Source organism: Chloroflexus sp. (genome assembly GCF_049970315.1).
Lineage (GTDB): Bacteria > Chloroflexota > Chloroflexia > Chloroflexales > Chloroflexaceae > Chloroflexus.
Window position 1 is genome coordinate 32,919 of record NZ_JBMFNE010000008.1, and the last position, 55,918, is coordinate 88,836.

A 55,918-nucleotide genomic window follows, 5' to 3' on the forward strand; every position below is an offset into this window, starting at 1 on the left:
GGATGAGTGTCTTTGGTGGGTTGATCTGAAGTGTTGTTTTTTATTGTTATATAGACATAAATCGCATCAAGCAGGGCCGTGGTTTGGTTTGATTATAGCATACTGCTTGATCGGTGCGAAGCAGGGAGTGTTGGGTTGTAAGGTGTTTTTTAACGCAAAGGCGCAGAGGCCGGAGAGGACGCAAAGAGCGTACAGCGTAGGGACGCACAACGGTGCGCCCCCGTGTGAGGGAATACGCCTTGGGTTTGGTGTGGCTATGATACAATCGCGACTCTATCATGCATCGTGGGGGGATGAGTGTCTTTGGTGGGTTGATCTGAAGTGTTGTTTTTTATTGTTATATAGACATAAATCGCATCAAGCAGGGCCGTGGTTTGGTTTGATTATAGCATACTGCTTGATCGGTGCGAAGCAGGGAGTGTTGGGTTGTAAGGTGTTTTTTAACGCAAAGGCGCAGAGGCCGGAGAGGACGCAAAGAGCGTACAGCGTAGGGACGCACAACGGTGCGCCCCCGTGTGAGGGAATACGCTTTGGGTTTGGTGTGGCTATGATACAATCGCGAATGTAACACACTCTATCATCATGCATCGTGGGGATGATGAGTGTCTTTGGTGGGTTGATCTGAAGTGTTGTTTTTTATTGTTATATAGACATAAATCGCATCAAGCAGGGCCGTGGTTTGGTTTGATTATAGCATACTGCTTGATCGGTGCGAAGCAGGGAGTGTTGGGTTGTAAGGTGTTTTTTAACGCAAAGGCGCAGAGGCCGGAGAGGACGCAAAGAGCGTACAGCGTAGGGACGCACAACGGTGCGCCCCCGTGTGAGGGAATACGCTTTGGGTTTGGTGTGGCTATGATACAATCGCGAATGTAACACACTCTATCATCATGCATCGTGGGGATGATGAGAGTCTTTGGTGGGTTGAAAGGAGCGAAATACATGACAGAGCGCTACCGCATTGAACGTGATTCGTTGGGCGAGATGCAGGTGCCGGCTGAGGCTCTGTATGGCGCGCAGACGCAACGGGCTGTGTTGAACTTCCCGGTGAGTGGGATGCGGCCCTATCCCGCCTTTGTTTGGGCGCAAACGATGATCAAACGGGCTGCTGCCGAGGTTAACCGCGATCTTGGTTTACTCGATCCGCAGATCGCGAACGCCATTATCCAAGCTGCCGAAGAGGTGTTGGCTGGTCAGCACGCCGATCAGTTTGTGGTTGATCCGTTTCAGGCCGGCGCTGGTACCTCACACAACATGAACGTCAATGAGGTGTTGGCCAACCGGGCTAACCAGATTTTGGGTTATAGTCTCGACGATCCGAAGAAGCCGGTTAGCCCGAACGACCATGTGAATATGGCGCAATCGACCAACGATACTATTCCGACGGCGATCCGGCTTGGTTGTTTGTGGCGGCTGAACGAATTGCTGACTGCCATCGATAATCTGGCTACTGCGCTTGAACAGAAGGCAGTTGAGTTCGATGATGTGGTGAAATCGGGACGGACCCACTTGCAAGATGCAGTACCGGTGCGGCTTGGTCAAGAGTTTGGTGCGTATGCGAAGGCAGTGCGCAACGATATGGAGCGGATCGCGACGGCAGCCGACCGGTTGCGTCGGATTGGTATCGGTGGGACGGCGACCGGTACTGGGCTGAATGCTCACCCGGAATACCATGCGCGGATGGTGGCAAAACTGAGTGAGCTGACCGGTCAAGAGTTGCGGTCGTCAGGGAATTTGTTTGAGTCGATGCAGAGTATGGCTGATCCGGCCGATTTCTCGGCGAGCCTGCGTACACTTTGTATTACCCTGGGTCGGATTGCTAATGATATCCGCCTGCTCTCCTCTGGCCCGGCCACCGGCCTCGATGAGATCCGCTTGCCCGCTGTGCAGCCGGGTTCGTCGATTATGCCGGGGAAGGTTAACCCGGTGTTGGCCGAGATGCTGAATATGGCTTGCTACCACGTGCAAGGTTGTGATTTGACGGTGGCGTTGGCTGCGCAAGCCGGTCAGCTTGAGCTGAATGTGATGATGCCGATTATTGCCCACAATCTGTTTGAAATGATGCATGTGCTTATCGGTGCGATCAATGCCTTTACGACTAAGTGTGTGGTCGGTATCACCGCCAACCGTGAGAAGGCGGCGGGCTGGTTGGCCAAGAATGCGATCCTGGTGACGGCACTCAATCCGGTGATCGGCTACCTGAACGGCGCGGCGGTGGCGAAAGAGGCGATGGCTACCGGTAAGACGATTAAAGAGGTAGTCGTTGAGAAGGGGTTGCTCACCGCCGAACAGGTTGATCAACTGCTCGATGTGCATAAGATGACCGAAGGCGGGATTCAGGGCATTGCTGCCGCCGGATAATGCAGACAGCGGAGTAACTTTGTCTCCAGCCCTTCTCCTGCACGCAGGAGAAGGGCATGGGGAGGTTAACCTGTTTTGCCGAGGCCGGCCAAGGCTTGGGCTACTGTTAGCCAGCCGTAGCCGGGAAAGAGCTTGGCAACCTGTGATGAGAAGATCAGGCTGTTGCCGAGCAATTCGGTAGCCGGCCCTTCGACTACTACCTCACCTTCACCGAGCAAGATAACCCGGTCGGCGCAGGCGGCAGCCATCTCAACATCGTGAGTTGCTATCACGACGGTGCGACCCTCGCTACATAACCGGCGCAATAGGGTTATGAGGGTGGTTTTGGCTTGATAATCCAAACCGCGGGTCGGTTCATCGAGCAAGATCAAACGTGGTTCCCCGACTAGCGCCGTCGCTAAGGCGGCACGCTGCGCTTCGCCACCGCTGAGATTGCGCGGATAGTGGGTGGCGAGATGGGCAATGCCGAATTTGCGCAGTGTGGTGTCGATCAGCGTTGGTGAAGGTGGTAAGCCGCGACCGCGGAGGCTAAACGCTAGCTCCTCGTGGAGGGTGTCGTGGAAGAGGATGCTATGCGGATCTTGCGGAACGTATGCGACCGTGCGGGCGAGTTCCTCAACGGCAATCGGAGCAATGTCACGCCCTTCTAGCTCGATTTTGCCTTCGGTTGGACGGACTAGCCCGATGAGGGTTTTGAGTAAGGTGCTTTTGCCACTGCCGTTCCGTCCCATGAGCGCGATAAGTGTACCGTATGGCAGATCGAGGTTTATGCGATAGAGCGCTTCGTGCTGACCATATTGGACGGTGACGTTGCGTAGGCGGGCAAGCGGTGGAGCAGGTGGCGGTACGGGAGGGGTAGGTGGTGGCGCCGGTAGATTGGTGGGAACAAATCTTCGCCCTTCTTTAATCGTTAATGGGAGTGGTTCCCAGCCTAATGCTGTGCCGAGATGTTGTAGCGGTGGACGTAGTTCAATGCGGGATAGTACCTCACGCGGTGTGCCTACTTCGTATTGACCATTCGGTGTAAGATAGAGAATGCGGTCGGCGTATTGTACGACTCGTTCCAGCCGATGCTCGCATAAAATGATGGTAATGCCGAGATCGGCGTTCAGTTTTTGCAACGCGGTTAGGACCTCTTCTGCTCCATGTGGATCGAGTTGGCTGGTTGGTTCGTCGAGGACCAATGTTCGCGGCTGGGCGGCTAGTGCTGCGGCAATGGCGACGCGCTGCTGTTCGCCGCCGCTTAGGGTTGCCACGTGACGATGCCGTAAGTGGGCTATCGCTAGTTGATCGAGTACCTCTTCGACTCGCCGGCGCATAACCGGCGCGGGGATGCCCAAGTTTTCCATGGCGAAAACGATTTCGTCTTCTACCCGCTCGACGACAAACTGACTTTCGGGGTCTTGGACGACAAAGCCGATTACGTCGGCTAGATCGCGGGGTTGGTAGGTTAACGTGTCGCGGCCCCACACTCGGACACTCCCCCCGAATGTACCGCCGTAGAAGTGTGGGATGAGACCGTTGAAGAGACGGAGCAACGTACTTTTACCGGCTCCGCTCGGTCCGCAGATCAGGAGAAACTCGCCCGGCGCAATCTGGAGGCTCAGTTGGCGAAAAACGGGAGTAGGAGCACCGGGGTAAGTATAGCTGACACGGTCGAGTTCGATCATATGTTCGCTCGTTATGCTATAATCGCTCGTAGCCCGCTGAGGAGCCGGTCAATATCTGTCGGTGAATTGTACGCCTGTACCGAGACACGAATGAGCGGTTGTCCTTCCCACATGAAACATGGTACTTCTACCCGCCATTCGTGCCAGAGCCGAGCCTGTACCTGTGCCGGATCGCACGGTGGCAACGGTAGTGCCCGCATCTGTCCCCACCATTGTTCATCGGCGGGAGAAAGTGGCGGTAGACCGCTGAGTTCCAGGATCGGTGCTGATGCCTCACGTAACAAGGCGTGACAAGCGCTGCGGATTGCCGGCCATTGATGTGTCTGTTGAAAATCAATGGCAGCAGGGACGCTGAGAAAAGCCGATGGATCGTCGGTGCCCATCCATTCGTAGTAGGCTTGTAATGAGCGGCCTGTCGGGTAGGCGAGAAAGCTGCCTTGCAGTGGTTCTGGTGGTTGCCAGCCCCAGCTAACGACCAACGGTTCTAAGCGGGTTTGGTGTTCGGGACGGACATAGAGAAAACCGGCTCCTTTGGGTGCACACAGCCACTTGTGGCAATTCGCACCGTAAAAATCAGCCCCCAACTCAGTAAGATTTAGATCGATCTGGCCGGGTGCATGGGCGCCATCAATCACCGTGATGATCCCGGCAGCGCGGGCACGCCGGCAAATCTCGGCCACCGGCATGATTAGTGCGGTTGGCGATGTGATGTGGCTGAGCAAGATGACGCGGGTGCGAGGGGTAACCCCGCTCCAAAGCTGGTCGATGATCTCGGTAGGTGTCGCTACCGGTAGCTTAAGCGGTTGGTTGACATAGGTTGCGCCTCGTTGGCGGCATACATACCGCCAGGTGCGCTCAATCGCGCCGTACTCGTGGGTCGTGCCCAAGACTTCATCACCCGGTTGCAGGTCAATCGAGCGGGCAACAATGTTCAAGGCATATGTCACGTTGGGGACGAAGACGAGTTCATCTGCCGATGCGCCGACGAAGGCAGCCAGGCGGGTGCGGGCGTTGTGGAGCCGTGCCGATAATTCACGACCGAGAAACGCGACCGGTTGGGCTTCGAGCTGGCGTTGCCATGCTTGATAGACGGTAAATACCGGGCGTGGACAAGCACCAAAGCTGCCATGGTTGAGGAAGGTTATGTCGCGGCGGAGTAAAAATTGCTCGGCAAGCGTGGGCAACGGTAGTGAGAGGGTTGTGCCGGTCATAGGGTGTCCTTGTCGCTCAAGATTATTGTAGACATGTTGGCCGGAAACGGTATTTCGTCAAGCTGCTTGACGGGCGACGTAGGCGCTTCTACCATGGCGCAGCAATAACGCAAAGGCGCGGAGAGGTAACGCAAAGTAGCAAATGATGTAATACCCATACAAGGACGACACAATGTGGTTAATAGTCGGCTTAGGTAATCCGGGTGAGCGTTACGCGCGTACCCGACACAATATTGGCTTCCGCAGTGTTGAGACACTGGCCGAGCGACACGGGCTAGTGTTTCGCAACCAGAGGGCCAAGAGCGAGATTGCTGAAGGAATTATTCGTGGGCAACGGGTGGCGTTGGTTAAGCCACAGACCTATATGAATCTCAGTGGGCAAGCGGTCACCGCGTTGCGTCAATGGTATAAGATCGATCCTGCGCGTGAACTTTTGGTCATCTATGATGACCTTGATTTACCGTTTGCCAAACTCCGCTTGCGTGAACGAGGGAGTGCTGGCACACACAACGGGATGCGGTCGATAGTCGGACAGCTTGGCACCACTGAGTTTCCACGCCTACGGATTGGGATTGGTCAGCCATCGGGTCAGATGGATGTAGCCGATTATGTGTTGAGCCGGTTTACCCCGGAAGAGGAGGAAGTTTTGCCTGAGGTATTGGCGCGGGTGGCCGATGCGGTCGAGGTGGTTCTAAGTGAGGGGTTGATGGCAGCGATGAATCGCTATAATCCATTGTAGTAGGGTGGGTAGTATGTCCGATGTGGTTGCACTTTTGTGCGTGGAGCCTGTGTATTTGAACGAATTGATGTACACTACTAGTGAACTATCGACTAGGAACGGCGCAATGTTCCGTAAGATTGGTGCCGCACAGACTCAGAAGGAGCGATTGCATGCCTCTCGAAACCGCAACACTGGCCGGTGGTTGTTTTTGGTGCCTCGAAGCAGTCTACGATCAGGTGATCGGTGTTAAGGATGTTGTCTCCGGCTATACCGGTGGGCATGTGCCCAATCCAAGCTATCAACGGGTTTGTGACGGTAACACCGGTCACGCCGAGGCGGTTCAGATACAGTTTGATCCCGAACAGATCAGTTACCGTGAGCTGTTGGAAATCTTCTTTAGCATTCACGATCCAACGACGCTTAATCGGCAAGGTGCTGATGTTGGTACGCAATACCGTTCGGCAATTTTCTACCATTCGGAAGAGCAACGTCAGATTGCTGAGCAGCTGGTACGTGAATTGACCGAGCAGCGCGTGTTTCGTGATCCGATAGTGACCGAGATCGTACCGGCTACGACTTTCTACCCCGCCGAGGACTATCACCAAGAGTACTTTGCGCGGAACCCGTATCAGCCCTATTGTCAGTTTGTGGTTGCGCCCAAGGTAGCGAAGTTTCGGAAACTGTTTGCCGATAAAGTGGCGCAGTAACGGACGACCTGCCGGCATAGTGCGTCGATTGCGCTATGCCGCATCCGTGTGATCATCGCGCATAATCTGGATAAACCGCCAGCCATATTGCACAAACGATACGCTGAACGGAACGAGCGCTGCATAAAGCGCCGGCTTCCCCCAACGTGGGCCACCGGCAAGATAGAGTAATGCAGCAATTGTCATTGCGAGGGTCGTTAGTTTACCACTGCTCTCGGCAGTCGTGATTTGTGCCTTGCGCCGCAAAACGATAAGTCCGGCCAGTAAAATTCCTACATCGCGAAAGATTAGCAAGCCGGTAGCCCACCACGGAAAGCCGTGGGTGCGCGAGAGCATCACCGCCGCCGAATCGATCAGGGCCTTGTCGGCAATTGGATCGAGTATCTGACCAAGCTTCGAGACCTCTCCACGCCGGCGAGCAATCGGGCCATCGAGCGCATCGGTGATCATGGTGATTGCCAACAACAGCAATGCCCGCTTGCGCCGATCGGTGCGTTGCATGTAGTAGATCGTTGCCGGTAAGAGCAGTAAGCGGCTAACGGTGAGTAGATTTGAAGGGTAGAGGAGTTCTCGTGGCTGAATGAGATTGCGAAGTGCCATTATGTCCTCCTCGTTATTGCTGAGATGGTGATGACGCGACTTGGCGAACGGTCTGACCAAGTAAATGACCAAAGACCAGTGCGGCATAGACGGTAGTAAACAGGGATCCAACGATAAAAATAATACTGCCTAGTCCACCCACGAAATTACACACTATCGAGAGCAGCCATAGTACCAGCCACTCGGCCGGGTTGCGCCGTAACAACGCGACGACTTCGCCCAACTGCAGGGCCGCCGTCACCGATCCGGTTTGGATGTAGCGACCACTGCCGATGATGAGCAGTGGCTGGATAATGAGGATAAGTGGGATAAGGAGGAGGTTTAGGCAGAACATCAGGCTGAAGATGATACCAAACTGAGGCTCGTTGTTGCCAGATGAGACAATAGTGGCGACTAGGATACAGCTTAAGATACACACTATTGCCAAAATGGGTAGGTAGTAGACAATTGCAATGAGTAGACCGTAGACTCCATCGCTGAGCACAGCACCGAGTTGGTTGAGCCGCGGCAGCGGTTGCGGATTACCTTGTGCGACGGCGCGTGCGGTGAGTAGAATACACCCGAGCAATGCGATCTGACCGATGATCGGTATACATTGCAAGAGACCGATAACGAGAATGAGCTTCCACCAGTCGGGGTCGTCAAAGACAAAGCTAAAGGCGTGGGTAAGGTTCATATCACTCCTCCGATGTAGGATTCTTGCGGGTTGACATAAGCTGCCGATTAAAACCATCGCTACAAACATAGACGTCGCGTGGCGGTTGGGTGGTCAGGAGCGTGGGAGATGATGCGGTATCGTTCACAATGAAATCCTCCGATGGTGATAACGACGGGCGACATCCCTTTAGGACGTTGCAATTTGCAAGTGGTTGAGCAAGTTGTGTGTAGTAAGCAGAAGCCTTGGTTTAGACTGAGATGTCGTACAACAGGTTGGGTAAGAGCGTTATTGCATCAACTGTACCATAAGAAGTGGGTGATACATGCAAGAGAACTGGGGACAGTGGTGACGAGCTAAGTATCGCGCTCTGAAGCCATCGCTGTAGCTGAGAAGCTCCTGAACGGCTTGGCAGTCCTCAGCACAGACGTTAGCATGAGATTTGGTTTACCTGAGCATTACTGCATCAACGGCTCTACCCGAAACCAGCTAGAGATGTTGGGTGGCACGTGCCTGCTGTTCCGCCGCTACGTAGAGTTGTACGCCGACAAGTTGGGCAAAGATGCCAACGCTACACAACAGCCAAATGGCTACTACAATCACAAGGAGGGGGGCGTTATTGGCAATCAGGATACCGGTTAGTCCGGCCATAGCCGCGGCCGGTACATACGCAGCGAGGCTGGCTAAGCGGGCATGCCAGAAGTAGGTCCGGTACGGTGGGGTAAATGCGCGTCGTAACGTTTCACTACTTAAAGCTCGCTCTATCTGTCCCTCCTCGGCAAAGATAAGCCGGCCAATCGGTGCTACTCCGATCAGAAAGAAGCTCAGCCAAACCAACGCCATTACTGTGAGGATGCCACGCATTACTACCTCGAGCAGATCGGTTTGACCGGCTAAGACCAATGTTAATCCGCTACAGGCGAGCAGCAGACCACCGATCATCAAAGGAAGAAGAAAGAATGCGAGATCGATGAGGAGAGCAAAAATTCCGGTGAGGGCACGGAGAGTCCAATCGCGCCACGGTGGAAGGGGGATGGGAAAGCCACGTCGCGAATTGTCATAGCTCTCCATAATGAAGCCTACTGCCAGCGGCAAACCGATAATGGTGGTAGCCAATGCACCGTGGAGCAGACATTTCTGCCACCACGTTGGATCACGGCACACTACGGCTACTGCAGCGGGTAGGGTTGTCGGAGGTGGTGGCGGTGTGAACACTACTCCGACTCCTCGGCCAGATAGCGGCGTAAGAGATCGAGTGCCGCTGTCCCGGCAAACTCACGGCCTTCAGATGAGCGCAGATCGAAGGGCCGGGTCAACCGTCGTTCACCGGTTGGCGTGATTAAAGCAAAGGCAACGGCCGTAAAGCCTTGTTCGTTTGGAAATGTCGCCGGTTGCACCCCTAGGCCGAGATCGCTTTGCCAACGATCGGCGACCGAAGACGCGCCGGCGGCGGCGAGATCGGAGGCAGCTTGCTCATCAGCCGGTCGGTCAAGCGGATGAATTTCGACCCCACGCAGTTGCGCTGCGATGTCGGGGGTAGCTAAGAGCGCCTGCAATACCGGCGCTTGGATCATTCCCTCGTAGAGCGCCAGGGTCAGCTTGCGCTGACGGAGTAATTGGGCCACGACAACCGGTAATTCCTCCTCGCCAAGCAGGTACGAACCGAGGCGCTCGCGGATGATCGCTTCGGTTTGAGCAATTAATGCTTCAGCCTCAGCGTGACTTTCGGCACGAGCACCAATACGTAACTCATACCGTGCCCGTTTCGCCGAAATGCCAACGGTCGGGTTCGCTTGTTGCATAAGATCGGCGATCCGCTCGCCGATCACACTCTCGCCAAGGCCGACGGCGTGAAGGGTACGGACGAGGATAACGGTTGTGATCCCGCGTTCATGACGTAGGTAGGGGATCACCTCCGTCTCGAACAGATAGCGCATCTCACTCGGGACGCCGGGTAGTACGATGACGGTGCCGCGTTCATCTTCAACTAAGAACGCTGGAGCGGTGCCATGCGGATTGGTGATGATACGGGCACCGGCCGGTACGTAGGCTTGGCGACGATTACTTTCACTCATCGGGCGGTTCATCGCTGCGAAGCGAGCAGCTATCTGGTCGAGCAATTCTTGATGAAACTCAAGTGGACGGTCGAACGCGGCAGCGACTGCTTCGCGCGTCACATCATCAAGGGTGGGACCTAGACCACCGGTGCAGATCACGAGATCGGCACGACCTAACGCCTCACGGATAGCGGCAGTAATGCGTTCTGTATTGTCGCCAACCACCGTCTTGCGATAAACGTTCACGCCGGCAGCCGCCAATTGACGTGCGATATAAGCGCTGTTGGTGTCAATTGTTACACCGAGCAGCAGTTCGGAACCGATGGCAATAATTTCGGCGTCCATAAGCTTTCTCTATCATGACCGTGACCGTACTGGGTGGGTCTGTGGAATGTAGGCACGTGTAGCAAAGGGGCACAGACAGGCACTGGTGTGTCCCACGAAAAACGGAATAGCTGCATGATACGCTCATGCTACACCATCCGCATCCGATCACGCAATACGATGGTTGTCAACCATCATGAAGATTGATCTAGTGACGATGGCTCGCTGAGTCGTTTACGATACTCACGCCATAACTCTTGCTCACGTTCGGCAGCCGCGCGCTGACCGGCGGCAATGGCAGCTCGCAATCGTTCGGCAAACGACTGGCGTGTCAATCCAGCCCGTGCTGCAAGAGTCTGACGCAGATCAGGGCCTGAACGTGGGTTCAGCAAAGCAACGGCAACCACACCTAAGGCCGCCCCGAGCAGCAATCCGGCGACGAATGCACCGGCGGCCGATGCGGTTTGGCGTTCGTGCTCACGGCGAAGAGCAGCCAACAGGCGTTGGGCAGCTTCACGCTCAGCAGCCAGTGCTTCGATGGTTGCAGTACGTTCGGCGTGGATGGACTCGGCAAACCGGCGCGCTATCTCGGCAATAGCATCTTGCTCAACTGTCATCAGGCGACTCCTCAACTGCGGGTGCGGATTTCTTCAAGGGCGCGCGCCAAAAATGCTTCGACCGGCATCGCGCCAAGGTCTTCACCGGCGCGGGTGCGCACAGCAACTGCATTAGCAGATTCCTCTCTGGCGCCGATTATAAGCATATACGGTATCTTCTGCAACTGTGCTCGCCGGATCTTACCTTGCATCCGATCACGGTTCTCGTCGAGTTCGACGCGCAAGCCGGCGGCAAACAGGCGTTGGCGTACCTTGCGCGCATACTCCATTTGCTTGTCGGTAATTGGAATGATCACCGCTTGCACCGGGGCGAGCCAGAGCGGAAATGCACCGGCGTAATGCTCGATAAGGATACCCATAAACCGCTCGGTTGTCCCGGTGACGGCACGGTGCAAGACGACCGGTGTGTGTGGTTTGTCGTCCTCGCCGATATATTCGCAGCCCAAGCGTGCCGGTTGGATGAAGTCGACCTGAATAGTGCTCAACTGCCATTCGCGCCCCAACACATCACGGGCCAGAAAATCGGCTTTGGGGCCATAGAACGCTGCTTCGCCTTCGGCCTCAAAATACTCAACACCGTTAGCTTCAAGTGCAGCACGCAAGGCAGCCGTCGCCAGTTCCCACTTCTCATCATCTTGCACATACTTGCCCTCCCTGCCGCGCAACGACAAGCGCACCTTATAATCGGTAAACTTGTACGTTCCCAGCACCTCGCGGATCACTTGCAGGGCAAGGCTAAACTCCTCTTGAATCTGATCGGGGCGGCAGAAAATGTGGCAATCGTCTTGGGTCAATGCCCGCACGCGCGTCAACCCGCTCAATGCGCCGCTGTCTTCGTAGCGGTAGAGTGTCGCAAACTCGGCAAATCGCAGCGGCAGATCGCGATAACTGATCACGCCGAGCTGGTTGTAGAGCGTCATATGGCTCGGACAGTTCATCGGCTTGAGGCGGAAGATGAGGTCTTCGCTCTCAACCATTGGTGGGAACATGCTATCGCGATAGTTATCGTAGTGCCCCGACTTCCGATAGAGCTGCTCCTTGACGACATTCCCTGTCCATACGTGCTGATACCCGTAGCGTGTTTGCACCTCACGCACAAATTGTTCCATTTCGTAGCGGATAATCTCACCCTTCGGGCTAAAGATCGGCAATCCGGGACCAATGTCGTCTGAGAAGAAGAACAGCCCCAGCTCTTTCCCGAGACGGCGATGGTCACGTCGGCGGGCCTCTTCCAAACGATGCAGATACGCTTCTAGCTCTTCTTTGGTATTCCAACCGGTACCGTAAATACGCTGCAATTGGCGATTTTTCTCATCACCGCGCCAGTATGCCCCGGCGATGCTCATGAGCTTAAAGGCTTCAGGATTGATCTCGCCGGTATGGTTGAGGTGTGGACCGCGACACAGATCCTCGAACGTATCTTGACGGTAGGTTGAGATGACGGTGTCGCCGTGATGTGTCTCACCGTATTCGTCAAGTCCCTTTGCTAGACCTTCAATCAATTCGAGTTTGTAGGGCTGGTTGGCAAAGATTTGGCGGGCCTCTTCGGCAGTGACTTCACGATAGATAAACGGATGATTACCGGCAATGATCCGCTTCATCCGCTTTTCGATCTCGGTCAGATCTTCAGGGGTCAGCGGACGCGGCAGGTCGAAGTCGTAATAGAAGCCGTTTTCAATTGGTGGCCCGATGGCGATTTTGGCATCGGGAAAGATTTCAAGAACGGCTTGCGCCATCACGTGCGCCAACGAGTGGCGGAGACGGTAATAGGGATCACTTTTTGGATCGGCCGGCATAGAAGCATCTCCTGTTATCTGGTTACGATAGTTAACGTCCCGTTATCAACGTGGACGGCGACAATCTGGCGCCCTTGTCGAACAAATTCGGCATTCAGTCGTTCATTGAGCACCGCGGTCAGCTCTCGCACCGAGAGCAGAGCCGCCAGTGGCCCTTCGAGCTGCGGATTGATCATGACCAATTTACCATCCTGAACCGCGATACCACTACTGACGACGCTGGTCACCCCATACGCATGGATGCTTGCAATCACGCGGTCGGAGATTAGTCGGACATTGACCGATTCGACCGGCAACGTTGCCTCGATCTCGTTGAGATAGCCGTTGATAGCGGCTTCGCTTACGGTGATCGTACCGTTGGGTAGGGCTGCGATCAGGCCGGGTACCGGTGCGACGGCAGTTTCACGCGACGGTACCAACAGATCGGCAATACGATGGCCGATAGCTGCACTGAGTTGGGGACGGGTCAGTAACAGGGTAAGCCCGGCAATGACCAATAGCCCCATACTAAGACGGGCTAACTGACCAAAGCACCCGCTCGATTCGCGGTATCTTACCGGCAACTGATGGCCTCTCCCTCTCGTTCTTTTCACACCTCGTCCTCGGTTGTTGTTACCCTCACCCCCAACCCCGCTCCCGACAGTGGGCGAGGGGAAACCTCCTCTGCGGCCCTTGCGCCCTCCGCGCCTTTGCGTGAGCGTCATCTGGGCCACTAACTCAAAAGCTCTCCGTCCGCACCGGGACGAAGAGCCGCTTCGTGGTTCCACCCTGTGTTCACGCCACGCCAATACACGGCGTGACGCCTCATTGGTCGCGATAACGGGCGAACCCGTGCTCCCTTACTGGCCGGTGGGTGGCGTTCTGGGAGCCGCTCAGAGGGGGTTTTCACCGGGCCCATTGCCAGACGCGCTCTCAGTCGCGACGCGCCCTCCCTGTGGCCGGAAGCCGGTTACTCGTCCTCTTCAGCGCTTTATATATCGCATCATACATGGTAGCGTGAAGTGTATGGTACGTCAAATAGTTCCTCTCCATCCTTCTGACTGATCACATTCCCTCGCGCCATGGTCAGGGAGCGTGGGTGTAACGCTGATCTATGCGCCTACCGCGCTGTAGCGATATACCCCATTCGTCCACAACCAGCGCAAGAGCAGGCCCAATAGCACGGCCCAGCCGATCTGATGCCCCAGACCTACTGCAATCGCCGGTGGATCGAGTCGACCTAGCAGGAGTTCGAGTGGAAACGACAGCATGGCGCGGAAGGGTAGCCATACCAGCACGGCCGTTACCGGCGATGGTAGTAGATCGAGCGGAACGAGGTAACCGCTGCTAAACGCATACAAACCGAACCAAAAGTCCTGCAGTGCCAGTACCTGCGTCCACCAAAAACTGAGGGCGCCAATGCAGCACTGGTTAAGAAAATAGACCGCGAAGGCCAGTACAATCGCGAGGGGCAAGATGGCCCAACTGAGGAAATCAGGTTGGGGAATTGCGCCAGGTGCAATGAGTGATGCGATCAGGGCAATCGGTGCTACCATCGCCAACCGGAGAGGTTTATCGGCTAGCGCCATCGCCAAATATCGCCACAGCGGATGAATGGGTCGTAGTAGGTGGGGCGATAACTCACCCAAACGAATGTCGCGTTCCATATCCCAAATAATCCAGACCCCGGTCAATTGACGAATACAGAGCGCACTGACAAAGTAGGCGACGAAATCATCACTCGTGTAGCCACCGATGACGCCATCACCGGCTATGGTACGCCAGACTGCTAACATAATCAGCGGTAGCATACCGGTAACTACCCAGATGAACAGTTGGGCGCGATAGGCGAGTGCATCGGCCCATGCGGCCCGCATGAGAGCGGCAAATTTAGCTGGCATAGAGTTGTGACCTGACAACACGCAGCGTTACTGCGACGATGTGATAGTCGTATTATATCAAACAACTTCATCGCTTTCGATTATGATAGATAATGGTGTCGCTGGTATACTCGGAGACCTCATGCGCATTGCATTTCTCGATTCGTGGTTGCAACAAGTGGCGGAAGGTAGTGGGACTGCTGCCGCGATTGGGGGGCTTGGTCGTGCCTTACGCGCCCATGGTCATCATGTGGCTCGGATTGCGCCGCCGGTGGCTTGGCCGTCTAATCTTACCCTCCGTCGGCTGTTGTTTAATCTGTACGTTCCGGCGTTGTTGCGTACATTGTCATACGATCTCATTGTCGGGGTAGATATTGATGGTGTGCTCGTGGCCGGGCGCACCACAACGCCGTATGTGTGTAGTATCAAAGGCGTGATTGCCGAAGAGCTCCAACATGAGCATGGTAATGTTCGTCGCTTGCTGTGGCTCCTTTCACGTCTTGAACGGATCAATGCGCGTCGTGCGCCGTTAGTGATTACGACGAGCGATTATTGCCGCCAGAGTGTCCACCGTCACTACGGTGTACCGACCGAGCGGATCCGTCTCGTGCCGGAAGGGATCGATCTTGTATCGTGGCCAGCGCCACCAATGCGCACACCCGGACAGACGATTCTCTGCGTTGCTCGTCAGTACCCACGCAAACACATCGCCGATCTGATCCGAGCCTTTGCGCAAGTGCGGCAACGCTTTCCGGCGGCTGAACTAGTGATTATCGGCGATGGCCCTGAACATCATCGTTTGCGCACGTTGACCACTACGTTGGGTCTTGGTGCGGCCTGTCATTTGCTCGGTGCAGTACCTAACGATGATGAAGTGAAAGCGTGGTACTATCGGGCCGACCTCTTTTGTCTACCTAGCGTGCAAGAGGGTTTTGGGATCGTCTTTCTGGAAGCGATGGCAGCCGGTCTCCCGGTAGTCGCTACGACTGCCGCTGCGATTCCCGAAGTCGTACCGCACGGCGAGGCCGGGCTGTTGGTATCGCCCGGTGATGTTGCGGCACTGGTCGATGCGTTAGCTACCCTTCTGGCCGATCCGGTGCGTCGGCAGCGCTACGGTGCGTTTGGGCGAGAATATGTTGCTCGCTTTGACTGGATGCGGGTCGCCGAGCGCTTTTTGGCGGTGATACGGGGGTGGTGAGATTGCTTCACTCCTGTGGGGGAAGTCGCTTGCCGGTGCTTGCTGTGATTCATCCTGTGCAGCGAGGGGATGAAGTATGTCAATTGAAGTTCGCGGCCTGCGCAAATACTACCAAGTCCATCGCAAAGAGGCCGGACTGCTCGGGTCGCTCCGTGCATTTGTGAGCCGTCACTACGAGACGGTGAAAGCGGTCGATGGGATCGATTTCACCATTGCTGCCGGTGAAATGGTCGGTTTTCTCGGCCCGAATGGAGCCGGTAAGACAACGACGCTCAAAGTGTTGGCCGGCTTGCTCCATCCGACGGCCGGTGAAGTTCGTGTGCTCGGGTTCACGCCGTTTGCCCGGCAGACGGCGTTTCTAAAACAGATTAAGTTGGTGATGGGGCAAAAACAGCAGTTGCTGTGGGATCTGCCGGCCATCGAGACCTTTGAAGTGAATCGAGTCATTTTTGAGGTGCCACTCGCCGAATATCGCCGTACATTGAACGAGTTGATCGACCTGCTTGAGCTGGGTGATTTGCTCAATAAGCAGGTACGTAAGTTGAGTTTGGGTGAGCGGATGAAGTGTGAATTGGCCGCTGCCCTGCTCCATCGCCCAAAAGTGCTCTTCCTCGATGAGCCGACGATTGGCCTTGATGTAACGATGCAGGCGCGCGTGCGTGAGTTTGTTGCCGAGTATAACCGGCGCTATGGCGCGACGGTGCTGTTGACCAGTCACTACATGGCCGATGTGACGGCACTCTGCCGGCGGGTGATTGTGATCAACCACGGACGTTTGCTCTACGATGGTAATCTCCAGAGTATGGTAGAGCAGATGGCCCCGCACAAAATGATTCACCTGGTCTTGAGTGAGCCAGTTGCGGTTGAGATGTTGGCTCAGTATGGTGAGGTGCAGCGGATCGATGGGTTGGAAGTAGAGTTAAAGGTGGCCCGTCACGAGACGACTCGCATCGGTGCTCGCCTGTTGGCAGAACTGCCGGTGGCCGATGTGAATATTGCCGAACCACCGATTGAGGAGATTATCGGTGAGGTGTTTGGTCAGCCGGTGTAGCTCTCGACAACCGGTCAGGTTCTGTTATCTGATGACCGGTTGCCGTCCTGTGATTAGCGGACGATGCTCTCCGGTGGTATCACCGTCTGTGGGGCAACGACTGCTCTGGCGGCGATAATGGCTCCGCGCGTGCGTAAATCGGCGGGCGTGAGGAGGTTGTTGACTACAGCAGCCGGTTGGGTGGCAGTCGCAAACGATTCAAGCACGGCGTGGTGACCAACCTGTGCTTCATCGTCGAGCCACGAATGACTGATGGCGGCTGACGCACCGACAATGGCCTTTACTCCGATGACTGAGCCACCGATCATTGCGCCGGCGCTAATAGTTGCGCCGCTCTCGATGGCCGACGCAATGACCAACGCGCCCGGTCCAATGACGGCGTTCTGCCCGATGACCGTCGGTCCGACGATTCGGGCCTGGGCATCAATCACCGCACCTTCACCGACCACAACCGCACCCTCAAGCTCGGCGTGCTCATCAACTCGCGCATTGACGGCAACATACGGCTCTGATCTGACCTGGGCCATCCGTGCGAGCAAGAAGCGGGCTGCTAAAAGAGCTTCCCACGGTGTTCCAACCGGAATCCAGTATCCGGTGCAGACATGGCAAGCTACCGGGTGGTGAGCGGACAACAATGCGATGAGATCGGTCAGTTCGAGTTCGCCACGCGGCGAGGGAACAATCTGGCGAAGGAGTGGGAAGACTTCCTCATCAAAGTGGTAAATGCCGGGGTTGGCGAGTGCATCCGGTGGTGGATCGGTCGGTTTTTCGATGATCCGATAGACGAGGCCGTCCTGGACATCGAGGATACCAAATGAACGCGGATCGGCCACCGGGAGGCCGGCCACGGCATACCGATAGCGACCGACTCCTATGACATCGGCACGGTCGATCAGATTATCGCCGTAAAGCAGGTAGAACGGTTCGTCGATGGGGGCGGCGGCTAGGAGTGCTCCCGCCGTACCGTTGATCTCGGTTTGGTGAACGTAATGTAGTGTCATCCCGCGATACGTATCTCCGAACGCGGCTATGAGCTGTTCGGCTCGATAGCCGACGACCAAGGTTACCCGTTCAACCAAGCCGACCAGTTCATCGAGGATGTGGGCAAGAAGTGGTCGGCCTAAGAGCGGAATAAGTGGTTTAGGACGGTGATCGGTGAGTGGACGAGTGCGGGTTGATGCACCGGCGACTAAGATGACGGCATGGCGTGCAGCAGGCATGGCATCCTCCTCCTACGGAATGCTCCGCTCTTCAGGATACCATGAGGGATGTCGCCGCGCGATGTCTTTAGCTATGATCCGCCAGTTGGTCGGTCAACAAGATGGCCTGAGCCACTTCACGCATCGTCTTGCGGGTACGCATTGCCAGTTGCTGAATCCGGCGAAAGGCTTCGATTTCACTGAGACCATGCCGTTCAATGAGCAAGGCTTTCGCACGATCGATCTCTGTGCGGGTATCGAGACGGTTACGTAGCGCAATCATCTCGTTGCGGCGCTTCTGATAGACGTTCCAGCGGGCCAGCACCACCTCAATGTGCGGCATTAATTCGGTATCGCGAAATGGCTTTATCAAGTAGCCAAACACACCCGCACGTCGTGCCCTATCGATCACCTCGTGCGATGGTGAACTCGTTAGCAAGACGACCGGCGCCAGGCTTTCGCGAGAGATAACGGTTGCCGCTTCAAGGCCATCGAGGAGCGGCATTTTGTCATCAAGTAGGACAAGATCAGGCCGCAGTTGGCGGGTCATTGCTACGGCTTGCTGACCATCCAGCGCTTCACCGACAATCACATAGCCGTGCGCGAGTAGTGCGTCACGCAGGCCTTGCCGGATCGATATTTCATCATCGGCAATCAAGAGTCGCGCTGTCATGCATGCTCCTAACAATAATACGCACCTATCACTGCAACGGTGCAGAGTAGGTGGCAACAATGCGGCTGGCTATTCTTATGCAAGTATAACGTACAGGTGTAGCGAGGGCTATAGCTGAATTGCCTAATGTGTCATGGACAAGAGGAACAAGCGTGTGGGGTACGGCTCGTACAAGAGCGTTGCTTCATTCACGGGGATGTGCTATCGGCGTGGATTATCAGCCGTTGACCATCACTATCGGTTCGACGCCGTGGCCGGCGGTAATGTGGCTCAGATCGATCACACCGCCACGCATTTGAAACCCGCCGTGGAATGGATTTTCGGCTAAAAAGAGAGGTGTGTCGAGATCAACAAAGCGAAAACCACCCAAACCGGCGGCAAAATGGGCCGACATCGTCATTGCGAGGATCGACTCGACCATCCCACCGATCATCAAGCCGAGACCGGCAGCACGCGCAATCGCTGCCATCTCGAGCGCCTCGACTACACCGGTCTTCATCAGTTTAATGTTGATAACATCGGCGGCGCGCTCGTGCGCAATGCGCAGCACACGCAATGCACTCGTAGCCATCTCATCGGCGGCGACGGGGCTACCGCCCCACTGCACCAACTGGCGCATCCCGACCCAGTCATCTGCCGGTACTGGCTGCTCGATGAGGACCGGTACGATCTGTTGCAAGCGTAGCGCACCGAGCAATTCGAGCATTGTCTCGGCGCTTAAACCACCGTTACCGTCGAGTATGAGGGGGGCGTCAGGAGCCACAGCACGAATAGCGGTAATCCGGGCAAGATCGTGCCGGAGATCACTGCCACTGATCTTTACCTTGATCTGGCGGATGCCCCGTGCCAGAATGTCAAGGGCTGCGATGGCTGCTGCCTCGACTGTGCCGGTCGTGATGGTCATATCGGTTTCGAGCGTCTGACCGGCGCCACCGAAAAAGACGTACAGTGGTATGCGATAGAAGCGGGTTAGTGCGTCGAGGAGGGCAGTTTCGAGAGCGCAACGGGCCGAACCATAATCGCCGATCCGTTCGCGCAAGAGTGCGGCAATTGCCCGCCATTCACGTACATCGGCGCCCTCGATTGCCGTGCGCACCGTTTCAATAGCAGCCAGTGCATCGGCTTGCGTCTCACCATTAAACGCCGGAAACGGCGCGGCTTCGCCATAGCCGCGGATCCCGCCCTGCAATTCGAGAGTTACCAATAAATTGTAGGCAATCGCTTGCACACCACCGGCAATGCCAAAGGGACTGCGCAACGGGATGTTGAGTGGGGTGACCGTAATCGAACGGATGGTAGTCTCCATACTGCACTGCCAATCTCAGACCCGATACTGCCGACGCACATATACGGTAATGGTAGCTACCACGATCATCGCGCCTAATATTTGCCACCCATTCTGCAACTGTTCACCGAGAAGCAGCGCGGCTAAGCCCAGCGCGCTGATCAAGCGCCAACCCATGGTACTGCTCACCAGCGGCGCACCGAGCTGACGCAACGCGACAATCTGACCAAGGTTCGCGCCAAGAAGGACAAAGATCACGAATGCCGCAAAAACCAGCCAGTCTACGTAACCAATGACGGTAAACTGTTGCCACTGTTCGCCCAACAGTATACTCATCGCACCGCACGTGATAGTCAACGCGATCAGTTGAATGAGTAACATCGCTTCGGCTCGGACTTGGCCGGCAGCAGTCGCTCGTGGTACAAGGATCATATAAAGCGCGAGCGCACAGGCCGAAACCAACGCTATCGCAATTCCGATCAGATCACCAGTGGTCAATTGTAACACTGCACCACGATGGAGATCGCTACTCATCAGCAATACCGAACCGATGAGTGAAAACCCAATTGCCGGTAAGGTCAACGGCGGTAATCGCTCGTGAAAGAACAGTTTGCTGAGGAGAGCAACGATCAGTGGGGTGAGGAGCGTGATCAGTTGCACATAGATCGCGAGCGTAAAGCGGGCGGAGGTCAGATTGGTCATGGCGCGCACACTGACCACCAGTGCGAAGAGCCAGATGATGGGTGTGCGCCAGACGGTACAGTCAATGTAGCGGTAAGCAAACGGCAAGTAGACGAGCAGTGCTAAGGCATTGCCCAGCGTCAAGATGGCCATACTCGGCAGATGGCTAATCGTTTGCAAATAGCGAGCGAGCACGGGGTAGGCACCCCAGCCGGTGTGGGCAAAGAGGGCTACCATGAGCCAGAACCAAGTGACTCCGGTGCGAGTGGTGGCAGTAGCGGCAGATGGATTACTCATAACGAGTATTATAGCAAAAGTTGACTTGACGAATGATTACCCATAGCGAGGAGTCGGGTATGACCATCACACTCGCCGAACTGTTGGATGCAGGTGGTACACTGGTTGGCCCATCCGTCACCGACACCTTTACCGATTGGAGTTATGACTCGCGCTTAACTGCACCCGGGGAGTGCTTTATTGCCATCCGCACCGCCCGTGCCGACGGCCACGACTACATTCCGGCGGCGCTGGCTGCCGGCGCCCGTGGTGTGTTATGTCGTCGTCCGCCGCACGCTGCCGATAATGCAACCGTGATCGTCTGTTCTGATCCACAGACTGTCCTCTTGCGTTGGGCGAGCAATCGGCTCCGCGCATTACACCCAACGGTGGTTGCCGTCACCGGCGGTATCGGCAAGACACTCGCCCGGCGAGCCATTGCCGCAGTGCTCGCGCAGCTTGCGCCCACTTTTCAGAGTCGGCGCAATTTCAATTCGTTGTTGGGCTTACCCATCGCGCTCGCTCGTTTACGCACTCATGATCGTTATGCAGTGCTGGAGTTTGCCGGTGAGCATCTCGCTCCATTGGTTGCTGCGTTTCCTCCGCATCTTGCTGTGATCACACCGGGGGCTGATCCGCAGGCAGTGGCGTTGTTGCAACAACATGGAGCTAGCGTGCTCACTGCTCCAGCCGACGATTGCTATATCCTTGCCGATGAGTTTGCTATACGTGCAACCGACATCAGCTTCCGGCGTGATGGCGTGACCTTCATCGCACGTGGGCCGGGGCTTGAATTGCCGGTCTTCACCCCATTGTTCGGTCCACCCGGCGTGAGTGCTGCGCTAGCGGCGATAGCGGTCGGTTTGTACTACCATATATCACCCGAATCTATCCAATATGCCTTGACCCGGCTCGAACCGCCTGCCGGACGCTTGCGCCCACTGCGGGGCAAAAATGGCGAGATGATCCTTGATGATAGTTTTAATGCAACATTGCCGGCGATGATGGCTGCTTTACAAACATTGGCGGCGCTACCGGCGCAACGGCGAATTGCCGTCTTGGGTACGCCGGCTGAACTGCCGGCCATCGACCCGACACCGATGTTGAGTGAGCTTGGTGGGCAAGCCGCACGCAGCGCCGATTATCTCGTCCTCAAGGGAACGGGGGCTGCCACCATGGTACACGCGGCACGTTTGGTCAAGCCGACCATCCCCATTCACGTGGTTGATACCAATACTGCTGCGCAAATGTCGCTCCCAAGCGAACGTGGGGCCGGCGATCTGGTTTTGCTCTGTGGTGGCGCCGGTGAACGTCTTGAACAAGTTATTGCACCACTGCTGGCCGATGACGAACTACCGGCGGATTGTCTTGTACGGCAAGAACCGGCGTGGCGCAGTGTACGGATCGGCGATCCGGGGCGTCCGACGTGGGTGTATCTTGACCTGACCGCTATCGCCGATAATGTGCGCGCGTTACGGCATCATGCAGGCGTACCGCTCATGGTGGTGCTAAAAGGTGATGGCTACGGTCACGGGGCTGCTCGGGTCGCACGGGCAGCGTTAGCGGCAGGCGCCGAGATGTTAGCAGTGGCCACGGTTGGTGAAGGTCGTAGCTTACGTGCGCAAGGCATTAGCGCGCCGATCCTGGTGTTGGGCTACACACCGCCGTGGCAAGTGGCCGAAGCAATCCGGCTGGATCTGATGGTCACGCTGTTCGATGACGACACGGCACAGGCGCTCAGTACTGCTGCGCTCGAACTCGGTCGTTCAGCACGTGTGCATATCAAAGTAGATACCGGTATGGCTCGGCTAGGATTACCGCCTGCTGCCGTTGGCCCATTCCTCCATTACCTACGTGACCTACCCGGTATCGAGCCGGTTGGTCTCTACACCCACTTTGCCCGCGCCGACGAAGCCGATCCGGAGCCGACCAAACACCAGTTGCGTCTCTTGCAAACCGTTCTGGCCGAAATTACTGCGGCCGGTTTGCGTCCACCGCTCGTGCATGCCGCCAATAGTGCGGCTACCCTCCGCTTTCCGATGACCTACTTCGACATGGTGCGACCCGGTTTGGCGTGTTATGGGATCGCGCCAAGCCCGGTGGTGCCGCTTTTATCCGGTATGCACCCGGCATTAAGCTTCTACAGTGAAGTAGCGCAGGTCCGTGAACACCCTGCCGGAACTCCCATCTCGTATGGTGGCGCCTACGTCACTTCACGTCCATCGCGCATCGCTACCATACCGGTCGGTTACGCCGACGGACTGCGCCGTTCGCCGGCGTGGCGTGAAGTGCTCATTCGCGGTCGCCGGGCGCCAATTGTCGGACGGATCTGTATGGACTACGCCATGGTCGATGTCACCGATATTCCCGGTGTGCAACGGGGCGATCCGGTGACCATCATCGGTCGGCAGGGTGAGGAGGTGATCGGTGTTGATGAGATTGCCGGGTGGCTTGGTACCATCAGCTACGAAGTGCTGACCGGTATCTTGCCACGGGTACCGCGCGAAATCGGATAACACGTGCGCGACATAAGTTGGCAAAACACAACGATTATGTTATAATGGCGATGACTATATAAGGAACGCCGGGCTGCGCCGGCCCGTGCGCGATTACACGAGGAGGAACCGCTCGTGGCGCTTGAGAAAGAAGAAAAATCACAGATCATCAACAATTATCAACTGCACGAGACAGATACCGGTTCGCCCGAAGTACAGGTTGCTCTCTTGACCGAGCGCATTAACCAGCTTATCGAGCATCTGCGTGTCCACATCCACGATCACCATTCACGGCGTGGGTTGCTCAAACTTGTCGGGCGACGACGACGGCTGCTCAATTATCTCCAGTCTAAGGATCGCGAGCGTTACCGCAAGGTGATTAATAGCCTCGGTCTGCGCCGCTAGTATGATAGAGGCAACCGTCAGTATGAGATAGGTCACAGAGGGCGCCAGCGGCATCTGCCGCCCGGCGCTCTTTGCTTGTCAGTTGTGAGGCGCGGTGGTTCGGGATTGGCGTATGCGTATACGATAGGTGCGTATACGCCAGTGCCGAACTCCGCGCCAAGGCCGATACAATGCGGCTATCTGAAAACAGGTGGGCGCATCGGTGCGCCCCGCTAGGCAGGAGTAAGAACGACGTATGACAGAACGGCAGATTTATACGGTCAGCGCTGAAATTGCCGGCCGTACCCTGACCCTCGAAGCGGGTCGGTTTGCCGAGCAAGCAGATGGTGCTGTGGTGGCGCGTTACGGTGATACAATGTTACTGGCCACCGTCGTATGTGCCAAAGAGGCTCGTGAGGGTACCGATTTCTTCCCGCTCACCGTCGATTACGAAGAGAAGATGTACGCGGTGGGCAAGATTCCGGCTAATTTCTTCAAGCGTGAAGGCCGACCGACTACGACCGCAATTCTTATTTCACGGTTAACCGACCGCCCGCTTCGTCCGCTCTTTCCTAAGGGCTTCTCCAACGAAGTACAAGTGATCATTACCACCTTTTCCATCGATATGGAAAATGATCCCGGCCCGCTGGCGATTATTGCCGCTTCGGCAGCACTGGCGATTAGCGATATTCCCTTCGCCGGTCCGGTTGGGGCGGTGCAGATGGGTCATCTCGACGGTAAGTTGGTGGTGAACCCAAAGATGGGGGAGATCGAAAAGAGTCGACTCGATCTGGTGGTTGCCGGTACTAAGGATGCGGTGCTGATGGTCGAAGCCGGTGCGTATGAGCTGAGCGAAGATGAGATGCTCCAGGCGGTCATCGAAGGTCACGCCGTCTGCAAGCAAATCTGCGAATTGCAAGAGCAACTAGTGCAGCTCTGCGGTAAGCCCAAACGGCCTTTCATCCCACCCGTAGTTGATACCTCACTCGAAGAGTCTATCAGTGCATGGATGGGTGACCGGTTGCGCAAAGCCGTGCGCAGCCCGGTGAAGCAGGATCGTGAGGCTCAGACCGAAGCGCTAAAGGCGGAGGTAATCGCTCACTTTACCGCCGATGAGCCGGAAGAAGAGATACCCAACCGCATCAAAGAGGTGAGCAAGGCGTTCGAGAAGTTACTGAAAGATGAGGTGCGCAACGCGATCCTCGATGAAGGTATCCGCGTTGATGGCCGCGCTCTTGATGAGATTCGCCCGATCAGCATCGAGATTGGGGTCGTACCACGAGTTCACGGCTCAGCCGTCTTTACTCGTGGTCAAACCCAGGTGCTTACTATTACGACGCTTGGCTCACCGGGTGATGAGCAGAAAGTCGATGATCTTGGGATCGAGACGACGAAACGCTACATTCACCACTACAACTTTCCGCCGTTTAGCACCGGTGAGATCCGCCGCCTCGGTACGCCGCGCCGGCGCGATATTGGCCACGGCGCGCTCGCCGAACGTTCGTTGTACGCGGTGTTGCCGAGCGAAGAGGAGTTCCCGTATACGATCCGGCTCGTCTCCGAAGTCCTCTCCTCAAACGGTTCATCGTCGATGGCCTCGGTCTGCGGTTCGTCGCTCAGCCTGATGGATGCCGGGGTGCCGATCAAGGCACCGGTGGCCGGTGTGGCAATGGGCCTCATTACCGGCGAAGATGGGCGCTGGCGGGTGCTGACCGATATTCAGGGGATCGAGGATGCACTCGGCGATATGGACTTTAAAGTAGCCGGGACGGCCAACGGTGTGACCGGTTTGCAGATGGATATTAAGACGACCGGGATCACCTACGAGATTATGCGGCAGGCGTTTGCGCAGGCCCGCGCCGGTCGGTTGTTTATCCTGGAGAAGATGAACGCGGTGATTAGCGCGCCTCGCCCAGAGTTGTCGATCTATGCGCCACGTATTATGACGATCCAGATTCCGGTGGATAAGATCGGCGCGCTGATCGGTCCTGGTGGCAAGACGATCCGCAACATCTGTGATACAACTGGTGCGCAGATCGATATCGAAGACGACGGGCGTGTCTTTATTACTGCACCTGATGGTGAGGCCGCTAAGAAGGCAATCAGTATGATCGAGGGCCTTACCCGTGAGGCGAAAGTTGGTGATATTTTCCTCGGTAAAGTGGTGAGTATTAAGCCGTTCGGTGCCTTTGTCAACATTCTACCGGGTAAGGACGGCATGGTACACGTGTCAGAGCTTGACGAGAAGCGGGTAGAGAATGTCGAGGACGTGGTCTCGCTTGGTGATGAGATCAACGTGATGGTGATTGACATTGACCGTAATACCGGCAAGATCAGTCTGAGCCGACGCGCGGTACTCACCGGCGAGACACCTGAAGCACGCAAGGCAGCCGGAGCAGCCCCCCGCCCACGTCCTCGCGAGGAACAGCGTGGTAGTCGTGACGAGCCGCGTAGTTTGCGTGAAGAGTTACGTGGGCCACGCCGTGATGGTGAACGCCCGCGTCCGCGGCGGCGTGATGAGTAACGTCACGAGCATTTGGTCATCGGGTTTACGTCATCTTCGTCTTGCCACATAACCACAGCGATGATCACACACTCCGCTGCAGCAATCTATCGTGAGATCGGGGGTTATGGCCCCCGTCTCATCCATATCGCGCCGGCCAATGGCTTTCCACCGGAAGCCTATGTCCCTCTCGCCGCCGGCTTAGCGCCTTTGGGGCGCATTATCGGCTACCGGCCACGTCCGTTGCGCGTCGATGGTGACGCGGAACCGGGAGGGACATGGCGCGATTTGGCTGCCGAACTGGTCACCGATTTGCAGGCGGTCGCGTCCCAGCCGGTCGTTGGGATCGGCCATTCACTGGGCGGAATCTTAACCCTCTATGCCGCTGTCGCGCGTCCCGATCTGTTCCAGGGATTGGTGCTCATTGATCCAGTGCTCTTCCGTCGCCGTCTGCAAGTGCTGATCTGGCTGTTGCGTAAAAGTGGGCAAGGGTATCGTTTTCCCCTCGCTCAAGGTGCATTGCGCCGTCGTGACCATTTTGCCAGCATCGATGAGGCACGGCAGCGTTGGCAAGGGCGTGGTGTCTTTGCCGATTTTACCCCCGATGCGCTTGAGGGCTATCTCAATGGTGGCCTCCGTCCGCACGGCAATGGCTACACGCTCGCGTGGCCCAAACGTTGGGAATCACACATCTTCGCTTCATCACCAATCGATGCGTGGCGTGATTTACGCCGGTTGCAACGACCGCTCCTGATTGTGCGTGGGACACGTTCTGAGTTGATAACCGATTCGGTCTGGAAACGACTACGGCGGGTGGTTCCCCACGCCACGCTGGCCGAAGTGGAGGCCGGACAAATGTTGCCGATGGAACGACCCGGCGACGTGGCAGCGATTATTGCCGATTGGGTGCAGCGGTTGTAGGTTGGACTACGCTTCGCTCGGTTTGATCCGATGGATCGCCGATGCTAGGGCAACACCGGTGATGAGCAGGGCCAGCCCTGTATAGACCAGCCATGGCGACGGTACGGTCAAATCACCCACCGATGAGGGCACGCTCCACAACCAGATCCCAGAACCGGTTTCGAGACTGGTTGCCGTGATACCGAGCGCGATAAATGGGTGCAGGCAGAGAAATAACCCCATGGTATAGACATACAGTGGGGTTGGCGCACCGTTAAAGGCGCCGACCAAGGTAGAAATTACGAAAAAGAGGAACGGTACCAGCAACAGAATGGCTATCACGGTACCTTGCGCCGTCACCGTTGCGCCTAATGTCGAGTGCATCACCGTTGACCAAAAGAGTCCGATTGCTGCGTAACTCACCGCCGTCACCAAGAGACCGACCACCCCAATCAGCAATTCTTGGGCCGTGACACCACCGAAGATAAGGGCAAAACCGGCGATCGGTAAAGAGGCCATAATCAAAAGGAGCGCAAAGGCAATCGCCGAAATCAACTTGCCGGTCACAATTTGCCAGGGTGATAAGAGTGAGGTCATCAACAGATCGTAGGTCTGGCGCTCTTTTTCGCCGACAATCGCGCCGGCAGTTAGCGATGGTGAGAGAAAACAGACTTGGATCAAGGCTGCGATCATCACCGTAAAGAAGATAGTTTTGCCGATAATTCCTGACGTATTGGGATCGTTCAGGCTGGCCGAAGTGACGAAGACGGCGTAGATCAGCAAGGTAATCGCACCGATAATGGTCAGATACGCGGTAAGAATCAACCATGCATTGCGTCCGCGAATCCGGCCAAACAGTTCACGGGTTAATACAGGGTTAGCAATCAGATCGTTCATGGATGTTCCTTGATCGGTGTGACTCTGCAATCGCATGATCCCACGGTCGTTACGAACCACAATTAACGCGGTCGAGTAACGATGTTACGGCGTAGATAGCCCGAATCGTCGGGGCAGGAACACCGGTCAGATCGGCTAATTCGACCACTGCACCCAACAGGGCATCAATCTCGGTCGGGCGCTTGGCCTCAATATCCTGCAACATCGAAGTTTTGTGTGCTCCGATCTCTGCGGCCATCTGAAGACGTTGCTCGATAGAGACGAGAAACCGTACACCGAGTGCTTCCGCCACTTGCTGAGCCTCAGCCATCATCGTTGCGGCGAGGGTATGGGTGCCTCGATCGGCAATAATCCGGTCGAGGGTGGCGCGGGTCAAGGCACTAATTGGGTTGAGCGAGAGATTACCCCACAGTTTGAGCCAGATTTCATTGCGAATATCGGTTTTGACCGGGGCGCGTAAACCTGCCGCTGCGAGCAGTTGACTGAGACGCCGTGTGCGTTCGCTCCGACTACCATCGGGTTCGCCGAGCGTGAATCGATTCCCTTCAATATGCCGAATGACGCCGGGCTGCTCGATGATGGCTGCCGGATAGACCACGCAACCGATGACCCGTTCGATTTCGGTATGGGCAGCAATCACCCCACCGGGATCAACTGCTTCGATTCGGCGCCCTTCGTAGGGACCACCATGCCGAAAGAAGTACCACCACGGAATCCCGTTTTGGGCAAAGACCACCGCCGTATCAGGGCCGTACAGGGCGCGCATCGGTGCGACGAGCTTCGTTAACGAGTGGGCCTTGACCGTTACGATAACCATATCGTGTGGGCCGGCGACGGTCATATCATCGGTGGCGAGTGTTGGACGGACCACCTCGCGCCGACCATCACCGTACACGATCGTGACGCCATGCGTTTGTATAGCGGCCAAATGTGCTCCACGCGCAATGAGTGTGACCTCAGCACCGGCCTGCATCAGTTTTGCCCCTAGCCAGCCACCGATTGCGCCGGCTCCCACAATACAAATCCGCATAGTCTCCTTACCTGTATCTATCACTTACAACTTACGCAAATAGACGCGCTCGAGTTCGTGGCGTGGACCTTTCACGAGAATGAGGTCAGCGCTCCAGCGCGTCGGCTCGATGTTTTGCTTGAGGTTAACATAATTAATCTCGCGCCAGATACGCTGTGCGGTCGCAATGGCTTCGATCTCGCTCAGATCGGCGTAACGACGAAAATAAGACGACGGATCGCGGAAGGCGGTCTGACGCAAACGCAAAAACCGTTCAATGTACCATTGTTCAAGGTCGCGTTCATTAGCATCAACGTAGATCGCAAAGTCAAAGAAATCCGATACGTAGAGCTGTGGTTCACGCCGCGTATTCATGCCACGCTGCAAGACATTCAAGCCTTCAACGATCAGCACATCGGGATGATCGACTACTTGGAATTGATCGGGCACAATATCGTAGATCAGGTGTGAATAGACCGGCGCGAAGACGGGGCCGTAGCCTGACTTAATATCGGCCATGAATTTCAACAAGCGTCGTCGGTCGTAGCTCTCCGGGAAGCCCTTTCGGTGCATGATTCCCCGTTCTTGTAAGACGCGGTTGGGATAAAGAAAGCCATCGGTGGTTATCAGATCGACCTTAAGGTGATAAGGACTGCGCGAGAGTAATGCCTGGAGAATACGGGCGGTGCTGCTCTTACCTACGGCAACACTGCCGGCTATCCCAATCACATAAGGCACGCGGGCTGTCGCCGAGCCAAAAAATGTGCTGGTTGCTTGGTACAAACGGGTGGCATTGTCGTAGTAGAGTTGGAGGAGGCGCACTAACGGCAGATAAATGTCGGCAACATCCTCGATCGAGACGCTATCGTTCAGGCTCACGAGAGAGTCGAGTTCATCGGCACTAAGTGGCAATGGAGTGCCGTTGCGTAACGCTGACCATTCTGCGCGTGAAAAACTCAGGTATGGTGAAAGACGCTGTTCCAGTTTAGGCTTGGGGATCATGCCACTTCCTGTTTGGGTACGCCGGAGTCGGTGGCCGGCAGAGTTGTTGTCTGTGACGGGCGCATTCACGAAGCGCTAACTGTTGTATGATACCGCACTTCTGATACAAATGATGGTGTCGTATACAGCCTACCGCTGTATATGTTGGGTTGCACGTGCGGTCAACATAATATACCCCGATAGGCTGTTGGTGCTTTCATTATGTTAAGCCTAAAGTCTTCGCCATAGTGATCCGTTGCAGCTTACCGGTAGCGCCGCGCGGCAACGCACTCAGAATATGGATGGCGCGTGGTACCTTGAAATCTGCCAGCAGGCGAGCGCAGTGATCGCGCAATTCACGCTCGCTTGCGCTCATCCCTTCACGCAGCACCACTGCTGCATGCACCTCTTCTCCAAGGGTTACATGCGGTACGGCAAAAGCTAATGCCTCGGCGACTGCCGGATGACGGAGTAGCACATCGTCGATTTCGAGTGGAGAAATCTTCTCGCCACCGCGATTGATCAGTTCCTTGATCCGACCGGTCAGACACAGATAACCATCTTCATCCAGATACCCCTGATCGCCGGTGCGGAACCAACCGTTGACGAAAGCGGTGGCATTCGCTTCCGGGTTGTTTTCGTACCCATCAACGACGTTTGGCCCACGCACTACCACTTCACCCCTAACCCCGTTCGGCAGAAACTGACCGTTGTCGTCCATGATTCCCACGTCGACCCCGAAGCCAATCCCAACCGAACCGGGTTTACGTCGACCGGGTGGCAAGGGGTTGGAGGTCATCTGATGAGAGGCTTCGGTCATCCCGTAGCTTTCGAGGACCGGCGCGCCAAAGACCGCTTCCATGCGTTCCATCACCACCGGCGGCAACGGCGCACTCGATGAGCGGATGAAACGGAACCGGTGCGTGGCGATAAGTGTAGCGTTACGTTCGGCCCGGGCCAGCAGTACTTGATGCATTGTCGGAACTGCCGAGTACCACGTGGGTCGAGTTTGCTCGACCCAGCTCCAGAACTTAAGACCATCGAACCCAGGGGGGCAGACCACGGCACCACCGGCAGCCAATTGACTAAGCAGTGATGCAACGATACCGTGAATATGGAAGAGTGGCATCACACACAGCGAACGGTCGGCGGGACTAAGCTGATAGGTCGCGATGATATTATTCGTCGAAGCGACCAGGTTACGGTGACGGATGGGAACCCGCTTTGGTCGGCTGGTTGTCCCACTCGTATGCAAGATCATGGCAACATCGTCTGGTTCAGCAACACCATCACGCCGCGGCGAACCGGCGGTGTCGGTGGTTGTGAAGGTGAGGTGACCGGTGGCATCGAGAGCGGCTTCGATCAAGATCATGCCTGGACGTAACGCAGCGCGGGCCTCTTCACCTTCACCAGGGGGAACAATGAGGGCGCGGGCATTGGTGTCTTCGTAGTAGAAGGCAAACTCATCACGACGATACTTAGGATTCAGCGGCGCTGCCGTTGCTGCGGTAGCAGCGGCCAAAAAGGTGATCGCCATAGCCGGCCCATTCCCAAGCGCTATCGCGATTCGGTCACCACGTCCGAGGCCATGGTGTTGCAACCAGGCGACCAATTGCTCGACCTGTGAACGGAGATCGGCAAATGTCCATATCGGACCATCTGGCATAATCAAAGCCGGATCGCCAGGAGCACCGGCGTGTATCAGATCAAAGAGGGTTGCCCTACGGGTATTCATCTTGTCTCTTACTCCTGCCAGTCCACACATATCTACCAACCGATTGCCAACCCATCGCACCGTGGCTCCGTCCCGGCTACATAACTACCACTCGCCAGCCGCCAGATGACCTGTCCACGACCAAATCCGCCCAATTCACTCTCAACCACCACCTGATGACCACGAGCGGTGAGGCCTTCGATCACGTGGCGCGGGGTCTCCAATTCGAGCCGTAAGGTACCGTCGCGTTCCCAACGCCAGCGCGGGGCATCGAGCGCCGCTTGCGGATGCAAGCCGTAATCGAGGGTGTTGACGATCACTTGCACGTGACCTTGGGGCTGCATATGGGCACCCATAACGCCAAAGGGACCGATGGGTAAACCGTTTTTACTCAAAAAGCCGGGAATAATGGTATGGAACGGACGCTTGCCCGGCGCAACCCGATTAGGATGATCGGGATCGAGCACGAACCCATAGCCACGATTATGCAGCGCGATGCCGTATTCCGGTACAACCACGCCTGAACCAAAACCCATATAGGTCGATTGAATCATGCTCACCATCATCCCATCGCGGTCAGCCGTTGCAAAATAGACGGTGCCACCTTGCGGTAAAGCAGCCGGCCCATAGCTTTGGGCGCGTTCACCGATCAACTGCCGACGCGCTGCCAATCGCTCACGATTGAGCATTTCGTTGACCGGTATGGCAACTTTTGCCGGGTCGGCAACATAGGCGAAGGCATCGGCAAAGGCCAGCTTCATTGCTTCAATCTGCCAATGGAATGAGGCTGCCGACTCCCGCGGCCAGCGGTTCAGATCAACGTGATCGAGAATACCCAGCGCCATCAGCGCCGCGATCCCTTGCCCGTTGGGTGGAATTTCGTGAACGGTATAGCCACGATAATGGATGCTAATCGGTTTCACCCATTCCGAACGGTGACTAACCAGATCGGTTGCCCGCAACAATCCGCCGGTTGCGCGCGCGAAGCGGTCAATCGATTCAGCAATCTCGCCTTGGTAAAACACATCAGTACCGTGGCGGGCAATGAGCCGCAGTGTGCGGGCGTGGCCGGGACTGACAAAGCGTTCGCCGGGACGTGGCGCACGGCCATCAATGCTGAACGTAGGTAAAAAACCCTCAAACTCAGGGCCACGACGGATATGAGCGGCTGCTACACCACGTGCCCAGAAATAGGCGACCATCGGTGGTACCGGCGCGCCATCTTCGGCATAGCTGATTGCCGGTGCCAATACCTGTGCAAGGGGCAACCGTCCAAACCGTGCGTGCATGTCGCCCCACAACCGCACCACTCCTGGTACGGTCACCGGCCACCAGCCATACATTGGCATCTCCTGATAACCGGCTGCCGCTAACACCTCTGCCGATAGACCGGCGGGAGCAGCGCCTGACCCATTGATACCGTACAGGGTATCACCGGCCCAAATGAGGGCAAACCCGTCTCCACCTAGTCCGTTTGACGTCGGCTCAAGCACTGTCAAGGCGGCGGCGGTCGCGATGGCGGCATCAACCGCGTTCCCGCCGGACTGGAGGATCTGCATCCCAGCTTGTGAGGCTAAAGGATGGCTGCTGGCAACGATACCGCGTTCGGCAATAACCGGCACCCGGCGCCCAGGATAGGGAAAGTGGTGCAGGTTAAGATCCATGGCAAGGCTCCTTTGCACACAAGACACACCACGAATGAGATATTTGATTATACAACGAATACCAGAGGTGTCTGACAGCTGGTCAGATACGGCGGGGAACGGCAGAGCAGTCATGATACCGACAGTATTTGTGGGAGATGCAATATTTTTCGTCTTGAAACAATGCGTCAGCTTGACATACCTGTTAGCCGGTGTTATCCTAACATAGAGAGACAATTGGTTGTGATCGCTGATGATCGTTGTGAAAGGATGCGGCCTGGCGTTGCACGCCGGGCGTTTTTGATCAGATGTCGTAACCGATGCAACTATAATCGAGGAACACTCACCCGTCCTCGTAACGAGTGGTAGGCCATTGTTAGCCAACGATGCGAGCATTGCAGATAGATACCGGGGACTTCAACCAAACGTGCGGGTTTGTCTTGGTGATGGCTCGCAAATCGCCTACATCAAGGAGCGGCTATCATGGACGATGTAATAACTACCGATCAATCCCCCGATACAATTACAGACGCACCGGATCGTCCAACGTCGCGTGATGAACTTCCCCCTCCAGCCGATCTCCTGTTACAGCACAACGTTATGCTCCTCATTGTTGAGCAACAAAAACGTCGGGGGTGTCAAGCATCGCTCGAAACGGTACAGGCCGATTTTATCAGTGCCTATCACTCGCCATCGGTTGAAGCGCTTATTTATCGCCACCGCGAATACCTCCCCTCCGCCGATTTCGATCTCATCCGCCGCGCCTACGCTCTCGCCGCTGTTGCCCACGAAGGCCAACGACGCCAATCGGGCCAGCCCTACATCGATCATCCAATTGAAGTTGCGATCATTTTGCTCGATTTACGGCTCGATACCGAATCGATTGCTGCCGCGCTGTTGCACGATGTGGTCGAAGATACCGGTGTTCCGATTGAGGTGATCGAGCGCTTTTTCGGCAAACAAGTCGCGAATTTGGTTGACGGCGTTACTAAACTTTCCGGTTACGAAAATAAAACGAAAGAGGAGATACAGGCCGGCACCTACCGTAAGTTAATTATCGCTTCGGCTGACGATCCGCGGGTCGTGCTGATCAAATTGGCCGACCGCCTGCACAACATGCGCACGATCCATGCGACGCCCCCCAACAAACAGCAGCGAGTAGCCCGTGAGACGCTCGACATCTACGCACCGCTCGCACACCGTCTCGGTATGTGGCAGATGAAGTCGGAGTTGGAAGATCTCGCGTTTAAAGTCTTGCACCCCGACCGGTATCAAGAGATAGCACGTGGGCTAGCCATGCGTAAAGAGGCGCGCGATCGGATCGTGCAACGGGTGATAGCGCAGTTGAAGGAGGCCTTGGCGCGCGAAGGGATCAAGGCTGAAGTCACCGGACGATCAAAACACATCTATTCGATTTGGCGCAAGATGGAGCGCAAAGGGGTGCCGCTTGAGCGTATCTACGACCAACTGGCCGTGCGCATTATTGTCGATGATCCCAACAACGACGTGGGGGCTTGCTACCAGGCGCTGGGTGTTGTCCATAGTAAGATGAACTGGACGCCGGTGATGCAAGAATTTGACGACTACATCGCTGCCCCTAAAGAAAGTTCGTATCGCTCGATCCATACTACCGTGATTTTGCCGGAGGGGCTACATTGCGAAGTGCAGATCCGCTCGCGCAAAATGCATGAAGAAGCCGAGCACGGGATCGCTGCGCACTGGCGCTACAAAGAGGGTTTTAATACTCGTAGTGATAAAGATTATGAAAATAAAATTCGCTGGTTGCGAGAGTTGATCTCGTGGCGCAATGAGACGACCGACAGCGAATTTATCGACATGCTGCGCGCCGAGTTTGAAGAGCGCGTGTTTGTATTTACACCAAAAGGAAAGATTATCGATCTGCCCGAGGGTTCCACCCCGATCGATTTTGCCTATCGTATTCACTCTGAAGTTGGGCACAATTGCATTGGCGCCAAAGTCAACGATCGGATGGTGCCGCTCGATTATGAGTTGCACAGCGGCGAAATCGTCGAGATTCTGACCGCGAAGACGCCACGTGGGCCAAGCCGCGACTGGCTTCGGATCGTGAAGACTCCCTCGGCGCGCAATCACATCAAGCGCTACTTCCGCCGGCTCGAACGCGAAGAGAATATCGCTGCTGGGCGGGAGATGTTGGAGAAAGAGTTAAAGCGCGTTGGGCTGACCCATGTGAGCTTTGAGAAGCTGGTTGAGTTGGCCGGGCCGACGGTGCGCTCAGTTGAGGATCTCTTTTACCAAATCGGGGTTGACGACCTCAACGAGCGGACTCTCGTGCAGAAGTTGTTGGCCTCGCAGGAGACGGTGCCCGAATCGGTCGCTGTGCCGACGCCCACCCAGCCCTCGGCGCGCGTCAGTGCTAACGGTGAAATCTATCTCGATAAAAACGTGAAGATACCTTCACGCATCGCACGTTGTTGCAATCCGGTGTTTGGTGAGCCAATTATCGGTTTTACAACTCGTGGCCGCGGTGTTACCGTCCATCGTGCCGATTGCCGAACTATTCAGCATCTCAGTACTACCGAGCGTGAACGGCTCATGCCGGTTTGCTGGGGCAGCGCGACGGGGTCGAATCAGCAATTCCCGGTGCCACTACGGATTGAGGCGTGGGATCGGGTTGGTTTGTGGCGTGATATTTCTAACGTGATTGCTGAGGCCGGGATTAATATCACCGATGTTAATCACGGCAAACGCCGAGCGAATGGACGCACGGTCTTGAATGTCACGGTTGCGCTACAATCGATGACCCAACTGTCACCGCTCATCGAAAAACTCAACCGCATTCCTGACGTAATCGACGTATATCGCAAAACGTAGCACCAACCGATTGGGCATGATTGAGCAAATCCGTTCCGATCTGCTCCGCTGGTTTCATTCCTCCGCCCGTGACTTGCCTTGGCGACGAACTCGCGATCCGTATGCGGTTATGGTCGCCGAAGTGATGCTGCAACAGACGCAAGTCGACCGGGTAATTCCCAAGTATCAGGCATTTCTCAGCGCGTTTCCTACCGTAGCCGCCTTGGCCGCCGCGCCGACCGCCGAAGTGATCCGGTTGTGGGCTGGGCTGGGCTACAATCGGCGTGCGGTGAATCTGCAACGGGCCGCTCAAGTGATTATGGAGCAGTATGGGGGGCAGGTGCCGTCGGCAGTGGCCGATCTGCGCGCATTGCCCGGTATTGGCCCTTATACTGCTGGCGCGATAGCCTGTTTTGCTTTTGAGCAGGATGTGGCCTTTCTCGATACCAATATTCGCCGGGTGGTGCGACGATTGTGCGTTGGTCCCGATGACCGAGCCACGCCCTCCGACGGGGAGTTGTTGGCACACGCTGCGGCTCTGATTCCGCCGGGACAGGGTTGGACATGGAATCAGGCGATTATGGAGTTGGGTGCTTTAATCTGTACGTCGACGAACCCGGCGTGTTGGCGCTGCCCAATCCGTAGCTATTGCCGGTCCTATGCCACTGCGATTGCCGATGATGCGGCGCTGGTTGCGACAATGATGTCACCGCCGCTTAAGCGAGTCGCCGAATCGCGCACTCCTGAGCCATTTGTCGGGTCACGCCGTTGGTACCGTGGCAGAATCATCGCTGTACTGCGCGAGCTGCCCGCCGGTGAAGTATTACCGTTGCCGATCTTAGGAGAACGGATACGCGCCGACTTTACCCCCGATCACGAACCCTGGTTACAAGGACTGGTGGCCGATTTGGCCCGCGATGGGTTGCTGGTGATGACCGAGGAAGGGGTGTGCTTGCCGCAGTGAGTTGCGATTGTCGGGTGATGAGGATACGTCTTCGCTGTTGCATCGGGTCGGTGTGGGAATCTCCGCTCGGTCATTACGTGTACGAACCTGCCTCTCGCTACCCTATGACAAAAACTTCATCACAATGACAACAAGTCGTATGATGGTCGTTGCTTACGTTTAGTGCGATAGTAGATATACTAGGTAGTATATGTCGTTCAATTGACTCGCTGAACGCCGTACTTCGGCTCGTCTAGCGGCTCTGAATAAGGAGACGCTTGCATGCAAACCGTTCCACTACCCTTACGTGGATCGCTCATTGGCTTAGTTGGCGCTGCGGTGTTAGTAGGTGTCATTTCAACCCTCTTGGCACCACCAATACCGCTTGATCTTGCCGCCTGGCTTGCGGCGACGCTGTTTGCCGTTGGCTTGACCATCTTTGAAGCGTTGACCATCGTGCGCCAAAACGACCGTCCATTGGCGGTAACGTTGGTGTTGCTGATAGCCGGCATGATCATTCTGCCGTGGCCGCTATTTTTGCTGGCCGTAGCGATCGGTGCGATTGCCGGCTCGTTGGCGCGGGCTATGACTTGGTGGCAGGCAATTGCACTAGCGGCAGTACGTTGGATCGCACTGACTGCCGGTAGCATCGTCTTGATGATCTTTGTCCAGCAACCGGTCTATAGCGCGAACATCGCTTCACCGGCAGCTCTGTTTGGCTTAATCGGGAGCGGGCTGGTCATTTATCTGATTGATCGACTCGCCAGTGTGAGTTTGGCAGTACCCTTGACCGGCAAACAGTTATCGGAGGTCTTTCAACTACGGCTTGATGATGCGGGTTGGTATGCTCTGATTTTTGCCCCGTTGGGGGGGATGCTGGCCATCCTCTGGCAACAAGAGATATGGGCCTTTGCCCTTGGGATCGCCCCGCTGGCGATGGTTCAAATCAGTTTACGTCGGCAGCATAAACTTGAAGAGGCATTGACCATCGCCGACACGCAATTGCGCAGCGCTAATGAACGGTTGCTGATGTTGTCGCGTCAGAGCGACCATTTGCAGAGTCTGGTCGTATCACTGATGACCAGTCGTGATGTACCGACGATGCTCAACCTGCTGGGTGAGCGGTTGAGTGCGCTGATGGAGGCCGACAGTGCGTGGGTTACGCTCTACGATGAGCAAGGCCGGCTCCAATTGGTTGCCTCGCACCACTTGCCGGTCCCGACCGCAGGGCTTGGTCCACAACCCATCCCCCTACCGCACAGCTATGAAACAGCACTCGAACGGCGGCGCGTTACCCTTTTCACCGATCAGCATGTGCAATCACTGGGGCCGGTACCGGCGCTGACCCAACAATCGCCGTGGCAAGCCATTATTCTGTTACCGTTGCTCGATGAGCAACAGCCGCTCGGCGCCGTTTGTTTGGCGTTTGAGACGGTACGCAGCCTAAAAGAAGAAGAACAGCGGTTGTTGGCTGCGTTTGCTCGGCACGCAGCGGCGGTGATTCACAATGCCCGTCTCTTCCGTCGTTGGCAAGAGTCGCAAAGTGAGCTAGGCCGCTCGGCGAAGCTTGCTGCCGTTGGTACGTTTGCTGCCAGCATTGCCCACGAGTTCAATAATTTGCTGTCGGGCATGTTGGGTTATGCTCAGCTCGGTCTGGCCGACAACGACGTTGATATGAAGAATGAGGCATTGAAGGTTGTGCTCGATACGTGCAAGCGCGGTCGCAGTATTACCGGAAGTCTGCTCACCTTTGCCCGCCGACGCGATTCGCGGCGTGAATTGTCGGATCTCCGCGAAGTGGTTGAGGGTACACTGACACTGATGGAGATTGACTTGCGCAAACACAGTGTGCGAGTGGTGCGCCAGATCGAGGTAGTCCCGCCTACTATCTGCGATGCCGGTCAAATCTCGCAAGTGTTCCTCAACCTGCTTACCAATGCCCGTGATGCGATGAAACCCAAGGGAGGCACGCTGACCGTGACCCTGAAAGCCGAAGGTGAATGGATTATGTTGCAGGTTGCAGATACCGGTTGTGGTATTCCCGAAGCCATTCGCCGCCGGATTTTTCAACCGTTTGTCACCACCAAAAACAGCACCGGTAGTCAATCGGGGACCGGTTTGGGCTTGGCCGTGTCATATGGGATCGTCCAGAACCACAACGGTCGCTTTGAAGTCGAGAGTGAAGTCGGCAAAGGTACCACAATGACGATTTGGTTGCCGATTATCCAAGAGGAAGTGGCAGAGCCGGTAAGTGTGCCGATCCCCGCCCTGCGCATACTGGTGATCGATGACGACGAAGCAGCGGCGCGTACACTAAGCAATCTGCTCGAACAGGCCGGTCATCATGTTACCTATTGTGCGCGGAGTGCCGAGGCCATCGAGATTTACAATGCCAACCCCTTCGATATTGTCTTGAGCGACGTGGTGATGCCCGAACTCGATGGGATCAGCCTCCTGAATGTTTTACGCACATACGACCCCACAGCAACGATAATTCTCTTTACGGGCCAAGTTGAGCCTGATCAGGTAGCGGCCATGGCGGCCAGTGGTGCGTATGCTGTGCTCCGAAAGCCCTTTGCCGCCGACGAGTTAATGGCTACCGTGCAGTCGGCGTATCATGATCGTGAACGTGCGCGTCGGTCGTTGACCGGAATTGCCGAACCGGAATTGCGGCGCTGAAAAGATAGCGTGAGTAAAGGCAGTAATCGGATTTCTCCCGCAGGTGGTAGAACGGCTTTAACGGTGCGGAGCGCAGACCGTCTCAACTTATGCAGTGGTCTCACCGATCTTGCAAAGTGGGTCAGAGATAGCGAGCGCGCAGATAGAGGAATATCGCGCGCTCTGCGGTTTAGCGTTGATTACTCTTGCTTATTCAAATCCTCGATCAATCGATCAATTTCGGCTAACCACACCGTCGCACTCGCATCGCTCGGTGCCCGCCAGTCACCGCGTGGCGAGAGTGATCCACCTGAACCAACTTTCGGGCCGTTTGGCATCGCCGAGCGTTTGAATTGACTTATCTGAAAGAAGCGATAGAGAAACACGCGCAGCCAGTGCAGAATGATCGGAAGATCGTAGGCGCGGCGTTTGTGTTCCGGTAGACCTTCCGGCCACGCCCCCCGATCGGCATCACGCCATGCGTGCATGGCTAAAAAGGCGACTTTACTGGGCCGAAACCCGTAGCGGGTAATGTAGTAAAGGTTGAAGTCTTGCAGGGCATACGGGCCGATGATCTCTTCGGTACGCTGGGCCGGTTTGTCATCGTTGTTGTCCGCTGCCGGTACCAGTTCAGGTGAGATTTCGGTAGCCAGAATCTCTTCGAGTACTTTGTTAACCTCACTACCGAATTCGCCGCTGCGAATAACATACCTGATCAAGTGCTGAATGAGCGTTTTGGGCACCGACGCATTCACGTTATAGTGCGACATCTGATCGCCCACACCATACGTACACCAACCGAGCGCCAGCTCACTGAGGTCGCCGGTTCCTACCACAATTGCGTTGTGATAGTTGGCTAAGCGGAAGAGATGTGACGTTCGTTCACCGGCTTGCACGTTTTCGAAGGTAACATCGTAGACCGGTTTTCCTTCACCTGCCGGGTGCCCAAGGTCGCGTAACATCTGGAGCGCCGAGGGACGAATATCGATTTCATACGCGCTGACTCCGAGAGCGGCCATCAGTGCTTGCGCATTACGGTGGGTTTGCGCGCTTGTCGCAAAGCCGGGCATCGTGTAAGCCAACACGTTCTGCCGCGGCAAACCAAGCCTATCCATGGCGCGCACTGCCACGATCAGGGCTTGTGTGCTATCCAGCCCACCCGATACCCCGATCACAACCTTTGTGACCCCGGCACTGCGCATCCGCTGAATAAGCCCATGAACCTGAATGTTATACGCTTCATAACAGCGTTCATCGCGGGTAGCCGGATCGTCAGGCACGTAGGGAAACCGGGCAACCGTGCGGCGGAGATCGGTCACAAATGGTGGCCGGATCGCCAGCGTGATCCGGCGCATTGCGCGCAATCGCTCGCGGTAATCGCCGATGCTGTCACTAAAGCTCGTTTGACGCATTCGGTCTTGCACCAGACGTTCGAGGTCGACATCGGCGAAGATAATCTGCTCGTCATCGAGAAAGCGGCGGGATTCGGCCAATAATTCGCCGTTTTCACAGATCAGTGCATGACCATCCCACGCCAAATCGGTCGTGCTTTCGCCCAGCCCGGCAGCCGAATACAAGTAGGCGGCTATGGTGCGGGCCGATTGACTCAGGCAAAGAGCGCGGCGATAATCGGCTTTGCCAATCGTGATGTTTGAGGCTGATAGATTACAGAGGACGGTTGCACCAGCCAGTGCAGCGAAGGTACTCGGCGGTAACGGTGCCCACAAGTCCTCACAAAGCTCAACGTATACCGCTAGGCCGGGAATGGCTTCGGCTTCGTACAGAATGTTGGTCCCGAACGGTGCTCGTTGCCCGGCGATACGTATCGTATCGCCAATCGCATCACGGGCCGCGGCGAAGTGGCGTTTTTCGTAAAATTCGCGATAATTAGGTAAGTAGCTCTTGGGAGTCACGCCAACGATCTGTCCGCCGCAGAGGGCGACTGCACAATTGAACAACCGACCTTCGTGGCGGAGTGGTGCGCCCACGAGGAGCAGTGCGTTGAGATCGTGGGTTGCCACAGCGAGATCGATCAATGCCTGCTCGACCGCGTCGAGTAAGGTCGTTTGCTGAAAGAGGTCATCATTGCTGTAAGCTGAGAGACCAAGTTCAGGAAAGAGAACGACAACCGCCCCTTCATCGGCAGCGCGTCGCGCCAATGCACTCGTCCGCTCACCGTTAAAGGCCGGCTCGGCAATCCGGACTGCCGGAATGGCGACGGCCAGGCGGGCAAAGCCGTGATGATAGATGGAATAAAACTGATGATTTCGGCGCATACGAGTAATCCTTGGGGTGGGTATGTGGGCATACCAACTGCCGCTACAGTATACCGCGCGATAGAGGCGCTGTACAATACAATCGATGGTGATAATCGGAATGCACAGACGCGACGGTGCAAAAGTTCATGCGGCAGGCGAATCGTGATCGCGTAGCCTACCTCTGTGCATGCGACGAGAAAGGAGTTTGGAATGACTCTGGCAGTTGAAGGTCCCTTGACGACCCTTCCCTTTCGGTTGCTGATCAACGGTGAATGGCGTGAGGCTGAAAGTGGAGCGACGTTCGCCGTGACAAATCCGGCTAACGGTACAGTGCTCGGTCATGTGCCTGATGCCGGTGTGGCCGAAACCCGGGCGGCAATTGCCGCCGCCGTTGCTGCTCAACCGGCGTGGGCGGCAACCCCGGCCAGCGAGCGGGCAGCGCTGTTGCGGCGGGTAGCCGCGATGATGATCGAACGCCAACAGGAGCTGGCGACGATTATGACCCTCGAACAGGGAAAGCCGTTGGCTGAAGCGCGTGGTGAGATTGCCTACGCCGCCAGTTTTCTCAGTTGGTTCGCCGGTGAAGCAGAACGTATCTACGGCATGACGATCCCTGCCTCGACAAATGCCAAACGCATTCTCGTCCTGCGACAACCGGTTGGTGTCGTGGCACTGATTACCCCGTGGAACTTTCCGAGCGCAATGATCACCCGCAAGCTCGGACCGGCCCTCGCCGCCGGCTGTACGGTGATTGCCAAACCTGCCGAGCAAACGCCGCTTTCAGCACTGGCTCTCGGTCAACTCTTTATGGAGGCAGGCACCCCTCCCGGCGTCGTCAACATTGTCACCTGCCGCGATCCGCGTCCCTTCGCCGATACAATCTTTGCCGATACCCGCGTGCGCAAGATCAGCTTTACCGGTAGTACCGAGGTGGGCAAAGAGCTAATGCGCCGTTCCGCCGATACGCTCAAGCGAGTGTCACTCGAACTGGGTGGCAATGCGCCGTTCATCGTCTTTGCCGACGCCGATCTCGACGCCGCAGTCCGTGGTGCTATCGCCTCAAAGTTTCGTAATGCCGGTCAGACGTGTGTCTGCGCGAACAGGATTTTTGTCCAGCGCCCCATCTACGCTGCGTTTGCCGAACGGTTCGCTGCTGAGGTGGCGCGCTTGACCGTCGGTGACGGGTTACAGCCCGGTGTACATATTGGTCCCCTCATCGATGAGCAAGCGCGCCAGAAGGTGGAACGTCACATTCACGATGCCCTCACTGCCGGTGCGCGGGTCGTGGTTGGTGGAGGGCCGGCTCCACTCGGTGGCAATTTTTGGTTGCCGACCGTGTTGCTCGATGCGAATACCGATATGCTCGTCGCTCGTGAAGAAACGTTTGGTCCGGTAGCTCCGCTTATCCCCTTCGACGATGAAGATGAGGTGATTCGCAAAGCGAACGATACGCTCTACGGCCTCGCCGCCTATGCCTTTACCCGTGATGTAGGCCGGGTCTGGCGATTGGCCGAGGGTTTAGAATACGGAATTATCGGGATTAATGATCCTATTCCTTCCACGGCCCAGGCCCCGTTTGGTGGGGTCAAGCAGAGTGGGATAGGTCGTGAAGGGGGGCCCACCGGCATTGATGAGTATCTGGATATTAAGTATGTCTCAATCGGTATCTGATCAACGAGATGTTATTGTGATCGGGGCCGGTGCAGCCGGTTTGGCCGCAGCGCGTACTCTCCACGATGCCGGTCTGCGCGTGCTAGTGCTTGAGGCTCGTACCCGTATCGGTGGCCGGATCTGGACGGATCGGAGTTGTGGTCCATACCCGATCGAATTAGGGGCAGAGTTGATCCACGGTGCCCACACCAGTACCGTCGAGTTGGCGTCGGTCGCCGGATTAACTTTAGCCGAGGTTGATCGCTACCACGGTTTGCGCTGGGGGACACCGGCCCGGCCCTTGAGCGATTTGCCACCGGACGATCCGGATCGGCAAGCGATTGAGCGGGTGCGGGCCGTATGGAATAGGCTAGGGCAGCAGTACAGCGATGAGGCGGTTGATTGTGGGCTTGCCACCGAGCTGCGTCGGCAGGGCTGCGATCCTGCTACCTTGGCTATTGCCGATGTGGTATTGGCCCAAACCTACTGTGCTGAGATCGAGTCACTCAGTTGCGCTGATGTGGCTCGTGAACAACGTATCGACCGCGCAGGGCCGCGTGAGTTTCGGTTACGCGAACGCTACGATGCGCTCTTGACATGGTTGGCACGTGATCTCGACATACGGTTGGGATGGCCGGTACGGGCCATCACCGATACCGGCCGAGGCGTCATCATCGATACGACCGTCGCTTCGGTATCTGCGCGACAATGTATCATCACGGTACCGGTTGCCGTGTTAGCGGCAGGTATGATTCGGTTCGATCCACCACTTTCGGCAACCAAGCGAGCGGCCATTGCCGCCTTCCGTACCCGCCCCGCTACCAAACACTTTTTCTGGTTTGACGCACCGCTGTGGGATGAAGGGTTTACATATGCGGCTCATACCGGTCTCTTTGCCCGTTGGTGGACGCCCGCTCACCCCGATCTTACGGCACCATTGCAGTGTTGTTATGTCACCGCTGAGCGAGCCGCCGTCCTTGATCGGCTGCCAGATACAATAGTATGCGAATGGGGATTGGCCGAATTGAGCCGATTACTGGGCCGCAACGATGTCGCAACGCGGTGCATCGGTTTTCGCCGCTACCGCTGGGCTTGCGATGCATATGCACGTGGAGGGTATGCCCATCTCCCGCCAGGGATGGCATGGGCACGACCAGCCCTGGCTGCCGCCGAGGGCAATCTTCATTTCGCCGGTGAAGCGACGGCCTACGACAGCAACCCACAGACGGTTCATGGTGCGATTGATAGTGGGCGACGTGCTGCCCGTGACTGCCTTGCTGTGTTTTGCTGAATAACAGGGAGTTTCCATGCCTCATGACATGATCATCGACCGACTGCGTGCCGCATTACGCGCCGTCGGGATTCCGGCCACTGAGGCCGATTTTGCCGGTATCATTGAAAAAGGTTTTCTTGCCCGTTTTCCCGATGTTGAGCGCTTACTCGATGCGGTTGATCAAGAACAACTGCCGGATATGCTCGATGCTGCTAGTCTGCCACCGGCATCCAGTCCGCCCAACGGAGGGATACCCGCTGACGACGATCCAACCACCATTCTTGGGATAGCTACCCAATTACAGCGTCGGACCATCTCACCGGTTGAGCTGGTCGAACAGGCGCTCGAGCGGATTGCGACCCACGACGCCGACCTTAACGTCTTTCAGATTGTCATGGCCGAGAGCGCACTTGCCGATGCGCGTGCGGCCGAAACCGAATTGGCCACAGGGAAGATACGTGGCCCGTTGCACGGTGTGCCGGTGGCAGTTAAAGATCTGTTTGATGTAGCCGGTTATCCAACCGCAGCCGGTTCACGGATTCGTGCTGATGTTATGGCAACAACCGACGCGACCGTCGTCGAGCGGTTGCGTGCCGCCGGTGCCATCGTTATCGGCAAGACCCGTATGTCGGAGTTTGCTTACTCGCCCGGCTCGAACAATGCCCATTACGGACCAACCGCCAATCCTTACGACCGGCAACGTGACAGTGGTGGGAGCAGTAGTGGCAGTGGAGTCGCCACAGCAACCGGGATGGTATTTGCCGCTCTCGGCACCGATACCGGCGGCTCGATCCGGATTCCGGCTGCTCACTGTGGGATTGTCGGTCTGAAACCAACCCATGGCCGGGTTAGTCTGGCCGGTGGCTTCACCCTTTCATGGTCACTCGATCATGCCGGGCCAATGACCCGCTCGGTATCCGATGCCGCCCTTATGCTCAGTGTCCTGGCCGGTCCCGATCCGCGTGATCCGCGCACCTTACGGCCGGCTCCCGACTTTACCGGTGGTGGTTTGGTTGCCGGTGTGCGGAATCTGCGGGTAGGCCTGCTCACCGCCGACGGTAGCGGACAACCGATGGCTGAAGCAGCCGAGTTAGCGGCAATGCAGCGTGTCGCCGATGTGTTGGCCGGGCAGGGTGCCATCGTGATCCCACTTGAACTCCCCGAACTTGAAGCCCTGCGACTGCTCAACCAGGCCTTGCTCGCTATGGAGGCTGCGGCTCTTCATCTTCCCTGGTTACGCATCCGGCTCGATGACTACGGCGAATTTATGCGGCACCGGATTCTCGCCGCGTTCATTTATTCACCGGTCGATGTTACGCGCGTTCAGCAAGCACGAGCCATCTTTCGGCGGCGGGTAGCGGCACGTCTGGCTGAGGTTGACCTGCTCATTACCCCGACAGTTCCCGGACCTGTGCCGGCACTGGGGGTGCCGACTCCAACGTCGTTTACCGGGCCATGGAACTTTTTGGGTTGGCCGGCCCTTAGCTTACCGGCGATGCTCGGTACAGATGACCTGCCGCATGCCGCCCAATTGGTTGCTCGTCCATGGAACGAACCGTTACTATTACGAGCGGCGTTCGCCGCTGAACAAGCCCTCGGACGATGGGTGCCGTCATTGTAACACGATGCGCTATGCTACAATTGGCATCCGCGCCGCACAGAGTTGAAGCGGCGTCGAGCAGCATTGAGGAGCGGCTGCAATGTTTCGTACCGTATTGGTTGCTAACCGCGGCGAGATTGCGTTGCGTGTCATGCGTGCCTGCCGCGAATTGGGGTTGCGTTGCGTTGCCGTCTATTCCGAGGCCGATCGCGACTCGCCCCACGTAGCTTATGCCGACGATGCGTATCTGATTGGCCCCGCCTCGCCGGCTGAAAGCTATCTCAACATTGAAGCGATTATTCGCGCAGCCAAAGCCACCGGGGCCGAGGCGATCCATCCCGGTTACGGCTTTTTGGCCGAAAACGCCGGTTTTGTCCGAGCCGTTACCGCCGCCGGCTTGGTCTTTATTGGGCCACCGGCTGAGGCCATGGAACGGATGGGAGGGAAGACGGCGGCCCGTCGCGAAGCCACGGCTGCCGGTGTACCGGTTGTGCCCGGCGTTCTTGAACCGGTGACCGATGCGGCAGAGGTGTGCCGGTTGGGCAAGGAATTCGGCTACCCGATTGCCATTAAAGCAGTTGGTGGCGGTGGTGGACGTGGTCTGCGAGTGGTACGTTCGCCTAATGAGGTGGACGAGGCGTTTGCTGCCGCTCGCCGCGAGGCGGAAGTTGCGTTCAAGAACGGTGAACTCTACGTCGAAAAGTATCTTGATAATCCGCGCCATATCGAGATCCAGATTCTGGCCGACCGTTATGGGAATGCCGTTGCGTTGGGTGAACGCGACTGCTCGGTGCAGCGCCGCCATCAGAAATTGATCGAGGAGTGCCCCTCACCGGCCCTTACTCCAGAACTACGGGCTGAGATGGGAGCGGCAGCGGTCCGGCTTGCCAAAGCGGTAGGCTATGTCAGTGCTGGAACGCTGGAGTTTCTCTATCAAGATGGCCGCTACTACTTCCTCGAAATGAACACTCGGATTCAAGTCGAACATACCGTCACCGAGATGGTCTACGGGGTCGATCTCGTTGCGGCTCAGATCCGAATCGCCCAAGGTGAGCGCCTCTGGCTCAAACAGGAAGATTTGGTACCGCGCGGTCATGCGATTGAATGCCGAATCAACGCTGAAGATCCGCTCCACAATTTCCGCCCGGCCCTCGGTGCGATCGGCGCATACCATGAACCGACCGGGTTTGGCGTGCGTGTTGATAGCGGGGTACGGGCCAATTACCTTGTCCCTTCACATTACGACTCACTGCTGGCGAAATTGATTACCTGGGGAGCCGATCGTAACGAGGCGATTGCTCGGATGCGGCGGGCACTCGCCGAGTATCGGATTGAAGGGGTTACGACGATCATTCCCTTCCACCGGGCCGCACTCGAACACCCCGTTTTCGTGGCCGGCGAGGCGACGGTGAATTTTATTCCCCGTCATCCCGAACTCTTCACCCGTACAGCTGAATTGATGCCACCATCCACCACACCGGCGCCTGTCGAACCTGCACCCGAACCTCGCCGGTTTACCGTGGAGGTCAATGGACGACGGTTTGGCGTAGCCGTGTTTGGCGATGGCGTGAGCGCAGCCACCGTGCAGTCGGCGATACGTACCTTAACACCACGTCGTGCCATAACCAAGAAAACGACGCTTGCCGCACCGGTTGATGGCGTCATCAGTCCGATCCAAGGTCGCGTGGTGGCGGTACGGGTCGCTCATGGTCAGCATGTCGAAGCTGGCCAAGTCCTCTTCATCGTTGAAGCGATGAAGATGGAGAATGAGATTACCGCACCGCATAGTGGTACCATCGGCGAAGTACGAGTCGATGTCGGCACGACGGTCGAAGCCGGTGCCGTGTTGGCGACGTACCAATTAACAACCTGACGGCTCTTCGTCTCGACGGTGCAGCGCCACCCTCCCGACGGTGTGGCGCTCATTGTCGCCTCCTTAACCCACAGGAGACACCCATGCCCGAACGACCATGGATCGAATTATTTCCCGGTGTGTGGCGGCGGCGCATTGCATTGACCGACCGCATGTACCAGATGGAGGTTCGTTTGGCCGTAGGAAGCCATGTACCGCTTCACAGCCATCCTGAAGATCAGGTAGCGTATATCGTCAGTGGGCACCTACGCTTTCAGGTCGGCGATAATTTGCTCGACGCGACTGCCGGTCAATCAGTGCCGATTCCCGGTGGTACCCCGCACGCCGTTTGGACACTCATCGACACATTGGCCATTGATACCTTCAGCCCACCGCGTACCGATTACCTCACTGCCGATGGTGACTGATCGGCAAACCACCGTGGGAGCAGCGCTAATAAGCCGCGTACTCGTTCATAGATCTCATCACGAGCGGTGATGAACGCGGCGCGACGTTCCTCTTCACTGCCAACAACAACTGCGGGGTCGGCAATGCTCCAGTGAATAGAGCGCGTCGCTTCCGGCCAGACCGGGCAGGTTTCCCGGGCAATATCGCAGACGGTCACGATCACATTAGGCTTCTGATTGAGAATTGCATCAATGGGTTTGGCTACTTGCCGATCAATCGGAACACCCGCCTCTTGCATCACGGCAATTGCTAATGGGTGTACCGGTTGTGGGTGGGTACCGGCGCTGAGCGCCATCACCTGACCATTACTTAGAACTCTCAACCATCCCTCTGCCATCTGCGAGCGCGCGCTGTTAGCACGACAAAGAAAAGCCACCTTCACATGCGGTAACGATGGTAGTGGCGTGGTTGGTATCGTCAGCTCCTCGCTTACCTGTGCCAGCAATCGCGCCAGTGCCGTCAAACTAAGGCTATAGTAGACGACTCGTCCGTCGGCATCACTGCGATGCGTGTTGACCAGCCCGGCTTGACGGAGTACGTGCAAATGGTACGAAACCAGGTTCTGTGCCAGGCCGGTGAGTGTCACCAATTCCGCGACTTGTCGGTCGCTCTCACGAAGCTCGCTGATAAGCTTCCAGCGCGTTTCATCGGCTAGCAGCCGCAGACCGGTAAAGGCTGATGACAGGTGCGGTGTTTTCATAATCCTAGCGATAGGTTTGCGTGGAATGACGCTGGTTATCGTAGCAGAGTCCGCTCGGATCGGCAAGATTCATCGTTTGCTTGCTCAATCGAGCTTGCAATAGGGTTGCTTTTGTTAACTATAAATTGTAGTACTTCGATCTGGCATAATATTAGGTATGAACAGCGGATTTATCCAGCACCAACCGATGACAATTCAGCAAGCACTTCGTGCAGCCACTGCACGCTTACAATCCATCTCGCCAACGGCCCGCCTCGATGCCGAACTATTGTTAGCCCACATCTTAGGTTGGTCGCGGGCGCGGGTCGTTGCCGAGCGTGAGGTTGTGCTTACTCCGGCCCAGCAGGAAGCGTTTGGCGCGCTGGTTGCACGACGTGCTGCTCGCGAACCGGTGGCCTACCTCATCGGGCATTGGCCATTTTTTGGTCTCGATTTGGTGGTGGATCGACGTGTGCTCATTCCCCGCCCCGAAACCGAGGTACTGGTCGAATTAGCACTGGCCGAAGCTCGGCGATACTCTGGAACGCAGATAACAATTGCCGATATTGGTATGGGTAGTGGCGCCATTGCCATTGCATTGGCGATCCATGTGCCAAACGCGACGGTGTACGGTGTTGATCGGAGTGCTGATGCGTTGGCGGTAGCAGCGCTTAATGTTGCCCGCTACAACCTGAGCGACCGGGTGGTCTTGTTAGAAGGTGACCTCCTCACTCCCTTACCCGGCCCTGTCGATCTCATCGTAAGTAATCCGCCGTACACCATCTTGGCCGAGGTTGACGAGGGTGTGTACCGGTACGAGCCGCATCTCGCGCTCGATGGTGGGTCTGATGGGTTAGATTGTTATCGCCGGCTGATTGCCGCCGCACCGGCGTATCTCAAACCCGGCGGGGCAATCTTGCTCGAAATTGGTGCATGGCAGGCTGAGGCTGTGGTACACTTGATAAATCAAGCATTCCTCCATGCTGAGGTGGGGGTGCAACGCGATCTCACCGGTCGCGATCGGGTTGTTTGGGCGCGTAATCGAGATGTCATCCGCTGATCTAGTCTGCCGATCCGATATGTCGTTATACTAAGGCAGAGGATCAGGAGGATCGCTATGACTGCACTCTTTGTCGCGCTCGGCATCGCTATTATCACTCTGCTCTTTATTCTGCTGTGGTATGTACCACATCTCTTGCAGCAGCAGGCCAGACGGAGCGCGCGTGAAGCGGCACAGTTGCGTGATATACTGCTCGACATGCTCAATGAACAGGAAGCTGTGATGCAGCGCCAAGCTCAGCTTAGTGCAGCAATGACCAATTTACAACAACAATTGTCTCAATTGACGGCAATGTCACCATCAAGTGCTACCGGCACCGTCGATACAGCAGTTGTGCGACAGTTGGAAGATCGGATAACAGCGCTGCAACAACAGATTCAGTGCTGGATTGAAGTTCGTGGTCGGCAGCAGCACCAGCACGATGTGAGCGAGAGTGAGGCCTGGGCGAACTTACTCAGTTTACTCGCTGCGATTCAAGAACGCATTGCTCAGCTTTCGACTGAACGCACTCTGGTGGCTGCCGGTTTGCAAGCACGCACCTTGCTTGAGGAACTCGAACAAGAGATGGCCCATCTCCGTAGCATCTCGGAAGATATTGCTACACTTCAATGGCGTCTACGCCGATCGTTGCAAGAACGTGAAACTAGTGTTGCCCAATTGCGCGCTCGCGCAGTTGGTTCATCCTCAACGGTGAGGCCAGTATGAGTATCATCGTCATCGACAATCAACGGGTGCATTACGAAGTGTTCGGGCGTGGTCGTCCGGTGGTGTTCCTCCATGGTTGGCTCGGTAGTTGGCGCTATTGGTATACGACCATGGAGATCGTATCACGGTACTTCCGCACCTATTCATTCGATTTTTGGGGCTTTGGCGAGTCGCTTACCAGTGAGATGCCAACCATCAGCGGTTACTCTCATCAGGTTATCCGCTTTCTCGATGCAATGGGTATCGAGAAAGCAGCATTGGTTGGGCACTCAATGGGTGGCATGGTCGCGATGAAAACGGCGATTGAGCATCCCGAGCGAGTGATGCGCGTAGTGACGGTGGGTGCGCCGATTAACGGTAATTCGCTCTCGTGGATGTTAAAGTTGGTCGACCGTCCGTTTTTTGCCGAGTTCTTTGCCCGCCGCCCTTGGTTGCGCCGTTCGCTATTCCGTTTCTTCTTCGGTGATTCGCTTGACCCCGAAGTTGATGAAGTGCTGGAAGATAGCACGAAGTCTACTGCCAATACGATTCGGGCGGCGATCCATTCGATGTGGCGCACCGATCTCACACCGATGCTGGGTAATCTCCGTGTGCCGGCGCTCATTGTGCATGGCGCGCGCGATGATATTGTTAACCCTAACCAACTTCAGCTCTTTACTTATGTTCCAATGGCGCAAGTGGTTCGGATGGAGCAAAGCCGTCATTTCCCCTTTGTTGATGAAGCCGATCGGTTTCACGAGATATTGCTCGCTTTTTTACAGCAACCCGATCCATTGACGCTTTCCGCACAGCGGACCACTGCATCGCAAGGCCCCTCTCAACCTACCAGCGCCTCCTCAGAACCAAATAATGTTGTCGATAGTAGTGAAGCGATGATCCCACCACCGATTGCTCCACCATCGCGACTGAGAGTGCCACCGGGCCGGTAGTTTGTCACTGTAAACCGAAAACCATCTCTCACCTACAGCCGCATACCGTGCGGCTGTCTCTTTTCGTTGAGTTTGGTATAATCCGCATATGGTAGGAATATTCCTGCCCGAACTGCGGATACCGTATGAAACTTCACGTTTTGCAGCTTAGCGCCGGTTACGGTGGACGTACTATTTTGCGTGATCTTAGTTTCACCCTCCAACGAGGTGAAGTATTGGTGGTCAGTGGTCCCAACGGCAGTGGCAAGAGTACCTTACTGCGGATCCTGGCCGGCTTGCAAGCACCCTCTGGAGGGTTGGCGTATTACGAAGTAGGTGATCAGCGGTTCGATCCGCGCGATGCGCGTCATCTGATCGGTTGGGTTGCACCTGATCTGGCCCTCTACCGTGAGCTGAGTGGGCTTGAGAACTTGCGTTTCTTTGCACAGGTGCGCGGTCTTACTATCTCTGACGACGCTCTCAACGAACTACTCACCTATGTCGGTCTGGGTCAGCGGGGGAATGACCGACTTGCCGCTTATTCTTCCGGCATGACCCAGCGCTTGCGTTACGCCTTTGCTCTGCTCCATCGTCCGCCGGTTTTATTGCTCGACGAGCCAACGGTGACGCTCGATGAGCGTGGGTCGGCGGTTGTTGAGCGGATTATTGCCGCGCAGCGTCAACGTGGGTTGACGGTGATTGCCACGAATGATCCCCGTGAATTGCGGTATGCCGACCTGTTAGTGAAGTTGGGCGGCTGAGTAGCCCGATCTGTGATGCGAGAAGGTGCTATGCATGAATCGATGGAGCAAGAAACATCCATTATCGATATTCCGGCGCCGCCACCGAGCGGGATCGGGGTCACGTTGCGGGCAGCATGGGCTATTTTTCGCAAAGATCTCGCGTGTGAGCTGCGCACGCGCTATGCGATTAACACCCTCCTACTGTTTGCCATCAGTGCGACAACTGCAGTGAGCCTTGGGGTTGGTTTCTTAGGCTTGCGGCGGACCGAAGAGGCGCTGTTGATTCAATCGGCGTTGTTGTGGGTGGCGCTACTCTTTGCCGCTTTGAATGGTTTGTCACGCAGCTTTGTTTACGAAGAGGAAGCCCGCACACTCGCTGCACTGCGTCTTTCGGCATCGCCGACCGCGGTTTTTTTAGGTAAGTTCTGCTTTAATCTGACACTGATACTTGTCCTCGCTCTCGTTACCAGTTTGCTCTTTATCGTTCTGCTGCGGGTGAAAGTTGGTAGTCCGCTGGCTTTTAGCGCAATCCTGGCCACCGGCGGGTTGGCGTTGACCTCAGCCACAACGATTATCGCAGCGATTATTGCGCGGGCGAGTTTTAAGGGTGCTCTCTTTGCCGTTCTGGCCTTTCCGTTACTCGTTGCGCCACTGATTATCGCGATTCAGGGCACAGCTCAATCACTCGAGAATGTCGCTGTTGATGTGGTGTTCGGGCCGATCCAGTTTTTGCTGGCGTATGTTGTGGTTACGTTTATGGCATCTTTGATATTATTCCCGTTTGTGTGGGAAGCGTGAGCAACAGTGACTATGGTAGGTCGGGGCAGCCATCAGCTACCCCGACCGTCGTGATTAGACAATGACCGTATCCTGTTGATACACGCCGAACACCTCGCGCAACACATCACACATCTCGCCGAGAGTGCAGTAGGCGCGCACGCAATTGAGGATCGCCGGCATCATATTGTCGCTTCCCTGTGCCGCAGCGCGTAGTTCGGCCAAGCGGCGGGCAACGAGCTCCTGATCGCGTTCGCGGCGCACGCGGTTGAGGCGTTCGAGGTGACGTTTCTCACCCTCAGGATCCATCTGAAGAATCGGAATCTCCAGTGGTTCGTCGGCTTGGAAGGCATTAACTCCGACGATAATTCGCTCGCCTTTGTCGATCTCTTGCTGATAGCGGTAAGCTGCATCGGCGATTTCGCGGTGGAAATAGCCGTTGCGGATCGCAGCAATCACACCGCCTTGGGCGTTGATGGTGTCGAAGATCTGCTGTGCCTCACGCTCCATACGATCGGTAAGTGCCTCAACGAAGTAGCTACCGCCGAGAGGGTCGACGGTGTTGGCGACGCCGCTCTCGTAGGCGATGATCTGCTGAGTGCGCAGGGCGATGGTGACCGCCTTTTCCGATGGTAACGCCAATGCCTCATCCATTGAATTGGTATGCAAGCTCTGGGTACCGCCTAGCACAGCGGCTAGAGCCTGAATTGCTGTGCGGACAATATTGATTTCGGGTTGCTGGGCGGTGAGTGAGCAGCCGGCCGTTTGGGTATGGAACCGGAGCCACCACGACCGTTCGTTTTTGGCGCCGTAGCGTTCGCGCATAGCGCGTGCCCAGATGCGGCGTGCTGCGCGGTACTTGGCGATCTCCTCAAAGAAGTCGTTGTGAGCATTAAAGAAGAAGCTGATCCGCGGGGCAAACTCGTCGATGTCTAACCCGCGTTCGAGGGCAGCTTCAACATAAGCGAAGCCATCGGCGAGCGTGAAGGCCAGCTCTTGGACGGCGGTACTCCCGGCTTCACGGATGTGGTAGCCACTGACGCTAATGGGATTCCACTGCGGTACGTGGCGGGTAGCGAACTCAATGGTATCAACTACCAACCGCATGCTTGGTTCGGGTGGGAAGATGTATTCGTTTTGGGCAATGTATTCTTTGAGAATATCGTTCTGGATGGTGCCACGCAGCTTACTCCATGGAATACCACGCTTTTCGGCAACGACCAGGTACATCGCCCAAATCATTGCTGCCGGCGAATTGATTGTCATCGAGGTGCTGACCTGATCGAGAGGTAGCCCATCGAGCAGAATCTCCATATCGGCCAGTGACGAGACGGCAACGCCGCATTTGCCAAACTCGCCTTCGACCAAGGGATGGTCGGTGTCGCGTCCGTACAGTGTCGGCATATCAAACGCAATCGACAGGCCGGTCTGCCCTTGTTCTAGCAAAAACTTAAAGCGAGCATTGGTCTCTTCGGCGCTGCCGAAGCCGGCAAACATACGCATGGTCCAGAGCTTACCGCGGTAGCCGGTGGGGTGAATACCGCGGGTGAACGGGTACTGTCCGGGATAGCCGATGTTGTGTAGAAAGTGTTCGGTGAGCGATTGACCGTTGGTCGCGAGGTCGAGCGGCGTGTAGAGCCGTTCGACAGGGGCACTACTGGTGGTCATGAAGGGGCCGGGTCGTTCGGGGGTACGTTTGAGCGTTGGCCAGAGACATTGCTGTTCCCATTGCTGCTGGGCCGCATTGAGCTGCTCGATCTCAGACATCATCGTCCCTCCTAACTGACGAATGTGCTATGGCTGCCAGTTCGATCACATTGCGCGCATGCTTCTATTGTACACCGGAGTCGTCCATCACCGAGCGGGCCAGGGCGAGGGCACTGACTGTGTGGGCGGCGGCGGCGCAGGCGGCGAGGGTGGCGCCGGTGGTGAGGACGTGGGCGACGCAGGGTGGCGTGATGCCGTTATCCTCCGGCATCGTCCATCACCGAGCGGGCCAGGGCGAGGGCACTGACTGTGTGGGCGCCAGCGGCGCGCAGGGCGGCGGC

At 56.4% G+C, this 55,918-nt stretch carries 44 protein-coding genes and 1 pseudogene; 23 read left to right on the forward strand and 22 right to left on the reverse strand.

Annotation, left to right across the window (positions count from 1 at the left end; translation table 11 throughout):
* Positions 1-939: 939 nt before the first annotated feature.
* Entirely contained in the window at positions 940-2,358 is a 1,419-nt protein-coding gene (locus ACP5OT_RS07490) for an aspartate ammonia-lyase (RefSeq protein WP_424674889.1), read from the forward strand.
* Positions 2,359-2,423: 65 nt separating this feature from the next.
* On the opposite strand, the gene ACP5OT_RS07495 is transcribed toward ACP5OT_RS07490, so the two are convergent.
* A complete protein-coding gene (locus tag ACP5OT_RS07495; RefSeq protein WP_424674888.1) occupies positions 2,424-4,028 on the reverse strand; it encodes an ABC transporter ATP-binding protein in 1,605 nt (534 codons plus the stop codon).
* An 11-nt stretch (positions 4,029-4,039) separates the two neighbouring features.
* Entirely contained in the window at positions 4,040-5,239 is a 1,200-nt protein-coding gene (locus ACP5OT_RS07500) for an aminotransferase class V-fold PLP-dependent enzyme (protein ID WP_428112248.1), read from the reverse strand.
* A 172-nt stretch (positions 5,240-5,411) separates the two neighbouring features.
* Here ACP5OT_RS07500 and pth point away from each other — a divergent pair, with 172 nt between their 5' ends.
* Both pth and msrA read left to right on the forward strand, forming a co-directional pair.
* Positions 5,412-5,978, forward strand: coding sequence for an aminoacyl-tRNA hydrolase (gene pth, locus ACP5OT_RS07505; protein ID WP_424674886.1), 567 nt, complete (start codon positions 5,412-5,414; stop codon positions 5,976-5,978).
* A gap of 152 nt (positions 5,979-6,130) precedes the next feature.
* On the forward strand, positions 6,131-6,667 hold the full coding sequence (gene msrA / locus ACP5OT_RS07510; RefSeq protein ID WP_424674885.1) for a peptide-methionine (S)-S-oxide reductase MsrA: 537 nt from the start codon (positions 6,131-6,133) through the stop codon (positions 6,665-6,667).
* Positions 6,668-6,700: 33 nt separating this feature from the next.
* On the opposite strand, the gene ACP5OT_RS07515 is transcribed toward msrA, so the two are convergent.
* The 8 genes from ACP5OT_RS07515 to ACP5OT_RS07550 form a co-directional block, all read right to left on the reverse strand.
* A complete protein-coding gene (locus ACP5OT_RS07515; RefSeq protein WP_424674884.1) occupies positions 6,701-7,267 on the reverse strand; it encodes a CDP-alcohol phosphatidyltransferase family protein in 567 nt (188 codons plus the stop codon).
* Positions 7,268-7,280: 13 nt separating this feature from the next.
* Positions 7,281-7,943 (reverse strand): DUF4013 domain-containing protein, encoded by a 663-nt coding sequence (locus tag ACP5OT_RS07520; protein ID WP_424674883.1) that lies wholly within the window; start codon positions 7,941-7,943, stop codon positions 7,281-7,283.
* A 468-nt stretch (positions 7,944-8,411) separates the two neighbouring features.
* The gene (locus ACP5OT_RS07525; RefSeq protein WP_424674882.1) at positions 8,412-9,137 is read right to left on the reverse strand and encodes a DUF4013 domain-containing protein; all 726 of its coding nucleotides are present in this window, start codon (positions 9,135-9,137) and stop codon (positions 8,412-8,414) included.
* On the reverse strand, positions 9,137-10,324 hold the full coding sequence (locus ACP5OT_RS07530; RefSeq protein ID WP_424674881.1) for a competence/damage-inducible protein A: 1,188 nt from the start codon (positions 10,322-10,324) through the stop codon (positions 9,137-9,139). Before ACP5OT_RS07530 ends, ACP5OT_RS07525 begins: the two co-directional genes overlap by 1 nt.
* Before the next feature lie 173 nt (positions 10,325-10,497).
* Positions 10,498-10,920 (reverse strand): hypothetical protein, encoded by a 423-nt coding sequence (locus ACP5OT_RS07535; RefSeq protein WP_428112246.1) that lies wholly within the window; start codon positions 10,918-10,920, stop codon positions 10,498-10,500.
* A gap of 11 nt (positions 10,921-10,931) precedes the next feature.
* Positions 10,932-12,716 (reverse strand): threonine--tRNA ligase, encoded by a 1,785-nt coding sequence (gene thrS / locus ACP5OT_RS07540; RefSeq protein ID WP_424674879.1) that lies wholly within the window; start codon positions 12,714-12,716, stop codon positions 10,932-10,934.
* Between the two features lie 14 nt (positions 12,717-12,730).
* The gene (locus ACP5OT_RS07545; protein WP_424674878.1) at positions 12,731-13,279 is read right to left on the reverse strand and encodes a hypothetical protein; all 549 of its coding nucleotides are present in this window, start codon (positions 13,277-13,279) and stop codon (positions 12,731-12,733) included.
* Between the two features lie 528 nt (positions 13,280-13,807).
* A complete protein-coding gene (locus ACP5OT_RS07550; RefSeq protein ID WP_424674877.1) occupies positions 13,808-14,596 on the reverse strand; it encodes an ABC transporter permease in 789 nt (262 codons plus the stop codon).
* 121 nt (positions 14,597-14,717) lie between these two features.
* On the opposite strand from ACP5OT_RS07550, the gene ACP5OT_RS07555 reads away from it, so the two are divergent.
* Both ACP5OT_RS07555 and ACP5OT_RS07560 read left to right on the forward strand, forming a co-directional pair.
* A complete protein-coding gene (locus tag ACP5OT_RS07555; RefSeq protein ID WP_428131792.1) occupies positions 14,718-15,773 on the forward strand; it encodes a glycosyltransferase family 4 protein in 1,056 nt (351 codons plus the stop codon).
* 76 nt (positions 15,774-15,849) lie between these two features.
* Complete coding sequence (locus ACP5OT_RS07560; RefSeq protein ID WP_428131794.1) at positions 15,850-16,824, forward strand: ABC transporter ATP-binding protein; 975 nt, start codon at positions 15,850-15,852, stop codon at positions 16,822-16,824.
* Between the two features lie 53 nt (positions 16,825-16,877).
* Here the strand turns inward: ACP5OT_RS07560 and ACP5OT_RS07565 are convergent, their stop codons facing one another.
* The 4 genes from ACP5OT_RS07565 to ACP5OT_RS07580 form a co-directional block, all read right to left on the reverse strand.
* Complete coding sequence (locus tag ACP5OT_RS07565) at positions 16,878-18,044, reverse strand: sugar phosphate nucleotidyltransferase (RefSeq protein ID WP_424674874.1); 1,167 nt, start codon at positions 18,042-18,044, stop codon at positions 16,878-16,880.
* Positions 18,045-18,111: 67 nt separating this feature from the next.
* The gene (locus tag ACP5OT_RS07570; protein ID WP_424674873.1) at positions 18,112-18,696 is read right to left on the reverse strand and encodes an ANTAR domain-containing response regulator; all 585 of its coding nucleotides are present in this window, start codon (positions 18,694-18,696) and stop codon (positions 18,112-18,114) included.
* 217 nt (positions 18,697-18,913) lie between these two features.
* A complete protein-coding gene (locus ACP5OT_RS07575) occupies positions 18,914-20,002 on the reverse strand; it encodes a dipeptide epimerase (RefSeq protein WP_428131798.1) in 1,089 nt (362 codons plus the stop codon).
* A gap of 15 nt (positions 20,003-20,017) precedes the next feature.
* Positions 20,018-20,959: a DMT family transporter gene (locus tag ACP5OT_RS07580; RefSeq protein ID WP_428112238.1), complete on the reverse strand. Its 942-nt coding sequence runs from the start codon at positions 20,957-20,959 to the stop codon at positions 20,018-20,020.
* Positions 20,960-21,018: 59 nt separating this feature from the next.
* Here ACP5OT_RS07580 and alr point away from each other — a divergent pair, with 59 nt between their 5' ends.
* The 4 genes from alr to ACP5OT_RS07600 all read left to right on the forward strand — a co-directional run bounded on the left by alr (position 21,019) and on the right by ACP5OT_RS07600 (position 27,241).
* The gene (alr, locus tag ACP5OT_RS07585; RefSeq protein WP_428131800.1) at positions 21,019-23,454 is read left to right on the forward strand and encodes an alanine racemase; all 2,436 of its coding nucleotides are present in this window, start codon (positions 21,019-21,021) and stop codon (positions 23,452-23,454) included.
* A 114-nt stretch (positions 23,455-23,568) separates the two neighbouring features.
* Positions 23,569-23,838, forward strand: coding sequence for a 30S ribosomal protein S15 (gene rpsO / locus ACP5OT_RS07590; RefSeq protein ID WP_015941250.1), 270 nt, complete (start codon positions 23,569-23,571; stop codon positions 23,836-23,838).
* 235 nt (positions 23,839-24,073) lie between these two features.
* Positions 24,074-26,341 (forward strand): polyribonucleotide nucleotidyltransferase, encoded by a 2,268-nt coding sequence (gene pnp / locus ACP5OT_RS07595; RefSeq protein ID WP_428131801.1) that lies wholly within the window; start codon positions 24,074-24,076, stop codon positions 26,339-26,341.
* Positions 26,342-26,401: 60 nt separating this feature from the next.
* Positions 26,402-27,241: an alpha/beta fold hydrolase gene (locus ACP5OT_RS07600; RefSeq protein WP_428131802.1), complete on the forward strand. Its 840-nt coding sequence runs from the start codon at positions 26,402-26,404 to the stop codon at positions 27,239-27,241.
* A 6-nt stretch (positions 27,242-27,247) separates the two neighbouring features.
* Here ACP5OT_RS07600 and ACP5OT_RS07605 read toward each other — a convergent pair whose 3' ends face one another.
* The 5 genes from ACP5OT_RS07605 to ACP5OT_RS07625 form a co-directional block, all read right to left on the reverse strand.
* Positions 27,248-28,117, reverse strand: coding sequence for an ABC transporter permease (locus tag ACP5OT_RS07605; protein WP_424674867.1), 870 nt, complete (start codon positions 28,115-28,117; stop codon positions 27,248-27,250).
* 49 nt (positions 28,118-28,166) lie between these two features.
* The gene (locus ACP5OT_RS07610) at positions 28,167-29,147 is read right to left on the reverse strand and encodes a 2-dehydropantoate 2-reductase (protein ID WP_424674866.1); all 981 of its coding nucleotides are present in this window, start codon (positions 29,145-29,147) and stop codon (positions 28,167-28,169) included.
* Between the two features lie 24 nt (positions 29,148-29,171).
* Positions 29,172-30,128 carry a type I pantothenate kinase gene (gene coaA, locus ACP5OT_RS07615; RefSeq protein ID WP_424674865.1) on the reverse strand — a complete coding sequence of 319 codons (957 nt, stop codon included), beginning with the start codon at positions 30,126-30,128 and terminating at the stop codon, positions 29,172-29,174.
* A 199-nt stretch (positions 30,129-30,327) separates the two neighbouring features.
* Positions 30,328-31,842 (reverse strand): acyl--CoA ligase, encoded by a 1,515-nt coding sequence (locus tag ACP5OT_RS07620; RefSeq protein ID WP_424674864.1) that lies wholly within the window; start codon positions 31,840-31,842, stop codon positions 30,328-30,330.
* Positions 31,843-31,874: 32 nt separating this feature from the next.
* Positions 31,875-33,485 (reverse strand): gamma-glutamyltransferase family protein, encoded by a 1,611-nt coding sequence (locus ACP5OT_RS07625; protein WP_424674863.1) that lies wholly within the window; start codon positions 33,483-33,485, stop codon positions 31,875-31,877.
* Positions 33,486-33,947: 462 nt separating this feature from the next.
* On the opposite strand from ACP5OT_RS07625, the gene ACP5OT_RS07630 reads away from it, so the two are divergent.
* The 3 genes from ACP5OT_RS07630 (at position 33,948) to ACP5OT_RS07640 (ending at position 39,918) form a co-directional block, all read left to right on the forward strand.
* Complete coding sequence (locus ACP5OT_RS07630) at positions 33,948-36,317, forward strand: RelA/SpoT family protein (RefSeq protein ID WP_424674862.1); 2,370 nt, start codon at positions 33,948-33,950, stop codon at positions 36,315-36,317.
* A 16-nt stretch (positions 36,318-36,333) separates the two neighbouring features.
* On the forward strand, positions 36,334-37,260 hold the full coding sequence (locus tag ACP5OT_RS07635; protein WP_428112229.1) for an A/G-specific adenine glycosylase: 927 nt from the start codon (positions 36,334-36,336) through the stop codon (positions 37,258-37,260).
* Between the two features lie 261 nt (positions 37,261-37,521).
* Entirely contained in the window at positions 37,522-39,918 is a 2,397-nt protein-coding gene (locus tag ACP5OT_RS07640) for an ATP-binding protein (protein WP_428131805.1), read from the forward strand.
* 179 nt (positions 39,919-40,097) lie between these two features.
* Here the strand turns inward: ACP5OT_RS07640 and ACP5OT_RS07645 are convergent, their stop codons facing one another.
* Entirely contained in the window at positions 40,098-42,173 is a 2,076-nt protein-coding gene (locus ACP5OT_RS07645) for an NAD(+) synthase (RefSeq protein ID WP_424674859.1), read from the reverse strand.
* Positions 42,174-42,365: 192 nt separating this feature from the next.
* Here ACP5OT_RS07645 and ACP5OT_RS07650 point away from each other — a divergent pair, with 192 nt between their 5' ends.
* From ACP5OT_RS07650 to ACP5OT_RS07670, 5 genes are all read left to right on the forward strand, one after another.
* On the forward strand, positions 42,366-43,826 hold the full coding sequence (locus ACP5OT_RS07650; RefSeq protein WP_428131807.1) for an NAD-dependent succinate-semialdehyde dehydrogenase: 1,461 nt from the start codon (positions 42,366-42,368) through the stop codon (positions 43,824-43,826).
* The gene (locus ACP5OT_RS07655) at positions 43,807-45,096 is read left to right on the forward strand and encodes a flavin monoamine oxidase family protein (protein WP_424674857.1); all 1,290 of its coding nucleotides are present in this window, start codon (positions 43,807-43,809) and stop codon (positions 45,094-45,096) included. Before ACP5OT_RS07650 ends, ACP5OT_RS07655 begins: the two co-directional genes overlap by 20 nt.
* A 16-nt stretch (positions 45,097-45,112) precedes the next feature.
* On the forward strand, positions 45,113-46,699 hold the full coding sequence (locus ACP5OT_RS07660; RefSeq protein ID WP_428112226.1) for an amidase: 1,587 nt from the start codon (positions 45,113-45,115) through the stop codon (positions 46,697-46,699).
* A 79-nt stretch (positions 46,700-46,778) separates the two neighbouring features.
* On the forward strand, positions 46,779-48,551 hold the full coding sequence (gene accC / locus ACP5OT_RS07665; protein ID WP_428131809.1) for an acetyl-CoA carboxylase biotin carboxylase subunit: 1,773 nt from the start codon (positions 46,779-46,781) through the stop codon (positions 48,549-48,551).
* A gap of 83 nt (positions 48,552-48,634) precedes the next feature.
* The gene (locus ACP5OT_RS07670; protein ID WP_424674854.1) at positions 48,635-48,958 is read left to right on the forward strand and encodes a cupin domain-containing protein; all 324 of its coding nucleotides are present in this window, start codon (positions 48,635-48,637) and stop codon (positions 48,956-48,958) included.
* Here ACP5OT_RS07670 and ACP5OT_RS07675 read toward each other — a convergent pair.
* Positions 48,934-49,698, reverse strand: a complete 765-nt coding sequence (locus ACP5OT_RS07675; RefSeq protein ID WP_428112224.1) for a metalloregulator ArsR/SmtB family transcription factor — start codon at positions 49,696-49,698, stop codon at positions 48,934-48,936. The genes ACP5OT_RS07670 and ACP5OT_RS07675 overlap by 25 nt on opposite strands.
* 187 nt (positions 49,699-49,885) lie before the next feature.
* Here ACP5OT_RS07675 and prmC point away from each other — a divergent pair, with 187 nt between their 5' ends.
* From prmC to ACP5OT_RS07700, 5 genes and pseudogenes are all read left to right on the forward strand, one after another.
* Positions 49,886-50,737, forward strand: a complete 852-nt coding sequence (gene prmC / locus ACP5OT_RS07680) for a peptide chain release factor N(5)-glutamine methyltransferase (protein WP_424674852.1) — start codon at positions 49,886-49,888, stop codon at positions 50,735-50,737.
* A 57-nt stretch (positions 50,738-50,794) separates the two neighbouring features.
* Positions 50,795-51,442, forward strand: coding sequence for a hypothetical protein (locus ACP5OT_RS07685; protein ID WP_424674851.1), 648 nt, complete (start codon positions 50,795-50,797; stop codon positions 51,440-51,442).
* Positions 51,439-52,371, forward strand: a complete 933-nt coding sequence (locus ACP5OT_RS07690) for an alpha/beta fold hydrolase (RefSeq protein WP_428112220.1) — start codon at positions 51,439-51,441, stop codon at positions 52,369-52,371. The genes ACP5OT_RS07685 and ACP5OT_RS07690 overlap by 4 nt, the downstream gene beginning before the upstream one ends.
* Positions 52,372-52,559: 188 nt before the next feature.
* Positions 52,560-53,111, forward strand: a pseudogene (locus ACP5OT_RS07695) (ABC transporter ATP-binding protein); the annotation flags it as partial.
* Between the two features lie 30 nt (positions 53,112-53,141).
* Positions 53,142-53,891: a heme exporter protein CcmB gene (locus tag ACP5OT_RS07700; RefSeq protein WP_424674848.1), complete on the forward strand. Its 750-nt coding sequence runs from the start codon at positions 53,142-53,144 to the stop codon at positions 53,889-53,891.
* 54 nt (positions 53,892-53,945) lie between these two features.
* On the opposite strand, the gene ACP5OT_RS07705 is transcribed toward ACP5OT_RS07700, so the two are convergent.
* Positions 53,946-55,640: a methylmalonyl-CoA mutase family protein gene (locus tag ACP5OT_RS07705; protein ID WP_424674847.1), complete on the reverse strand. Its 1,695-nt coding sequence runs from the start codon at positions 55,638-55,640 to the stop codon at positions 53,946-53,948.
* A gap of 26 nt (positions 55,641-55,666) precedes the next feature.
* On the opposite strand from ACP5OT_RS07705, the gene ACP5OT_RS07710 reads away from it, so the two are divergent.
* A partial coding sequence (locus tag ACP5OT_RS07710; RefSeq protein ID WP_428131812.1) for a hypothetical protein occupies positions 55,667-55,918 on the forward strand: 252 nt, incomplete at its 3' end.

Excerpts from the sequence above, each read along its gene's own strand:
- ACP5OT_RS07490 (WP_424674889.1), top strand. The coding sequence starts at position 940 with ATGACAGAGCGCTACCGCATTGAACGTGATTCGTTGGGCGAGATGCAG.
- ACP5OT_RS07495 (WP_424674888.1), bottom strand. The coding sequence starts at position 4,028 with ATGATCGAACTCGACCGTGTCAGCTATACTTACCCCGGTGCTCCTACT.
- ACP5OT_RS07500 (WP_428112248.1), bottom strand. The coding sequence starts at position 5,239 with ATGACCGGCACAACCCTCTCACTACCGTTGCCCACGCTTGCCGAGCAA.
- pth (WP_424674886.1), top strand. The coding sequence starts at position 5,412 with ATGTGGTTAATAGTCGGCTTAGGTAATCCGGGTGAGCGTTACGCGCGT.
- msrA (WP_424674885.1), top strand. The coding sequence starts at position 6,131 with ATGCCTCTCGAAACCGCAACACTGGCCGGTGGTTGTTTTTGGTGCCTC.
- ACP5OT_RS07515 (WP_424674884.1), bottom strand. The coding sequence starts at position 7,267 with ATGGCACTTCGCAATCTCATTCAGCCACGAGAACTCCTCTACCCTTCA.
- ACP5OT_RS07520 (WP_424674883.1), bottom strand. The coding sequence starts at position 7,943 with ATGAACCTTACCCACGCCTTTAGCTTTGTCTTTGACGACCCCGACTGG.
- ACP5OT_RS07530 (WP_424674881.1), bottom strand. The coding sequence starts at position 10,324 with ATGGACGCCGAAATTATTGCCATCGGTTCCGAACTGCTGCTCGGTGTA.
- ACP5OT_RS07535 (WP_428112246.1), bottom strand. The coding sequence starts at position 10,920 with ATGACAGTTGAGCAAGATGCTATTGCCGAGATAGCGCGCCGGTTTGCC.
- thrS (WP_424674879.1), bottom strand. The coding sequence starts at position 12,716 with ATGCCGGCCGATCCAAAAAGTGATCCCTATTACCGTCTCCGCCACTCG.
- ACP5OT_RS07550 (WP_424674877.1), bottom strand. The coding sequence starts at position 14,596 with ATGCCAGCTAAATTTGCCGCTCTCATGCGGGCCGCATGGGCCGATGCA.
- ACP5OT_RS07555 (WP_428131792.1), top strand. The coding sequence starts at position 14,718 with ATGCGCATTGCATTTCTCGATTCGTGGTTGCAACAAGTGGCGGAAGGT.
- ACP5OT_RS07560 (WP_428131794.1), top strand. The coding sequence starts at position 15,850 with ATGTCAATTGAAGTTCGCGGCCTGCGCAAATACTACCAAGTCCATCGC.
- ACP5OT_RS07565 (WP_424674874.1), bottom strand. The coding sequence starts at position 18,044 with ATGCCTGCTGCACGCCATGCCGTCATCTTAGTCGCCGGTGCATCAACC.
- ACP5OT_RS07570 (WP_424674873.1), bottom strand. The coding sequence starts at position 18,696 with ATGACAGCGCGACTCTTGATTGCCGATGATGAAATATCGATCCGGCAA.
- ACP5OT_RS07575 (WP_428131798.1), bottom strand. The coding sequence starts at position 20,002 with ATGGAGACTACCATCCGTTCGATTACGGTCACCCCACTCAACATCCCG.
- ACP5OT_RS07580 (WP_428112238.1), bottom strand. The coding sequence starts at position 20,959 with ATGAGTAATCCATCTGCCGCTACTGCCACCACTCGCACCGGAGTCACT.
- alr (WP_428131800.1), top strand. The coding sequence starts at position 21,019 with ATGACCATCACACTCGCCGAACTGTTGGATGCAGGTGGTACACTGGTT.
- pnp (WP_428131801.1), top strand. The coding sequence starts at position 24,074 with ATGACAGAACGGCAGATTTATACGGTCAGCGCTGAAATTGCCGGCCGT.
- ACP5OT_RS07600 (WP_428131802.1), top strand. The coding sequence starts at position 26,402 with ATGATCACACACTCCGCTGCAGCAATCTATCGTGAGATCGGGGGTTAT.
- ACP5OT_RS07605 (WP_424674867.1), bottom strand. The coding sequence starts at position 28,117 with ATGAACGATCTGATTGCTAACCCTGTATTAACCCGTGAACTGTTTGGC.
- ACP5OT_RS07610 (WP_424674866.1), bottom strand. The coding sequence starts at position 29,147 with ATGCGGATTTGTATTGTGGGAGCCGGCGCAATCGGTGGCTGGCTAGGG.
- coaA (WP_424674865.1), bottom strand. The coding sequence starts at position 30,128 with ATGATCCCCAAGCCTAAACTGGAACAGCGTCTTTCACCATACCTGAGT.
- ACP5OT_RS07620 (WP_424674864.1), bottom strand. The coding sequence starts at position 31,842 with ATGAATACCCGTAGGGCAACCCTCTTTGATCTGATACACGCCGGTGCT.
- ACP5OT_RS07625 (WP_424674863.1), bottom strand. The coding sequence starts at position 33,485 with ATGGATCTTAACCTGCACCACTTTCCCTATCCTGGGCGCCGGGTGCCG.
- ACP5OT_RS07630 (WP_424674862.1), top strand. The coding sequence starts at position 33,948 with ATGGACGATGTAATAACTACCGATCAATCCCCCGATACAATTACAGAC.
- ACP5OT_RS07635 (WP_428112229.1), top strand. The coding sequence starts at position 36,334 with ATGATTGAGCAAATCCGTTCCGATCTGCTCCGCTGGTTTCATTCCTCC.
- ACP5OT_RS07640 (WP_428131805.1), top strand. The coding sequence starts at position 37,522 with ATGCAAACCGTTCCACTACCCTTACGTGGATCGCTCATTGGCTTAGTT.
- ACP5OT_RS07645 (WP_424674859.1), bottom strand. The coding sequence starts at position 42,173 with ATGCGCCGAAATCATCAGTTTTATTCCATCTATCATCACGGCTTTGCC.
- ACP5OT_RS07650 (WP_428131807.1), top strand. The coding sequence starts at position 42,366 with ATGACTCTGGCAGTTGAAGGTCCCTTGACGACCCTTCCCTTTCGGTTG.
- ACP5OT_RS07655 (WP_424674857.1), top strand. The coding sequence starts at position 43,807 with ATGTCTCAATCGGTATCTGATCAACGAGATGTTATTGTGATCGGGGCC.
- ACP5OT_RS07660 (WP_428112226.1), top strand. The coding sequence starts at position 45,113 with ATGCCTCATGACATGATCATCGACCGACTGCGTGCCGCATTACGCGCC.
- accC (WP_428131809.1), top strand. The coding sequence starts at position 46,779 with ATGTTTCGTACCGTATTGGTTGCTAACCGCGGCGAGATTGCGTTGCGT.
- ACP5OT_RS07670 (WP_424674854.1), top strand. The coding sequence starts at position 48,635 with ATGCCCGAACGACCATGGATCGAATTATTTCCCGGTGTGTGGCGGCGG.
- ACP5OT_RS07675 (WP_428112224.1), bottom strand. The coding sequence starts at position 49,698 with ATGAAAACACCGCACCTGTCATCAGCCTTTACCGGTCTGCGGCTGCTA.
- prmC (WP_424674852.1), top strand. The coding sequence starts at position 49,886 with ATGACAATTCAGCAAGCACTTCGTGCAGCCACTGCACGCTTACAATCC.
- ACP5OT_RS07685 (WP_424674851.1), top strand. The coding sequence starts at position 50,795 with ATGACTGCACTCTTTGTCGCGCTCGGCATCGCTATTATCACTCTGCTC.
- ACP5OT_RS07690 (WP_428112220.1), top strand. The coding sequence starts at position 51,439 with ATGAGTATCATCGTCATCGACAATCAACGGGTGCATTACGAAGTGTTC.
- ACP5OT_RS07700 (WP_424674848.1), top strand. The coding sequence starts at position 53,142 with ATGCATGAATCGATGGAGCAAGAAACATCCATTATCGATATTCCGGCG.
- ACP5OT_RS07705 (WP_424674847.1), bottom strand. The coding sequence starts at position 55,640 with ATGATGTCTGAGATCGAGCAGCTCAATGCGGCCCAGCAGCAATGGGAA.